We start from the raw sequence: 57,671 nt of genomic DNA, 5'->3' as shown, positions 1-57,671 counted from the left end.
GCACGAACGACCACGGTTGGCGGTACGACTTCGGGGTATTCACTGATCGGTAACTGGAAGAGTGAAATCGACCCGGCGATCAGGATCAACAGCGACAGCACTGCCGCGAAGATCGGACGCGAGATAAAGAATTGAGAGAAGTTCATCAGTGGTTTCCCTTAACCGCGTGGCGCGGCGATGCCGGCAACTTTTTCAGGTGCTTTAGGCTTCACTTGCGGCAAGTTGCTGGCTTCCAGAGCCTGGCGTTGTTTGAGTAGCGCGGCGAGGGTCTCGGCGCTGGCCATCGGAGTGACTTCCGGGGTAACCGGCTGGCCTGGACGCACACGTTGCAGGCCCTTGACGACGATGGTGTCGTCTTTGCTCAGGCCGCTACGCACGATGCGCAGACCTTCGACTTTTGGCCCCAGCTCAACCGGGCGGTAAGAGGGCTTGTTGTCCTTGTCCATGACCAGCACGAATTTCTTGCCCAGATCAGTGCCGACGGCTTCATCGTTGATCAGCACCGCGGAGTAGGTACCGCTGCCAACCAGTTTGACCCGTGCATACAGGCCCGGGGTGAAGCTACCGTCGCTGTTGTCGAATACAGCGCGACCGCGAATGGTGCCGGTACGCGGGTTGACCTGGTTGTCGACGAAGTTCATCTGGCCCTGGTGTGGGTTGCCAACTTCATTGGAAAGCCCCAGGTACACCGGAGTCGTTTGGCCACGTTGGCCTTTGCGAGCCAGCTCGGTGTATTTAAGGAAGACACGCTCATCGGCGTCGAAGTAGGCGTAAACCTTGTCGGTGGAAACCACGCTGGTCAACGGCGTCACGTCGGCGGTGACGATGTTACCGGCTGTGATTTCGGCGCGGCTCACGCGACCACTGATAGGCGACGTCACGCGGGTGAAGCTCAGGTTGAGTTTTGCCAGGTCCAGCTGGGCCTGAATGGCCGCTACACCGGCACGGGCTTCTTGTGCAGTGGTGGTGCGCGAATCAGCCAGTTCAGCGGAGATAGCGTTGTTGGTTCGCAGGCGCTCACCACGCTGGGCTTCGTTTTCACTGCGGGTTGCCGTCGCGCGAACTTGCTGCAGTTGTGCTTCGAGGCGGCGAACTTCTGACTGGAACGGGCGAGGGTCGATCTGGAACAGCACGTCGCCTTTCTTGACCAGCGCGCCATCAGTGAAGGCTACGGCATCGATCTGACCGGATACGCGAGGGCGAATCTCTACGGTTTCGGGGGCTTCGAGGCGACCGGTGAACTCATCCCACTCGTTGACGGGTTGTTCCAGAACCTTGGCAACACTGACTTTGGCTGCCGCAGGCGCGACCGTCGCTTCAGGCGCTCCGCCGCAAGCGCTTATCACCACCAGCGCCAACGCGGCGAGTGGAAAGCGCAATTGATTGAATTTCTGAGCCATGGGAATGTCCGCCGGAATATTAAGATGGGCGGATTCTGTTCTTGAGGGTTGTATTGCACGAATCGAATGAAACAAAAGTTAATATCATTCGGAATGATATTGAGTATCGCTCGGCGGGTAATAATCCGGTGGTTTGCGGAGTTGCGCAGAATTCTGTGGGAGCAGAGCTTGCTCGCGATAAGGCTGGACGCGATTCACTTTGGACCGCTTCCAGCCTTATCGCGAGCAAGCTCTGCTCCCACAGATCCTCATTCGCAGATAAGTAGAGCAGTATCACTAATCAACTAAAAATCATAAGCCAGTTTGGTGTACCAGTAACCGCCACCCGGGTAGAACGGCGGGTTGCCATACGGTGCCAGGCCGAGGTTGCTGTAAACCGCATTTTTTGATGGCCGCACGTCAAAGATATTGGTCCCGCCGATGCTTACCGTCAGTTGATCAATAAAGGTGTAGCTGACGTCCAGATCGGTTATCCACTTGGCGCCAAAGCTACGATCGCCACTGGGATTGACGGCCAGTGTCTTGACTGCGCCGTTTCGGCTGGTCTGCAGGTTTACCGCCAGGTCGTCGACCTTCCAGTTGGCGCCCAGTATCCATTTGGTCTTGGGTGATGCTTCGGTCAAATCGCCTTCGCGATCACGTCCTACCAGGGTGACACCGGAGCTGGCCAGCGCAGCAGGCGTATCGCGCACGCCTTCAATAGTGGTTTTGTTCCAGTTGAAGCCCAGGCTCCAGCGCACCTCTCCCCAGGCATCCAGCGGAGTACTGTGGTCGGCAACGATATCCAGACCCCGCGTACGGGTGTCGAATGCGTTGGTGTAATAGTTGACCCACGTGCCGCTGGGGACGCCTTGAGCGGTGAGGATGCCGTTGATCACCCCGTTGCCCTGATCATAAATGTTGCTGGTCAGTGCAATTCGATCATCAATGTCGATCAGGTAAGCATCCGCCGTAACACTGGTTCGGGGTGCCGGTTGCCAGGTCAACCCCAGCCCGAGGTTGCGCGACTTCTCCGGTTTCAGATCATCGCCGCCTAACGCTGCGGCCAGGTTGCTGCCTGACGGGGTCAGGCGGGTCACGGCCGGTACGACGTTGCCGTTTACATCGACAGCGACCCGATTGTCCGCAACCGTATAGCCGATCTGGGTCAGGGAAGGGGCACGAAAGCCGGTGCCGACAGTGCCACGTACGGCAACCGTATCGGTCAGTTCGTAACGGGAGTTCACTTTCAGGCCAAAGGTATTGCCTGAATCGTCGTCGTAATGTTCAACCCGTCCCGCGACGTCGAGAAACCAGCGATCCGTCAGATCAAAGCCAAGGTCCAGGTAGCCCGCATAGTTGTTGCGAATCAGGTTGACCTCATCCTCCGGGCGAATGGTCACGGCCGCCTGAGCCCCCGAAGCGGCAGGGTAGGTGCCGGTAATATAGGCTTCCGGATCACCCGCGAAGGTGCTGAAACGTTCCCAGCGATGTTCCAGCCCCGCTGATACTTGCACAGGTGGGGTCAACTGAAACAGGCTGTCGTAGCGACGGGTGAAGTCCAGGTTGTTAACCCATTGTTCAAAGCGGAAAGTCGCCAGATTGTCGAATTTGGTCGGCGACGCCGTGCCCAGTGACGGATTGATATTCAAGTCGCTGGAGTGATGAACGTTGTTCCGTCCGTAGGTGGTGCTCAGGTCCCAGTTCCAGTCGGCGGCCTCGCCCTTGCCACCGAACAGAAACTGGTAATCGGTATCCTTGATGTTGTTCAACGGGTAGTAACCGTCGGGGAGCACTTCGGGCACCGAGGCAGTGCCAGTGGGCAGGCGAAAATAGTTAGCGGCCTCTGCGTCGCGCTCGCCATAAGTGGTGAAGGAGTACAACGTCAGATCTTCCAGCGGTAATTCGGCGTTGTAAGCGAGGTTAAAGGCTTTCAAATCCGGATCGCCGTTCTTGATTGCCACGCGATCCCAGGACGCTTCTTTTGCCGGGTCGCTGAACGCCCGAACGCTACTGTCCGCCTTGTCGTTCCAGGCGGCTTCACCTCGTTTGCGGGCATCCGCTGAAAAGTGGAAAAAGCCTTTTTCGCCAAGGGTAAAGCCTTGGTCACCTGCAATCTTCAGGGTTTCTCCCGCGCCCGAGAATAGCTTGCCGTAGGTGCTTTCATAGTGCCCGCCGGAATCACCGGACTTGAGAATAATGTTGATCACCCCGGCAACTGCGTCAGAACCGTACTGAGCGGCAGCGCTGTCCTTGAGCACTTCGATGTGGTCCACGGCGCTGACCGGGATCAGATCGATATCCACTGCGTTGGCACCGCTGTTATCGATTGAGCCTCGCTGACCCACTGCGCCATTGTGCCGCCGCTTGCCGTTGACCAGCACCAGCGTGTAAGCCGGCCCCAGGCTTCGATTGCTCAGCGGCCGGGTCACCGAGTTGTAGCCCGCAATATTTGTTCCGAAATTGAAGGAGGGCAGCAGTTTGGCGATCGCTTCAGAGAGTTCTGCGCGGCCCGTTTTTAGCAGTTGATCACTGTTGATGATGTCGATAGGCGCAGGACTGTCTGCCACTGTCCGCTGTTGTCCTCGTACGCCGGTGGATATCACCGTAACGGTGCTGAGCCTGGATTCGTCATTGTCGGCCTCGACGAGGGGCGAGAATGCCCCGAGCAACAAAGCAGCGGTGAGTGTTGAAAGCGGGAACGTTTTGGCAGCGCTTGCTGCAAGCGTCTTTGTCATGTCGGGCGGTGTCCATTGAACTGGCACTGGCCCGTGGTGAGGGTGCAGATTGGTTGGTCTGATAGAGGTTGTGATGCCTGAAACGATGTCGTCTGCTATGAATGTTATTTGCATAACAAAAGCGTTGGAAATGCTATTTTGGAATATTGATATTATTCTTTAAAGGCATTATGTAGGTCTTATGTATGAAATAACCTGATAGTAGGCGAGGGAGGTATAACCCTGGCTGTACCGGATGCGTCGACACGGGAAACGTGTCACCCGGCAACAGATTCCTCGATGGCACATCGCCATTCGTCGCTAAAACCCAATAAAAATCGAAATATTGCCGAAACAGAAAATATCCACGCAACTTTCTGCAGGCCTTACAAGTCGGAGCTTTGACTTCGATGATGTCTCATGGCCATTATCGAATGGCGCTCGTAGTGTCACGCTATCAAGTGCGTTGCAAAGGGGTCAAAGAAGTCCCTGCTTATTAGAGAAACGGATTGTTCTCACCTTCACTAAAAAATCGCCCCAATAAGGGCTGTGAGAATCCTATGAACATCCTTGCTCCTGCCGTTTACCTGTCCAGCCGTCTACGTTTTCCCGCAAAATTCGCACTGCTTGCCTTCATCGTCCTGATTGCGCTTTCACTCCTTGCTGCACGAATAGTTCACCAGATCAATGACAGCATTGAAGGGGTGCGTTCAGAGCAACTAGGCCAGCGCTACTTGATGGATGTCACGCCTGTCCTTCGCCTGTCGATGATGCAGCGTGCGCTGACCAACCGATTGTTGAGTGGTGACTCCACTGCTCAAGCTGATTTCGCTGCCAACCAGGCGAAGCTTCAGGACGCTTTTTCAAAGCTTGAATCTACTGACCGACAATACAATGTGACGCTGGAAACAGGCGACCGCGTGCAGCGCTTGCGCTCGGGGGCTCAGCGACTCGTCGATCAGGCCAAACCTGATGCCAATCAGATGAAAGCGTTCGATGAGTGGAACGAGCAACTGACTCAGACATTGAATTTCATCTATTTCGTTTCAGCCACTTCCGGCATGGTGCTGGATGAAGATTACGCGTCGCTGTTCATGATTGACCAAAGCACGCTCAGGTTGCCTCGACAAATCAATATCGTCGGGCAGCTACGAGGCCTGGCCAGTGGGTTGCGCAATGGGCAACCATTAAGTGACAGCACTCGTTCTTCATTGCAATCGTTGCTAAAGCAAGAAGCCCAGATACGCACAGAACTCCAACAGAGCATCGGTCTTTTGCGCCGCAAGGAACCCGCTCTCGCTGACAGCATTCAACAGCCGGTAACCAACGCGCTGGCGAATCTGGACAGTTTTCGCAACGACATTGAAGCGTTGATACGCTCGACGAGCGACACCATCAGCGGCGTGCAAGACCTGCCAGCAAAAGGCAACGCTGTGGTGGCCGACTTGTACAAGGCGCAGGACATGCTTCAGGAGTCACTGTCTGAACTGCTGGAACAGCGAGTCGGCGAAAAAACAGCAGACAGAGCGTTCATATTGGGCGGCTTGGCCCTTATCGGCCTGCTGCTGATCTATTCATTTGCTGGTATTTACACCTCAATGCGGCGTGCCATCGACGGTGTGCTGAGTGCTACGCAGCTTATCGCCCAAGGCGATCTCACGGCCCGCGCGAAAGTGCAGGGTAAAGATGAGATGGCAGACATCGGTAATGGCCTCAACCATATGGCGCAAGCGTTCAGCACGTCGTTGACTCAGGTTGAGCAGAGCTCGCAGTCCGTATCGGAAGCCGCTCAACGCCTGGGCTTGTCGATTGATCGCGCCAGGCAGTCAATGGGTTCCCAGCAGGGTGAGACTGAGCAAGTCGCCACGGCGATCAACGAGATGACCGCAAGCGTTGCAGACGTTGCGCAAAATACCGAGGGTGCCGCTCGAGCTGCGGAGCAAGCCAGCCAGGCTTCTAATACTGGTCTGGCGGTGATGCGCGACACCCGGATAACAGTAGAAGAACTGGCCAGTGAAGTTGAAGCCAGCGCTGACAAAGTGTCTGCGCTTGCCCTGCACAGCCAGGAAATCGGCGGCGTGATCGAGGTGATCCGCAACATTGCTGATCAAACCAATCTGTTGGCGCTCAATGCGGCCATCGAAGCTGCCCGCGCTGGTGAGCAGGGGCGCGGCTTCGCAGTGGTTGCTGACGAGGTCCGGACCCTGGCATCGCGTACGCAGAATTCGACCGAAGAAATTCGTCGGATTATTCAAGAGTTGCAACTTGCAACCACGGCGGCAGTAGAGCAAATGAAAGCGGGCAGGCACAGAGCGCAGGATTGTATTGCGTCTGCTGACCTGGCTGCGGCCAGCCTTGATGAAATCAATAACGGTGTTGACCGGATTGTCGGCATGAACACCCAGATCGCCAGTGCCGCGGTGGAGCAGCATTCGGTGTCCGAAGACATCAACCGCAATGTTACTGAGATTCGTAATGGGAGCGAGGCACTCAGGGAAGAGATCGAAGATAACGCGGTCACCGCTAACGAGTTGTCGACGTTGGCTGGCGAACTACGAATGGTGGTGTCACGTTTCAAAATGTAGAACGTGATCACTGGCACTCATAACGCGAAAACGGAGCGATCGCTTTTGCCGGTCGCTGCCGTTATCTGGATAGCAAGAGGTTTCAATCGAGCTATCCCAACCGATTCCTTTTTGTCGTTGCGGTGCCGCATGCTGAATACCCTCCTGGATCGCCCCAGCTCCAAAGATCCTCAAACGCTGATCGAGGTCGAGCAGACCATCGTCTCAGGCGTGCGTGCGTTGCGCTTTAGCGACGATCTTGAACAACGCTACGAAGCAGAAACACTTGAGCAGCGGCGTCAATTCCTCACCATCGTCGGTATTGGAGGAGGGCTGGTTTACAACCTGTTCCTGATCAGCGACTGGCTGACACTGCGCGATGTATTCACCTACGTCGCACTCGGACGCTTGTGCCTGATTACCCCTCTGTTCATCGTGCTTTTGCTGCTGGTTCAACGTCTGACACAACGATGGTCGCTGGAAACCGCTGCAGCGATGGGTACCGTACTGGCGTCGCTGATGCCGTTGGTGGTCATGATCTACAGCGACAGCCCCTACAGGCTTCATTATCAATTGGGGATGCTGTTGCTCATGGTGTATTGCACGATGATCCAGCAGCTACCGCTGCGTTACGCTGCGCTGGCGATGAGCGTCATGTTGATCATCCAGTTGGTGACGACCTATCTTGCCAATTTTGCAGACTTCCTGATCTGGCAAGCCAATGCACTGTTATTTGTCGCCACAGTGGCGCTGTTGTTAATGGCGTCTTATTTCCTGGAACGGGGCAGCCGCATGAGCTATCTGTTCGCGCTGAGAGGGCGTTTGTTGCAGGTGCAATTGATGGAGATGGCCCGCACTGATGCGCTCACGCAATTGTTCAACCGGCGCTATCAGGAAGAAGTCCTGATGTCCATTTGGGAGCACGCCTTGCAGACGCCCACGAAAGTGGCCGCGATCCTGCTGGATATCGATCACTTCAAACTCTACAACGACAGTTATGGCCACCCGCAGGGCGATACCTGCCTCAGATTGCTGAGCGAAACTATTCAGCAGACCGCAAAAAACACAGGAGCGTTGACGTTCCGTTTTGGTGGCGAAGAGATTCTGGTGTTGATGATTAATGCGGATGCCAACAAAGTCAGCACGTTAGCCGAAGCACTGCGGGCGGCAGTTGCCAAGCTCAATGTTCCGCATCCGGTATTGGGCGAAGGTGCCAGGGTCACTATCAGCCTGGGGCTGGCGGTTGCAGTCGCGCCTCAAGTCAGTGCCGGAGCGTTGATCGGTGCTGCTGATGCCGCGCTTTATACCGCCAAGCATGCGGGTCGTGACCGTCTATGCATGGCACCGTAGCGCAGCAAGTGAGTGGCTTTCGGCAGCTCCTTGCCATGCGTTTTCAACTCAAGGGTTTACATTTTCTTGTCGGGAGCGGAAGAGGGAGTCACTGACCCCAGAATAGCTTCGCGACTGGCGGCGAGAATCTCATCGGCCAGTGTTGAGTCATCCGGGCATGCACGAGACAGGACGATTGCCCCGAGTGCCTGCGCCATGACAGCAAGACGCCGTTTGCGTAATTGGGCAGAGTCCGTATCGTCCGAATGCCCTGCGCCTTCTCGTAGCGTGGCCAGTTGGGTTTCGATACCAGCAGCAAATGTAGCCCGAACCTCGTCCTCCTTACGCGCAGCATCTGCGCATAACGCTGCCATCGTGCAACCGGTGGAACGGTCGTCGCGATGCTCGCGGGAAAGATAAACCTCAATGAACTCCTGAACTGATGCTCCCGCCGTCAGCGCTGCAGATTGGGCGATGCCGCAACTGGCTGACTCGGCCATCAGATCAGCCTTGGAGCGGAAGTGTTTGTAGAAACCGCCCTGAGTAAAGCCAGCCGCCGCCATCAGATCAGCAATGCCAACCCCGTCATAACCGCGTTCCCGAAAAAGGGCCGATGCGGTTTCGACAATGTGCGCGCGATTCGCTTGGGCCTGTTGCCTGGTGACTTTCATCGCTTACCCATTCAAGTTTGTACCGTTATGAGTGCGACACTATACATTGATGTTGATCGACATCAAACCGTTGACATTTTAGATTGCGACCGTAATCATTGGCTTCATCCACACATCAGAAGCCAAAACAAATGTCCGACAAAACGTTATTCGAACCCTATGCCCTCGGCGACCTGACCCTCGCCAATCGTGTTGTCATGGCGCCATTGACCCGTAACCGTGCCGGTGCGGGCTTGGTCCCCGGCGAATTGGCTGCCACTTACTATGCCCAGCGCGCTTCGGCAGGGCTGATCATCACCGAGGCCACACAAGTTTCAGCGCAGGCTCAGGGCTATCAGGACACACCCGGTCTTTACACGCCCGAACAGATTGCGGGCTGGCGCAAGGTTACCGATGCTGTGCATGCCGAGGGCGGAAGGATCTTTGTCCAGCTTTGGCATGTAGGCCGCGTGTCTCACGTTGACTTGCAACCGGGTGGTGCAGCGCCGGTCGCGCCTTCAGCGCTACGGGCGCAGACCAAGGTCTTCGTTAACAATGAATTTGCTGACGTTTCCGAGCCGCGCGCGCTTCAACTCGCGGAACTGCCTGGCATCGTCAACGATTTTCGTCAGGCAGCGGCCAACGCCATTGCTGCTGGTTTTGACGGTGTGGAAATTCACGGAGCCAACGGCTATCTGTTGGAACAGTTCATCAAGGACGGTGCCAACCAGCGTACTGATGCCTACGGTGGCTCTATCGAAAATCGCTCACGCCTGTTGCTGGAAGTGGTCACGGCCGTGGTTGAAGAAATCGGGGCAGGGCGCACGGGCGTGCGTATCTCACCGGTTTCGCCTGCCAATGCAATTTCCAGCAGCGACCCGCAACCGCAGTACGAGTACATCGTCGAGCAACTCAGTGCCCTGGGCGTGGCTTTTCTGCATGTGGTGGAAGGCGCAACGGGTGGTCCGCGTGATGTGGCCGAGTTCGACTACGCGGCACTGCGCAGTCGCTTCAAGCAGACCTATCTGGCCAATAACGGCTACGACCTGAAACTTGCCACTGAGCATTTGAATGCTGACAAGGCTGACCTCGTTGCCTTTGGTCGTCCTTTCATCAGCAACCCGGATCTGGTCGAGCGATTGAAAACCGGAGCAACACTGGCGCAGCTCAACCCGGCCACGCTCTATGGCGGCGGCGCGGCAGGTTATACCGACTACCCGACCATTTCCGGCTGAAGCGCTTAGCTACCACGCCTGATCGAACCCCAATTTTTGAAGGATTCCCATGACAAAGCTCGCTACTGTACTCATCACCGGCGCCTCTACCGGTATCGGCGCCACCTACGCCAAACGCTTCGCCAGCCGTGGTCATAACCTGGTGCTGGTGGCACGTGACAAGACCCGCCTTGACGCGCTGGCAGCGCACTTGCGCGAAGAAAACGGCGTTGCAGTTGAAGTGCTGCAAGCCGATTTGACCCGGGCTGCGGACCTCACTGCACTTGAAGCTCGCCTGCGCGACGACGCTGATATTGGCATTCTCATCAACAACGCTGGCATGGCTCAGTCGGGCGGGTTCGTCCAGCAGGAAGCAGACGCTATCGAGAACCTGATCACCCTTAACATCACTGCGCTGACCCGCTTGGCCGCCGCAGTCGCCCCGCGTTTTGCTCAGTCAGGTACAGGCTCAATCATCAATATCGGCTCGGTGGTGGGCCTGGCACCCGAGTTTGGCATGACGATTTATGGTGCTACCAAAGCGTTTGTGCTGTTCCTGTCTCAAGGCCTGAACCTTGAACTCTCTCCAAAGGGCGTTTATGTCCAGGCCGTTCTGCCTGCCGCGACGCGCACTGAGATATGGGAGAGGGCGGGAATCGACGTTAATACCATTGCCGATGTAATGGAGGTTGATGAGCTGGTCGATGCCGCTCTGGTCGGGTTCGACCGCCGTGAACTCGTGACCATTCCACCGCTGCACGTCGCAGAGCGCTGGGATGCACTGGATGGAGCGCGTCAGGGCTTGTTGTCTGACATCCGCCAGGCCCATGCCGCCGAGCGCTATCAGCCGAAAGCCTGATGGTTCTGGTTTCGTAACATACAGGCTTCCTGCGAAGTTGTTTGCGGGGAGCACTCGGCAGGGGGCTTTGAAAAAACGCACACAGGGGATGCGCTTAGCCTGCCGGGATTTCCCCGCACATTATTCGGAATCAGAGCACCATGAAAGCGCTTGTTTTTAAACGCTACGGCAAATCCCCTGATGTGGGCTTTGCTCAGGTTTCACTGCCAGTGTTAAAGCCCGATGAAGTGTTGGTCGAAGTGCACGCTGCCGGGATCAATCCTATCGACAACATGATCCCAACCGGCATCTTCAAGCCCGTCCTGAAGTTCCAGCTGCCCGCCGTTCTGGGCAGTGACCTGGCTGGCGTAATCACCGCGGTCGGTAGCGGCGTGACTCGCTTCAAGGTTGGGGATGCGATCTTCGCCAGCCTGTTCGACCTCGGCACCGGCTCAATCGCCGAGTTTGCGGTTGTACCGCAAAGCGCGGCCGCATTGAAACCAGCCAACCTGGACTTTGTGCAAGCGGCGTCGATTCCGATGGTTGGGCTGACCTCGTGGCAAGCGTTCAGGGAACGTGCTGATCTTCAACCGGGCCATAAAGTATTTATTCCGGCCGGCTCTGGAGGCATTGGCAGTTTTGCGATCCAGCTTGCGAGATATCTCGGCGCCAAAGTGGCAACCAATACCAGTACGGCCAATGTGCAACTGGTCAGCAGTTTGGGTGCAGAGACGGTGATCGATTACAAGAAGCAGGCATTCGAGACGGTGCTAAGTGACTACGATCTGGTGCTCGGAACGCTCCGGGGCGACGCGATAGAGAAGTCCGTTGACGTTCTCAAGCCTGGCGGCAAGATCGTTTCGCTGGTTGGCCCTTTGGATAAAGCGTTCGCCCGTGCACGCGGATTGAACAGCTTGCTTGGCTTCATCTTTGGGCTTATGAGCCGCAGGATTATGCGGCTCACAAGAAACAGAGGGGTGACCTATTCCTTCCTCTTCGTTCGGCCCGACGGCGATCAACTCGGCGAGATTGCCAAGTTGCTTGAAGCCGAACAGATTCGTCCGGTGATCGACAAGGTTTTTGCGTTCGAGCAAGCAAAAGACGCGCTCGAATACCTGGCTAAAGGGCGGGCCAGAGGCAAAGTTGTGGTCAAGATCAAATGACGGTCGCGCTATTCAATGGGTTCAACCACGCCCTGATCCTCGCCCAGAAACCCGCCGCTCTGGTGGTGCCATAGCCGTGCATAGGTACCATTCCTGACAAGCAACTCGGCGTGGGTGCCTTGCTCTATGATGCGTCCGTCATCCATGACGATGAGCCGGTCCATGGCTGCAATCGTGGACAGACGATGGGCGATGGCGATCACGGTCTTGCCCTCCATCATTTCATCAAGGCTTTCCTGGATGGCCACCTCGACCTCCGAGTCCAGCGCGCTGGTGGCCTCGTCAAGCAGCAGGATCGGGGCATTCTTGAGCATCACCCGGGCAATCGCGACGCGCTGACGCTGGCCGCCGGAAAGCTTGATGCCGCGCTCGCCCACCAGCGTGTTGTAGCCGCTATGACCTTGTTTGTCGCTGAGCTGGCTGATAAATCCATCAGCCTGGGCATTGGCCGCCGCCGTACGGATTTGCTCGTCAGTCGCATCGGGACGGCCATAGGCGATGTTGTCGCGAATGGAGCGGTGCAGCAGGGACGTGTCTTGAGTGACCATGCCGATGGCGCTGCGCAGACTGTCCTGAGTGACGTGCGCGATGTTTTGTCCGTCGATGCGAATCTCGCCTTTGTCGACGTCATAGAAGCGTAACAGCAGGTTGATCAGTGTGGATTTACCAGCGCCGGAACGACCCACCAAGCCGATTTTTTCACCCGGCCGAATAGTCAGGCTCAGGCCATCAAGCACCTGGCGCTCGCCGTTGTAGTTGAAGCTGACATTATCGAAGGTGACCGCGCCACCCGTGGTCACCAGAGCGTCCGCGTCCGGCGCATCCTGTACCTTGGGGCCGCGGGTCAGAGTGGCCATGCCGTCCTGTACGGTACCGATGTTCTCGAACAGCGAAGTCATTTGCCACATGATCCAGTGCGACATGCCATTGATGCGTAGCGCCATGGCGGTAATTGCTGCAACCGCGCCGGTGCCAACCTGGCCTTGATGCCACAGCCACAGGGCATAACCGCCTGCGCCCATGATCAACGCCACTACCAATGCCTGGTTGACGATCTCGAACTGGCTGACCAGACGCATCTGGCGTAAGCCGGTCAGCTTGAAGTCCTCCATGGCGGCGCGGGCGAAGTGCGCTTCACGTTTGGAGTGTGAGAACAGCTTTACCGTGGTGATGTTGGTGTAGGCGTCCGAAATACGTCCGGTCATCGATGACCGCGCATTGGCCTGTTCCTGGCCGACCTTACCCAGGCGGGGCACGAAATAACGCATGGCCAGACCGAACAACGCCACCCAGGCAATAAAAGGCAGCATCAGCTTCAGGTCAAAAGCACCAGCCAGCGCGATGATCGCGATGAAGTAGACCCCGATCCCCGGTGCGATCTCGATGATCGTGAACAGCACATCGCGCACAGACAGGGCAGTCTGCATCACCTTGGTGGTGACTCGCCCGGAGAACTCATCGGAAAAGAAAGACAGGCTTTGGCGCAACATCAGTCGATGGAAATCCCAGCGCAGGCGCAAGGGCAGGTTGATCGCCAATACCTGATGCTGAACCATCGTGCGCAACGCTACGAGGCCGATGCTGGTCAGCAATACGATGCCGATACCCCACAGCACGCGGCTTTCCTGTAAGGCCGCATCGCCGCCAGCCTGCCAGGTCGACAGCAGGTCCACGACCTGGCCGAGAAACGAAAAGAGCCAGGCTTCGTAAATCGACACACCGGCACTGAGTAACGCAAGGGCAAGGATATAGCCGCGTGCGCCGCGTGTGCAGGCCCACAGAAAACGGGCCAGGCCGTCAGGCGGTGGCGGTACTTCATCGGGCGGGAAGGGGTCGAGCCATTGTTCAAACGCGCGAAGCATGGTGGTCTCCAAAACGATCCAGTGCGCAGATTCTGGCATTTAAAGGCTGCGTTGAGGGTTTTTGATCAGGGGCGCGGATCATACGGCCAGAACTTTTTCCATGATGATGGTGCGCTCGGCACCGTGAAACTCGTCCCTGATTTTCTGAAAACCCAGCGAGCGATAAAATCCTTCTGCAGTGATCGAGGATGGGACCCGCAACCGTCTCACTCCGTTCAGCGCAGCTGTTGCCTCGAGTGTCGATATCAGCTGAGTCCCTATGTCATTCCCCTGATGGGCCGGGTCAACGAATACACTTCGGACAGTGTCCTGATCGAGGCTGCCCGTTGCGATGACATGGCTGTCGATGCTCGCCACATACACCTGCCGGTTGGCTAGAAAGCCAAGGATCGCCGATGGTGAAAAGCTTTGCTGCACGGACTCAATGATGTCTGGCGAATAATCCTGAGCATTGGATTCGCGCAGTGTGGTCACGATGACCAGGCTTATTGCTGTAGCGTCCTGGCTGACTGCTTTTCGAATGGTGTAGCCCATCGGGTACTCTTTTGTGCAGGTGTTAATTGATCGTCAGACAAGGCGCGGCGGGGGAGGAAGGGATTACTACTGGTCACAACCGGACACTAACGTCCCGTCACGACGCTTGCCCTGTCAATTCTGCGCTCAAGGCCGCGACAGGTCGAGAAATCACCGGGTCAGCGATTCTGCCGCATCGGCATTTTGTCGATGGTCGCGAAGACCACGCTGACGTCCAGTGGCGCGTGTTGGTCAATTTTTGTGCCGCCGTCTTTACCTACCAGCAGCAACCGGGTCGGGCCGTCGGGCTCAACGCCAAGGCTGCTCAGCAGAGCTGAGGTCGCGCGCGGGTCCAGGGCTTGGTCATTGCGTTTACCGACTCCACCCACCACGGTATACAGCACCATTTCGCGGTCGACGAAGGCTTCACGGTTGGCAGGCTTCATCAGGTCCTGCTCGAACTGCAGCCAGGTAGCATCGCCGGCGTTGGGCGCCACCACGATCAGCGGCCGGGACTGCCAGCGCTCACTGTCCAGGGGGTTGGACGAAGTCTGAGCCATCACCTGGCTACCCGCCATACCAAGCAGCAAGGCCAGCGGGGTTATATAGCTTTTCATCGGCATCTCCTGAGCGGGTGGGTTGAAATATTCGACTTCGTTACTGCCGGTCTGATCGGGATGACGGACCAAAGGTCGGCATTTTGTCCAAGCGTCAGCGCGACGCACCGTTAAGTCGACACATGCGCGAACCTTCGGTGCCGTCAGACGCCTGGAGGTGCGAGTACCCCATCCGCGAGTACTACTACTTGCCATTCCTTTGCCAGGCGGTCTTTGAGACCGCTGTCAGGACCCGGATTGATCCCGGCCAGTCTGGACTATTCAAGCGTTGGCTACCTCACTGCCGTGGTCGGATCATGATGCTCTGGAACTATGACAGGGGGCGAGCGCTCCATTGAGAACGGTGTGGTCGGCGACTCTCAGGGTCATGATTGGTCATCTATCGGGGCGAGGCACATGGGCGTGTTAGAGCATGAGATGAAGGATCGCGAGCATCCAGTGATCGAGGATATCCAGTTGCAACGCAAGGTCTGGAAGTTCGAGCGCTTAGGTTGGTACGTGCTTCTGGCGGTGGTGATCCTGACCCTGCTTGGCTTATTTTCTAGGGGGCCGCTCAGCTCGCTCGTAGCCGTCAGTGATCCAGGGGATCTGACTGTGGAGTATGAGCGTTTCCATCGCAGCGGCGGCTCGAACTCGATGATCATACGAACGCAGGGAAAAGCCGGTCAAACGGTCACAGTGCTGATTGGCAAGGGCATGCTGGAAAGCTTCAGCATCGATTCAATCCAGCCACAGCCGATAACTTCAACAGGCACGTCCGAGGGTCTGGCGCTTACGCTGATGGCTGATAAACGGGGAGACGCGACACTTTACGTTTCCTGGAAAAGCAGTGGCCTGGGACTCATCAGAAGCGAGATCGCTATCGCCGGTGGTGGCCACATTCCGATCACTCAATTTATCTACCCATAGGTGCCACATGGATGCAGTCTTGCGCGCGGGCGCCATCTATCTTGCGTTGATGGTGCTGTTCAAAATATCAGGCAGACGATCTCTGGGAGAGCTGACTTCGTTTGATTTCGTCTTGCTGATGGTCATCGGTGAAGCCACCCAGCAAGCGTTACTTGGGGATGATTTTTCGGTCACTAATGCCATTCTGGTTATCATCACGCTCATGGTGATCGACATCGGGTTTTCGCTGATCAAACGTCGCTTCAAGCGGGTCGCAAAACTGATCGATGGGGGCCCGACCATTGTTGTGGAGAACGGCGCATTTTTGCGCCATCGCATGCACGAAGCGCGGATTCAGGAAGATGACATCATGGAAGCTGCAAGAATCGGGCAGGGGGTCGAGCGAGTAGAGCAGATCAAATACGCCATTCTGGAGCGCAACGGGAAGATCTCGATCATTCCTGACTAACAGATCTCGGCGGTGAATGACTTCACCGCAGATGTTGCTTCGGATAATCGCATTGATAGCAGGCAAACATCAGTTTACGAAACGTAAGTTATACAAGAGTCGTACAAGTAGCGCAGCTACATAAACAGGTGTCCTGTGAAAGCGCAGCGGCAATGCTGCCATTCGTCGGTAAATGATTCAAAAAATAAAGCGTTTCGAGAGCTCACTTAGTCGGATGTTAATAAGGTGAGTGCCTGGCGCTTCGCCTCAGATTCATATGATAAATATTCACTTGGAAGTGAGGTTTTTGAGGATTTACCCATGGATAATTATGGTTTGTCTGCCCTGGAAATTAAATACATCATCGAGCGTGCGCTACTGCCGGATCACTGCTTGTTCAGCGAAGATAATGGCTTGCATACGCTTCGCGTGACGTTAAACAACCATCCACTGATATCTGTCGTTATTCCGGATCTGGATTTCAAAGGTCTGTCGACCAGTAGAGCAATAGCGGAGCTCATTGGCGATGTTCGCTATCGACTCGCGAATGCCAATAGTCAAGAAAGGAAATTCGCTTCCAGTAAACGTGTGAACGAGGCGTGAAGATGAAAAAATTACACATTTTCCTAGGTTTGAGCATTGTAGTGTTACTGCACGGCTGCTTCGAGAACTCCGACACTACGACCAAAGCCAATACGGACGGCACTCGATCCTCTGTTCAGATGCAAGAGGGCAAGGCCGATGAACACAAGTAGGCAACCGTCGTGACTGGCAGCGCCGGCCAGGCCTGGCTTCATCCTGGCCCGCGTTGCCAAAGCGAATCTCATCAGCACGAATGGATGAGGTCAGCCGTCTGTCCATGAGGGCCGACTCGTCTATCTGTCTGCGATTGTTTCTCGGGACGTATGCGTGTTTATTTTCACAACATCACCGGCAACCAAGTCGGGCTGTCACAACGAATGCTGATAAGCATTGGTTATTGACGACGCCTCTTATAGGCGTGTTCGTGATAATGCCCTGATGTGACCGCAATCTATTCTACTGATCTGATCGCCTCAGGCGCGATTAACATGTTCGCGCGCACGTCGTTAAAACATCCCTTATTGCTGCACAAACATAGGCGCGATCGCGCGCTGGGTGGGAAAGTGCGGCGGGCTTGGTTCAGCCTTGAGTGATCTCTGAACCTTTTATCCGCCCCTGTGAAAATTCTTTGAACACTTCCTAAATCAACCGGGTCAGTTTTTCGTGCATTGCAAATACTGCAATGTAAATCCCATGCGAACGCCGCGACGAGGCGACGGCATACTGATCAGAAGGAAGTGTTGAAATGGCTAGAAAAACTATCCAAGACCTGTTTATCCATGAACTTTCCGATGTTTACAGTGCTGAAAAGCAAATCACCAAAGCGCTGCCGCGTTTGGCGAGAGCGGCGACCAACCCGCTGCTGGCAGATGCCTTCAACTCACATCTTGAGGAAACCCAAGGTCAGATCGAGCGTATTGATCAACTGGTGGAACTAACCGGGTTAAAGTTGAAACGCATGAAATGCGCGGCCATGGAGGGGCTGGTTGAAGAGTCCAAAGAGATCCTGGAAGAGATCGAGAAGGGGGCCGTTCTGGATGCGGCGTTGATTGGTGCGGCGCAGAAGGTTGAGCACTACGAGATAGCCGCCTATGGCACTCTGCTGGCAATGGCCAAACATCTTAAACTTGATGACGCTGCAGCGTTGTTGGCTGCCACGCTCGCTGAGGAAAAGGGCGCTGATGAAAAGCTGACAAAGATTGCGGAGCAAGGCGGTAATCAGGCCGCAACGCTGGAATCCAAGTGACAGCGTTGAGGTGAAGCAAGCGGCGCTGCAACGGCGCCGCTTGTCCTGTACAGGTGGCTGTACGGGGAACCCGATCATGTCTGATGTACCGCGTGAAGCAACGTTCAACGCTTCCAGTCAGTAACACAGTTTCCGAATGGCCAGCTCAGCCCCTGAAGGCGCGACGGTTGCAGAAGTTATAAGCGGGCAGCGACAGGGTACCGAGTCAATCCGCCCGTGAAGGTCGTGGGGTGGATGAACTCTCAAGGGCCAACCTCGCTCTTCCTGAACTCACAACTTGGGTATCTCACCGGTAGCCTCTGCAATGGATGCCAGGGTCTCCTCCATTCCAGCGATCTGATCTTGAAGTTTCATGAAAGACAGATGGACAGCCCCCTCAATATCCATCGTTTGCGAGCCCTGGAGCGACGTCAAGTCAGATTAGGCGGCCTCCAGAACCATCACGGATTCCCGGAGGACGCGAAGCTGGTTGAAAATTCCGGCAACGAGGATTGCACTGTCCTTGCCCATTAGTCAGTCGCTCCTGATGTGTTGTTACTCGATACTTAAGTCGACGTGCTGCCTGAGAGGACAAGGGTCCCCAGTTCCGCGCTAGTGAGAGTGCCGGGCGCTAGAAGGGTCATCAATCTGAATCACCTTGCCGTCACTCCAGGCGTCTGCCCCGGGCTGCACGCTTGGCGCAGGGATGTCCTCTCGGGCTTTTTTCTCTGCTGCGCTATCAATGCCAAATCGTTTGTTGCGCTGCATGACCATCGATGGATCGGCCTGGCCGTCGGCTGTGAAACCCATCATGAGCTGAGGCATGCCCAAGGGCAGTTGTTTGTCCTGATCGGTATGCCAGGTGTGCCACGTCTTGCCATAGGTGTGAACCAGCTTTTCCATCAAGGCGTGTTCAGCCGCCGCAGGGATACCGGGAGCAATGAGCTGGCCAGACTTCACTTCGTGAACATGGCTGTGCCATAACGTTTTCTCGGCTGGAGGCAGAGTAGAAAACAACTGCTCGCTGATGATGTATTCCACGCCCATCAGCTTGGCATCCTTCATGTTGCCGTCATAGATCACGCACTGAATCACCTCTTCATTGAGGACTGAGCAGTAGTGATGAGCTTCCATTTGCGCCTTCATGTCGCCGTTATAAAAGTGGAAGCCATCCAGGTATGTATTGAGTGCCGCGACAGGCGGGCGGGACTGAAGCGCATCTGCTCCAGCCTCAAGAGTCCTGGTGAGCACCGTGGCGGGATTACCCGGTGCCTCGACCGGAGATGCGCTGTTGCTCCCGGCACATCCTGCGATTGCCGATGAGACGAAACAGGCGATGGCCAGCTTACCTGTCGTTGATGTGTTTTTTTCGGAGTTAAGCTCGGCGACCATGTTGACCCCTCGTATCAAAGTGGTTGGATATCGTCGACTGCATGCACCGGTAGACGCCGATAGCCCATGAGGGTTCTGTCAGTATTACCGCGGGCGGATGAAGCTCGCAGCGCGAAGGCACTTGTCGTGAGACCTCCCGTTAATCAGGCGCAACTATCCGGTCGAGTCAGCTGATATCTCTATGGCATCACTAGGAATCACCGCAAGCGGTTAATGGTGCAGGCGTTTTGCCAACGTCACGTTGCATCTTCATGGCATGACGTCAGGGCTTCACCTATGCGCTATTATGAATACCATCTCTTTTCCAGGTGTTCGCTTGCTGCAGATTCTTTGTTCGCCATGGACGACCGTAGCTAACAAGCTTGCTCTAAGAGGTAACTTACAGAATAGGTACGGCCACGATAGGACTTACGTGATGAACACCCAGGAAAATGCCGGCGTAGGCCGCCCTCAGCGCAATGATACCCAGCCCAGCCACCTTGATTTTCCAGTAGTCGGCATTGGGGCCTCTGCAGGCGGACTGCAGGCTGCTCAGCACTTTTTCGAGCACATGCCGGCTAATAGCGGAATGGCCTTTGTGGTGGTGCTGCACTTGTCTCCCGAGCACCAAAGCAGCGCTGGCAAACTACTCGCCAACCGAACCAAAATGCCGGTCACACAGTTGACTTCTGCCTTACCCATCGAACGCAACCATGTGTACGTCATTTCCCCAGGGCAACGCCTGGCCATGAACGATGGTTATTTGCGCGCCTTGCCTCCGGTCCCCAGGCATGGCGGTCACGAGACCATAGACCTGTTTTTCCGCGACCTGGCTGATGTACATAAAGAGCGCGCATTTTGCGTCGTGTTGTCAGGTACCGGCTCTGACGGAGCCGTTGGCTTATCGCGTATCAAAGAGCAAGGCGGGGTGACGCTTGCCCAGCACCCGGAGGATGCCGAGTACGACGGGATGCCGCAGGCAGCTATCAAGACTCAGCAGGTTGACTTCGTGCTGCCGGTGGTCGAGCTGCCGCAGAAGATTCTGGAGTTATGGCACAACGCCCAGCGCATCCAGCTGCCGAATGCCGCTGACATTCTTCCTGGTCCTGCGCCCAAACTCGATGAGCGGGCGGCCGAACAAGCCGAGCAAGCGTTGCTTGATATTCTCGCCAAGTTGCGTGCAGGCACCGGACACGATTTTCGGCACTACAAGCGGGCCACTGTTCTACGTCGTATCGAGCGGCGAATGCAGGTCACAACGCAACCTGATTTACCGTCTTACTATCGCTACATAGAGGAGCACGTTGAAGAAACCAAGGCGCTGCTTGATGACATGCTCATTGGCGTGACCAATTTCTTTCGCGATCGTGATTCTTTTGAGTCGCTGGAGCGCGAAGTGGTGCCGCAGCTTTTCGCCCGTCAGCAACACCCGGATAGTGCCAAGGAAATTCGTGTCTGGTCTGCGGGCACTTCCACGGGTGAGGAAGCCTACTCGCTCGCTATTCTGCTCAACGATTACAAAGCCGAGATATCTTCCGATCTCAAGATCCAGATATTCGCCAGCGATATTGACGAACGCGCTATTGGTGCCGGTCGCAATGGGCTCTATTCCGAAGCCATTGTCACCGACGTCTCGCCTGTACGGTTGCGCCATTACTTCGTCAAGGAGGACACCAACTACCGGGTGCGCAAAGACATTCGCGAGCGCGTTCTGTTCGCCAAACATAGCCTGCTGGTAGATCCGCCTTTTTCGCAGATCGACCTGATTGTCTGTCGCAATCTGCTCATTTATCTTGATCGCGACGTTCAGCGCGAGATTTTGCAGATGTTCCATTTTGCGCTGCGCGAGGGAGGTTATCTGTTTCTTGGCACTTCGGAATCAGCCGATGCGTGCCCTGAACTATTCACGACCCTGGACAAAAAAAATCGCATCTTTCGCGCGCGCAGCGGCCCGAACACCCATCGACTGCCGGCGATGCCTCGTGGTGGCTATGCCCGAACAATTTCGGCGTCCCAGCCCAGCGACGCCCGGGTGGCCAAAAAGCCGTCAACGGTCGAGCTTTACCACCGGGCTGCAGAACGCTTTTCCCCGCCCAGCATTATTATCAATAACGAAGCGGATGTGCTTTATATCAGCCAGGGGGCTGGCCGCTACTTGCAGCATATGACGGGAGAAGTCAGCAATAATCTGCTGTCGCTGGTCAGCGGCGACCTGCGTCTGGAACTGCGTACTACGATCTTCCAGGCTCAACAATCCGGGCAATCCGCCAGAGCGCGTCCCGTTAACCATAAGCGCGACGCACAGCACTATCAGGTGCAGATTGAAGTGCATCCTTTCACCGACTCGGTAACAGAGCTCAACTGCCTGTACATCCTGTTCAGCGAGCAGGAGATAGACGCGCAGAACGTCAGCTCCGATGTGTCCGTGCAGTCAGAGAACCAGATGCTTTCCAATCTGGACCGCGAGTTGCAGCGGACCAAATTGCAACTTCAGGAAGTGATCGAGCAGGCGGAGGTCTCCAGCGAAGAGCTCAAGGCCTCCAATGAGGAAATGCAGGCGATCAATGAAGAACTGCGGTCCGCGTCCGAAGAGCTGGAAACCAGCAAGGAAGAGTTGCAGTCGATCAACGAAGAGCTTCTGACGGTGAACCACGAGTTGAAGATCAAGGTCGAGGAAACAGACCAGGTCAACGACTACCTGAGTAACCTGATCAGCTCCACCGACATCGCGACTGTTTTCGTTGACAGAGAACTGCGAATCAAATGGTTCACCCCGAGGGCGACCGATATTTTCAACATGCGGTCGGTAGACGCTGGCCGCCCGTTGATGGATATCACTCACCGGCTTAAATACGATGAAATGATCGACGATGCCATGTCGGTGTTCGAATCGCTAAAGGGCATCGAGCGGGAAATCGCCAGTTCCAGCGGCCGCTGGTACATCGTGCGGGTATTGCCTTTCCGGTCCAACGTGGATCAGATCGGTGGGATCGTTCTCACTTTTGTTGATATCACCTCCCGCCGCGAGGCGGAGCAGGAACTTCGCTTGAGTGAAGAGCGAATGCGCCTTGTAACGGAAAGCACCCATGATTATGCAATCGTGGTGCTGGATGAGCAGGGCATCATTACCGATTGGAACAAAGGCGCGTGGCACACCTTTGGATACAGCAGAGAGGAAGCCGAAGGCAGGCATTTTCGCTTCATTTTTTCCGACGAGGATCAACGCTCAGGTGTTCCGGAAACGGAGCTCGCCACTGCCAGTACCCATGGCCGTAGCGATGACGAGCGCTGGCATGTGCGCAAGGACGGCAGCAGGTTCTATTGCAGTGGTGAGGTCACCGCGTTGGCGAGCAAAGGTTTCCAGGGCTTCGTCAAAATCGCGCGCGATATGACTGACCATATCAAGTTGCAGGAAGAACAGCAGCAGAGCCTTGCGGAGTCACTGAACTCTATCCAGCAAAAGGACCAGTTCTTTGCGGTCATGTCGCATGAACTCAAACATCCGTTAAATCTTATTCAGTTAAATGCTCAGGTGGCTCGGCGGCTTCCGGTCGCGAAAAAAGACCCGACGCTGCAAAAAGCCATTGGCACCATCACCGACGCAGTTGCTAGCCAGGCACGCATCATCGATGACCTGATGGATGTTGCGCGGGTACGTAATGGCAAATTGCAGTTGCAATGCAAGACGCTCGATATAGTGGCGGTGGTCAACGAAATCAGACAGGTAGTCTTCAAGGCCGAGCCAGGTTGCAAGATCCGGTTCGAGACACCGCAGCAGAGCCTGTTCATTCACGCAGACCAGACCAGAATCGAACAGATCATCTGGAACTTGCTGAGTAATGCCATCAAATTTACTCCGGCCGAAGGCGATGTGAGCGTTGTGGTAACGCAGCAGGAGCAGTGGGTACGTATCGAGGTAACCGATACGGGGCCAGGCATCGAGAAAGATCAGTTGCAACGCATCTTTGAGATGTTTGGACAAGCTGATCACCATCCTGCGGGTCAGCGCCGGGCTGGGTTGGGGATTGGCCTTGCGCTGGTCGAGCAACTGGTGGAAAGCCATCATGGGCGAATTCATGCGTATTCCGAGGGGGCGGGCAAAGGCTCATGCTTCACTGTGGAGTTGCCGTTGGCAGATGTGTCGGGTCAGCAAGATGCCCAGGGTCTCGATGCTGACGGTGGTCAACTCTCCGGTATCAGGATAATGCTGGTTGATGATTCGTCCGAGGTTCTGGAAGCGCTGCAGTTGTTGCTTGAACTGGAGGATGGACAGGTAGAAGCATTCGATCATCCGTCAACTGCGCTGACCGTGGCACCATCGCAACGCTTCGACGTGATCATTTCCGACATAGGGCTGCCAGGTATGGACGGTCATCAATTTCTTGCCGCGCTGCGCAAACTGCCGGACTACACAACACTGCCAGCGATTGCGCTTACGGGATATGGAGCGGGTGAGGGAGCGAACTACCAAGGGGAGGGGTGTTTTGATGCCTCCCTTGGTAAACCCGTGGCACTGGAAGATTTGATCAGGCTGATTCGTGAGTTGGTTGTGGCACGGGACTAAACAGGTAATGTCGCCCACGTATTTTCAGGTGGGCGACATCGTTGTCATGGCAGCGATCATGTTGGTGGGGTCGCTGGCCTCTATTACCGTTAAGCATCTGTCATCGCCGTATCAGTGACCCGTCTGTCTCCTGTGCCGTGACAGCGGCGCACTGCCTTTGCGCAGACGCTGCAGCTCTGCCGAGCTGGAATTGATTGCGCGGTTCCCGTCGCCGTTGACCTACCTGTAAATGACCTTGAGAGCTTCAGTCAGTAAAAGGCTGGTTCCCGCCAAGAAAATCGTCGCGCCTAACGCGAATCTGGGGCGGGCGATAAAGCTTTCCATAGCTTCTGATTTGGCTATCTCTCTGATTATTCGCATGCCATATCTCCCAATCAAAGATGGGTGCTGGAGTCCCGGCACCCATAGTCTGCTTTATGTCGCGCTTTATTTTTGAGCCAGACCAGAGCCAAGGTCCGCACCCGTGACGGGATTTGCGGTTGTGTCAGATGCGGTTCGCAGCTTCATCATTTCGAGTGTGGTCGCCTCGGCGTCATTTAGCATTACCGATGCTGTACCGTCACCGCCATCGACTGCCGGCTGCGGGATTTCGACGTACTCAAACTCATCCTCACTGTTCCAGGGACCGCGCAAATTTGGCTCGCCATTGGACATGTTGAAATAGGTTCGGGCGAACTCAGGCATACCGGGCAGTTTGCCCTGCGGGAAATTCGGCTGGATGGAGTGGAGAGCTTTCTCGAACGATTTCTGATGCGCTATTTCACGCGTCATGAGGAAGCCCAGCGCGTCTTTGATGCCCGGATCGTCCACCACATTTATCAGGCGCTCGTAAACCATCTTGGCGCGGGCTTCTGCGGCGATGTTCGAGCGGAAGTCGGCAGTAGGTTCACCAATGGTGTCAATGTAAGCGGCTGTCCAGGGAACACCCGCGGAGTTCACCAATGGCGCACCTGCGCCGTACAACAGGCTGGTGATGTGGGAGTCGTTACCGGCACCGTTAATGGCACGGTACAGCTCGCCCTCTTCCTGTACACCTTCCGCCAGTTGACCCTTTGCACCTTTGTTGAGCATCACAATGATTGACCCGACGATTTCGAGGTGGCTCAGCTCCTCGGTAGCGATATCCATCAAAAGGTCTTTTCTGCCTGGATCTTCTTCTGCCAATGCCTGGGTAAAGTAGCGAGCAGCGGCCGCCAGTTCTCCCTGGGCACCGCCAAATTGTTCAAGTAAAAGATTCGCCAAACCTGGATTGGGCTGAGCAACACGGACGGTGTACTGAAGACGTTTATTGTGTAGAAACATGTTCATTCCTCTCGTTCACGGGGTCATGTCATCACTTCGGATGACTGCGCTTGCAAACTAATGAGCGGAGGATTGAGCGGAAAATTTCAGCAGTTTTTGATTGGGTTGACGAATGGTTTGCTTCAGAAGGTTCCCACTTTTTCGCCTGTTATGGACTGAGTGGTGGGCAGCAGCCGCAATAAGCGGCTGTGCCCAAAGCGTCACTTTTTAGCTTCGAGGTCGGGATTTTCTGACCGGATCAGGAAGGCTTTCGTAATCTCGGGCAAGTGCTCCAGAAGCCATTTGGCCATAGCTTCTTCCTGCGCAAGAATTTGTTCGCAAGCTGCCTGGGTCTGGGCATCGCCAGCCGCTTGCGCCGCCGCAATGAGCACCTTGTACGTAGCGATTTCTACGTTCTCGAATACGTAGCCAGCCATCGCACCTTTGACAACTTCGTCGCTCATCATTGACCCGCCTACGGCTTGTCCAAACGCCATCAGCTTGCCGGTCAGATCTTTGATCGTCGAAGCGCTGCCGCCAAGGCGGGACAGACATTCATCGATCAATTTTTGCTGACCGAGGGTTTCCTGAATGTGCTGATCGATCCGGGATTTGAGCTCGGGATAATGCTCAAGGCGCTCAGATTGAGCAGTGAGCATCTTCTCCGCCTGTTGCTCCATAGCGTGGGCATCGCGAAGCCAATCGAGCAGGTTTTCTTTTGGGCTAGCCATGTGAACATCCTCTTGGTGAAGGTACACGATGGATGCAGGTGTTTATCGAGAGTTCAGTCAGCGTGATGATCGGCCCCGTACGGACTTTTCAGGGGGCAATGGCCGAAGCGTGTCTATCAGTTCTCCATAGCCGTATCGTCATATTCAAACTGCAAGCGCGCCAACGTGCGGCGCGTCTTACGGAGGTGATAGTTGCTTGTACGCACGATCTGAGCCGATTCCAGGCGGAACCTGACAGAGTGGAAGCCGCTCACGCTAACGTGATGGCTCCCTAAGTGACGCTTTGGGTGGGTTGGGCTCTATCATGAGCGAGCGTTCATCATAACCCGCTGGATACTGACTTTATGAGAGAGCTGCCGCCCACCGCGACCTGGCGCGCAGTTGAAGCTGCCACCCGGCACTTGACCTTTACGTCGGCCGCACAAGGGCTACATGTGACATGGGCCCGTCCCATGACAACGGAAGCCAGTAAACGATACTGAAATCGTTCCTCTGGAGGTCGCCATGTATCCATCTACTCGCCGTAACACTTCGGCGGCGAGCAGAGAGTGGTTTTCCAGGAAGGGGATTGTTGAGCGTCAGGCTGGGGGCATCCTTTTCAAACCATTCAAAGCATGCCCTCAGATACACCCCCGATGTAGCAATCCACTGGAAGTGAATGGAGCTCCAGGGTTTGTGCAAAGGCCAAATGATCAGCCAAACAGGCTGTTGTATAACGCTTTTGGACTCTCAGAGCCGGAGCGGTCTGGCGCTGAGAAGAACAGCAACCCCTAGAGCAGCGGAAAGCACAGAACCGAGTAACACACCGACCTTTACCTCATCCACCAGGAGTGGATTTCCGGCAAAGGCGAGCGCCCCGATAAACAGGCTCATCGTGAAGCCAATGCCGCATAGCAGTGCTATGCCGTATAGATGGAACCAACCACATTCTTCCGGCAATTTTGCCAGACCTGAACGAATGGCCAGCGCTGAGAAACCGAACACGCCCACTTGCTTACCCAGCAAGAGCCCCAAAGCAACACCCAGCGGCACTGGATCAATCAGATTACCTGGCGACATGCCTGCAAAAGACACCCCTGCATTGGCAAAACCAAAGACGGGCACGACGGCGAAAGCAACCCACGGATGCAGCTTTTCCTCCAGATAGAGAAGTGGAGAGTTTCGCTCGTTGTTCGAATCACCCAGCGGAATGCAGAGTGCAAGAATGACTCCCGCCAAGGTTGCGTGAATGCCGGACTGGAGCATGAAGAACCACAGCAAACCGCCCGCCATCAGGTAAGGCCAGAGCCTCTTCACTCCACAACGGTTGAGCACGAGCAAAAACACAATCACGGCCAGCGAAGCCAGGAGCATGCTGATGGATAAACCGCTGGTGTAGAACAGTGCGATGATCACCACTGCCCCAAGGTCATCAAGAATCGCCAGCGCAGACAGAAAAATTTTCAAAGAGACAGGAACGCGCTTGCCCAGCAGGGACAAAACGCCCAACGCAAAGGCGATGTCCGTTGCCGCAGGGATTGCCCACCCACCCAGGGTTTCAGGATTTCCCCAGTTGATGGCAATGTAGATCAATGCCGGCAAAAGCATCCCTCCCAGTGCGGCAAAGCCTGGAAGTGCGCGCTGGCTCCATCTGGATAACTGACCCACGAGCATTTCACGCTTGATTTCGAGGCCGACCAGCATGAAGAAAATAGCCATCAACCCATCGTTGACCCAATGTTCGATCGAGAGACCGAATAGCTTGATATGCAGGGTTGAAAAGTAAGCTTCAGACCATGAGGAGTTGGCGACGACGAGAGCGGCAAACGCAGCCGCCATCAACATCAGGCCGCCAGCGGATTCGGCAGCGAAAAAGCGGGTGAGAAAAGCCAGCGTGGCAGGTGTTGCACGATGGCTATGGTCTTTTTCAAGACGTGAGGGATCCAGGTTCATAGGCGCGATAACCCCGCGCGGCGGCCCGACCTGCGCTAAGTTAAACCTGCCATGCCGCGTTGTGCGGTGACACCCAGCGGGGCATGTTACACAAATGTGCATGACAAGACGACCTGTTGCTGGCTACGAGGACATACAGCGATTACGACGGTTCCCCATGCGGGGTTCTTCACACGGGCACAGGTTGGTTGAACATCGCTCTGACATGTGATTTGGTGGCGCATGACTGGAGCACCAATACTGCCCGGGTACTTCGCCGAACCCACCTTGTTCATCAACCTTGAGGTTCCATGCAAATCGAGTTACTGGAGATTCGCGACCATCTTCAACGCTTCGCACCTTTCGATACCTTGCCCCAGGCATCGCTGGATGCTATCGCCCGGCGCGTTGAAGTCAGCTATTTCAAGGCCGGCAGCGATATTCTTGAGGCGGGAGCGGTCATTCAGGATCTGCACTACGTGCGCAGCGGGGCAGTGGAGGTTTATCGCAGAAATGGTGAGCTCTATAACCGACTCGTTGAAGGAGACATCTTTGGCCAGGCAGGTTTGCTGCGCAGCAACAAAGTTCGCTTTCCTGCCCGGGCCCTGGAAGACAGCCTGATTTACTTTATTCCCGCAGAGGTGTTCGCTCAGTTATGCGCGCAACACGATGCCTTTGCCGATTTCGTTGAGGCTGAAGGCCACTCCAGACTCAAGTCCGCCGTCGATGCCCAAGGCCGTGCAAGCGAGTTGATCCAGCTCAAAAGTCGCGCTTTGATTTCTCGTGCGCTGGTTTGGGTCGCATCCGATACCTCGGTGCATGACGCCGCTAAAGTCATGACCGAACAAAGTGTTTCTTGTGTTGTGGTTATGGCTGCGGTTGAAGGCGAAGCGGCAAAGATGGTCGGTATCGTCACTGATCGTGATCTGCGTACCCGTTTGGTTGCCTTGGGGCTAAGTGGGGTGTCTACACCTATCAGTGAAGTCATGTCCAGTGATCCCGTAGCAATACAGGCAGATGACTCGGTGTTCGAGGCCATGCTGGTGATGCTGAGGCGCAATATTCATCACCTGCCAGTCGTGTACAAGGGCCGTACCTTAGGGCTGATTAATCTGTCGGATATCATCCGTTACGAGTCCCAGAGTAGCTTGTACCTGGTCAACCGAATATCCAATCAGACGTCTGTCGCGGGACTGCGCTCGTTGCTCCGCGATCTTCGCGCGACCTACATTCGCATGGTGCGGGACGGCGCGACTGCGCACATGATTGGCAGCGCTATTTCAGGTATTGGCCGGGCCTTTACCCAACGTCTGATTGAGTTGGCGGAGAAAGAACTCGGCCCGCCGCCAGTACCGTACTGCTTCATGGTATTGGGCTCGATGGCACGAGATGAACAACTGCTGGTAACCGACCAGGATAACGCTCTGGTGCTGGATGATCGGTTCGATCCCGTCCTGCATGACGGTTATTTTCACAGTCTGGCCACATTCGTCAGTGATGGCCTCGCAGCGTGCGGTTATAGCTACTGCAAGGGTGGGGTGATGGCCACCAATGATCAGTGGCGGCAGCCGTTACGGGTCTGGCGGGCCTACTTTGAGCAATGGATTGAAAAACCAAATGCTGCGACGCTACTTAACAGCTGTATTTTTTTCGACCTCGATGGTGTCTATGGCCAGCTAGATCTCGTTCAGGAACTCAAGACGTTGTGTGCGGAAAAATCCAGCACCCATCCCGGGTTTCTTAACGCAATGGCCCGGATCGCGCTGAACCGTACACCTCCGTTGGGATTCTTCCGTACTTTTGTAGTGGAAACAGACGGCCAGCAGAAGAGAATCATCAATTTGAAGGGCAGGGGAACAGCGCCCCTGACCGATCTCATCCGCATCCATGCTCTGGCATGCGCCAGCACGGCGCAGAACTCATTTGATCGCCTCGATGCAATCAGCACGACCCAGCGTTTACAGCCCGATGCAGTTGAGCATCTGCGTTACGCATTGGAGTTTTTGTCCATGGTCCGCATCCGGCATCAAGCAGACGCCCTGGAGCAGGGCACGACGCCCGATAACTACATCGAGCCTGAGCGCTTTTCGACCAGTGAAAGGCACAACCTGAAAGAGGCGTTTCAGGTGTTGAGCAATGCGCAGAATTTTCTGCGGTTTCGCTATCCGGGCAAAGGGCGTCAGCCGCAATGATGAATGGCCGCTCCGTAAGCAAACCTGAAACCGTGGAGTGGGCCGACAGGTTTCAGACATTGGCTAAGAACGCGATTAATCCTTGCGTGCGAAGCTTCTATGAAGCTGGCGTCGTCGACGCAAACACCCCCATAGAGCAAGTGCAACTGCTGGCCATGGATGTGGAGACGACCGGCCTCAATGCGCAGAGCGATAGCATTGTCAGCATCGGGCTGATGCCGTTCAGCTTGCAACGTGTATGCTGTGGTCAGGCATTTTATCGGGTGATCAAGCCTCCCTCAGGGCTGAGTGACCAATCGATCACGTTCCACCACATAACCCATACCGATATTTTGCAGGCTCCCCCCCTGACGGAGGTTGTGGACGCCCTGTTGGGTGCGATGGCAGGGAAGGTGATGGTTGTGCATTACCGCAATATGGAGCGAGGCTTTCTTGATCAGGCGTTTCGCCGTTACCTGGGAGAAGGGCTGCAATTTCCGGTCATTGACACCATGCAGCTGGAAGCACGAATGCACAGACAGAAACCGGGATGGCTCGACCGGCTTCTGCGTCGTCCTCAGCCCTCGATCAGGCTGGCTGACAGCCGCGTGCGCTACAACCTGCCAAACTACCATGCGCATCACGCATTAACCGATGCCCTTGCTACTGCCGAGTTGCTGCAGGCGCAAGTAGCCAAACACTACTCCTCGTCGACTCCCGTCGGGGCGTTATGGGATTGACCGGCTGTCTTGGGTAATCGAAGGTTTATTGCGTAGAACCGCAGAGACTTTTCGGCGCCAGGGAGGCTGGTTGAACCGGGTACCTGTTGTTCACAATGGGCAGGAACAGGTCAGCCATCCTCATGCCACACTGCGAGGTAGCAACGCTTCCAGAAGCGTTACAGCCCCGCAGTTCCTGAAGATAATGGCGAACCCTTCAGGCGTCAGGCTCGGGGTTCAGACATCAGGCCTTTGACCAGCGAAATGCAGCCCAGCATCAGTACGATCGCGAAGGGCAGGCCGGTAGAAACTGCCATCGCCTGCAATGCGATCAGACCACCCCCAAGCAGCAAAGCGATAGCGATTACGCCTTCGATAACCGCCCAGAACACGCGTTGCGGGACAGGCGCGTCGACCTTGCCACCAGCTGTGATGGTGTCGATCACCAGCGATCCTGAGTCAGAGGACGTAATGAAGAAGACAATGACCAGGATAATCCCCAGAAACGAGGTGATTTCCTTGAGCGGTAAATGCCCGAGCATTGCGAACAATTTGAGTTCCAGAACGGCATCCTTGACACCGACAAATCCCTGGACCGTGGCCTGGTCAATCGCCGTTCCGCCGAACGTCGTCATCCACAACACTGAGACGAGTGTAGGTACCAGCAACACCGAGACCAGGAACTCTCGAACTGTTCGGCCACGACTGACACGGGCGATAAACATCCCGACAAAGGGCGACCAACTGATCCACCAGGCCCAGTAGAACGCAGTCCAGCCTTGAGTGAACTCGGTGTCAGTTCTTCCAAAGGGGTTGGATAGTGCCGGAAGGTACTCTGCATAGGTCACCAGGTTCTTGAAGAACCCGCTGAAAATTGCCAGGGTCGGGCCCACTACAATAATGAACAGCAGCAGCAACAGCGCCAAACCCATGTTGATCTGGGACAGCAGCTTCACGCCTTTGTCCAGACCTGCCAAAACCGACCATAGTGCGATCAGTGTAATGCCAATGATCAGCACAACTTTGCTCAGGTTCGTGGACTTGATACCGAATAGATACTCAATCCCCGCAGCTGCCTGTTCTGCACCGATCCCTAGTGATGTCGCCAATCCGAAGAGCGTGGCGAAAACCGCGAGTATATCGATGATATGCCCTGGCCATCCCCAGACACGCTCGCCCAGCAATGGATAGAAGACCGAGCGTATTGAGAGCGGCAGACCCTTGTTGTAAGAAAAAAGAGCAAGGGACAGAGCAACAATCGCGTAGATCGCCCAAGGGTGCAGTCCCCAGTGGAAGATTGTTGAGGCCATCGCCAGGTCGGCGGACCCTTTCATATCGCCTGCAGCACCTGCCAGCGGAGCCCAGTCGGTACGCGCCCCATTAGCGTCGAGAGTGACACCACCCATTGACGCGGCGTAGTGCGACATAGGTTCGGCAACGCCATAGAACATCAGTCCGATACCCATGCCGGCGGCAAAGAGCATTGAAAACCAACCAATGTAAGTATGGTCTGGTTTGGCGTCTCTTCCGCCCAGGCGAACCTTGCCTAACGGGGAAACAATCAACGCCAGACACAGCACAACAAACACGTTCGCCACGCTCATGAAAAACCATGCAAGGTGGCTGGTCAGCCAGTCGCGGATGGAGCTGAAAAGGGGTTCGACCTCATTCTGTAGCGCCAATGTCAGAATGACGAACAGCAATATTGCAGCTGCCGAAATGATGAAAACTTTGCCATGGATATCGAGCGAAAAGGAGAAGTCACCCTTTATGTTGTCTTGGCCGATGACGTAGTCGGTATCAATGAGATTAGCGGCACCGCTGGGAGCAGGAATGCCGTCCTCACTGACGGGCTGAGGATTGACGGGTAGATCATCCTTTGGATTTTGACCCACGAGAGCCTCCTTGGTTAGGGCACGCATTGCGTGCATTTATATTGATGCCCGCTGTTCCGAGGGTAGAACGAGATACTTGGTTCCCCAGTCGGATCGAACAATCAATCGGCTGTCAGGTGCCGAGGGTGTGGGTTGTCCGCCCGAGCAATCGGGGGATCAGCGTCAGTTGCAATCTCTGGAGCGAAGCCATTCACCCTTGAGAACAACTTTATGAGGTCAACCAGGCTGCGGTCACAGGCCTGGTAAGCGATCGTTTATGTCCGTCAGAACGCTGAACATTAGAGCTGATCATTGAATTGAAAATCACGCCTTGTGCGCAGTGCTCACACGCGACTCAGGCAATGTGCAGTGATGGTGTGAACTCTAACGGCGGCAGGATTTTGGGCCGCTAAGCCCGTCCTTTAAACTAAATTTTTCTTAAGGCAGATTAATGCACGCTTTTTATCCAACCTGTTCTGTTGCCAGGTCAGTTGCAGTCGCGGCCTTGGTCTTACGCACAGCTCCAGAGCTCTATTGACGCGTCACTGCTATTGGGTACTCCTACCCATTCGCTCATCAAGTGGCAGGCGTCATCGAAACACAGCTGAAAGTCACCAGCTTGCGGTGTGCGAGCAAGTTTGAGCGGCTGCAGGGGCGGCATTTGACGGTGGTAATGCCAACTGCCGTTTTGAAGTTGTGCGTCTGGCGGGATCTCCATGCCCGCGCCAGCCCCACGGACCCGGGCCTCACCCAACAGCAGGCCCTGCTCGGTGACGCGATAGTCTTCCTCCCAGCGGATTTTTTCGATGGTGTGGGTCCAGGCGAGCGTGAAATGGGAGAGGGGGAGTTGGGCCCACACCACACCTGCAAGGCCCAGACACAAACCGATCATGCTTTCGCCAAGCCTGACTGACGAGCGCGCCAGTAGTGCTGGCCGATCAATAATAAGCCCAGCGCGAAGCCGATCTCATCGGTCAACGGCAGAGCCACTACCAGTAAAGCTCCGGCGATGAAGCTGAGTGAGCGTTCCCATACCGGCATTTTCTGTTGCAGATACCCGGTGGAGGCCATGCCCCAGAGGCCCACGGCCAGGGTTGTCTTGATCAGCATGTACGCGGTCATCCACAGGTTGTCACCTTGCAGCATAAGTGCCGGGTTATAAACCGCCATGAATGGAATGACAAACCCGGCCAGCGCGATGCGTACCGCCCATAGACTTATCTTGAATCCTGTCTCTTTGGCAATCGGCGCAGCGGCAAAGCAAGCCAGAGCGACCGGCGGGGTGAGGTCAGCAAGGATGCCGAAATAGAACACGAACATATGCGACACAATCAGTGGAACCCCTAGCTCCAACAGGGCCGGTGCGGCGATTGAACTGGTAATGATGTAGTTGGGAATGGTTGGGATCCCCATGCCCAAAACCAGGCAAGTGATCATGGTGAGGATCAGTGACAACAGCAGATTGTCCCGGCCAATTGCCAAAATGTAACCAGCGAAGGTTGATGCAATACCGGTAAGTGAAACCACACCGATGATGATGCCGACTAATGCACAGGCAATCCCGACTGGTACTGCGTGACGTGCGCCATCAACCAGTGCATGCAGGCATATAGTCAGGGTCTCGCGACCGCCCTTGATAAACCAGCAGACCGCTACCAAAACTGCGATGACCGCGAAGATCACTGCGATCCCTAACTGGAAAAAGCCGACGCACAGCACCCCCAACGCAATCCAGAATGCGCAGCGTAAAGCGAAGCTGGATACCCTGAGGATGATCGCCGAACCGAGAATCACAATGGCAGTCAATGCCAGCCCAACCATGCCGGAAAACAGCGGGGTGCGTCCCGAAAATAGTAGATAGACCAGCACCAACAGAGGAATCAGCAGGTACCAGTTTTCCTTTACAGCGCCCAGCGCGCTGGGGCATTGGTCTTTGGGCAGTCCCTGTAGACTGGAGCGTTTGGCTTCCAGATGAACCATCCAGAATACCGAGCCGAAATAGAGGATAGCGGGAATCAGTGCAGCCTTGGCGATCTCTACAAAAGGCACGTTGATGGTTTCAGCCATGATGAATGCCACTGCGCCCATCACGGGCGGCATCAGTTGGCTGCCCATGCTTGAGGTTGCTTCCACCCCGCCAGCGAACGCTGCCCGGTAGCCGAAGCGCTTCATCAGCGGAATAGTAAACTGCCCTGTAGTGACGACATTCGCGATGCCCGAGCCGGTGATGGTGCCCATCAGTGCTGAAGAAACAACCGCTACCTTCGCTGGCCCTCCGGTTTTGTGGCCGAACAGTCCCATGGCGAAATCAGTGAACAATTTGATCATGCCAGCCTGTTCAAGGAATGCACCAAACAGGATGAACAGAAAAATGTAGGTGGCGGATACGTAAGTGGGGGTTCCGTACAGCCCTTCGGTACCAAAAGACAACTGGTTGACGATCTGGTCGAAGCCATACCCTCGGTGGGCCAGATCACCGGGCAGGTACTCCCCCAATAAACCATAAGCCAGGAACAAACCACAGATCACCGGGAGTGCGATGCCCATCACCCGCCGGGCAGCCTCGAACACCAGCGCGATCAAGACCAGCCCGATCACCATGTCGCTGGTGGTCAGGTCACCAGAGCGCTGAATCAGATCCGCCTCAAATACCCACTGATAGAGTGCGGTGGCAATACTGGCCAGGCTTAGTACCCAGGCCAAAGGTTGCCAAGGGCGTTTTTTGCCATAAGCCGGATAACTCAGAAACACCACCCAAAGGAGGAAGCCAACGTGGACGGCCCTCAATATCTGGCTGGAGATGGGTGCAAACGCCGCGGTGATGATCTGAAAGATCGAAAACGCCAGCGCTACATAAAACAAGGTTTTTGGCCAGTCCCGCGGGTTCGCGGGAATACCGTGCTGATCTTCACTCATGTGCTGCCTGCCTCATGACTGCATTGAAATCGAGCGACGTGTCGGTGCGGCGGCACGTGGCGCCTCTGCACTTTGCCTGTTTAGAGCACGCCTTTTTCTTTGCAGTAACGCTCGGCACCCGGGTGCAGTGGGATGGGAAGATTTTTCGCGGCATTATCCAGCTTGATGTCTTTGGCTGCTGAGTGAGAGTTGCCCAGACGCGTGAGGTTTTCGAAGATCAGCCTGGTCATCTCATAGGCAACCTCATCCGGAACATCTTCACGAGTAACGAGAATGTTGGTGATCGCAACCGTCGGTACTGCCTCCGGTTGCCCATCATAGGTATTGGCCGGAATCATTGCGCTCTGGTAGGCAGGGTTGCCAATATTCGCCACCACGTCGACGGGGATCGAGACATAGTTCAACGGCATGACCGAGGACAGGTCGCGAATCGCCGCCATGCCAAGCCCGGACGACTGTAGTGTGGCGTCCAACTGGCGGTTTTTGATCAGTTCGACAGATTCAGCGAAGGGCAGGTACTGAACTTTACCCATGTCTTCATAGGTCAATCCGGCCGCCTTGAAAATCGCCCGTGCATTGAGCTCCGTGCCTGACTTTGGGGCTCCGACTGAGACGGTTTTGCCTTTGAGGTCCGCCAGCGTCTTGATGCCTGATTCCTTACTGGCCACGATCTGAATGTAGTTGGGATAGGCCCCTGCAATGGCGCGCAGCTTGGTCAGCGGCACTTTGAATCCAGCGTCCTCCACACCATTTTTTGCGTCGGCAACCGAATCACCGAGGGCAAAAGCCAACTCTCCGCGCCCGGACTGCAGCAGGTTCAAATTCTCCACCGACGCTTTGGTGGCTTGAACCGAGGTCTTCACGCCAGGTATTGCTTCACCGTAGATTTGTGAAAGGGCAACCCCGATCGGATAATAAACCCCGCTAGTGCCACCGGTGAGTACATTGATAAACACCGGTGCAGCCTGTGCAGCGGTGGTTGCTACTGCCAGGGTTGCCGCAGCGGCCAGAAGGGTGAAGCGCTGTGTTACTCGCATTGGGAATGCTCCGTCTTGTTATGGCTTTATCCAGAGTCATTGCACTGTAGTTGATGCAGGCGAAAAAGTTGGCGAGTTGCTAGCCAATGTTTGCGCAGGTGTATAGCGAGAACCGTAAAGCTGTCCGGTCTCGGTAGCATAGGCGTGCAAACAGCGGTGTCGGGCATTTGGACGTGGCGGTTTAATTGGGTAGTCTTGCTGACACAGAGTGCTGAACCGCAACTGGAAGCCATCGAGTGATCAAACCGATAATACTGATACGCCGTCGTTTCGCGTCGATGCGCTGGCGCACTCGTATTACGCTTTGGGCGGCCGCGACCATGGCGGGCCTGCTGGTCGTTATGTTTGCTCGTTTAGCCGATATGGCCCTGGCGCAATTTGCCCAGCAGACTGCCGAGCGGCCGTGGCTTCCCTTCATTTACACCCCACTGATCGGCATGCTGGTGGTGTGGCTCACGACACGTTTTTTTGTCGGTGCTCAGGGCAGTGGAATCCCGCAGGTGATTGCGGCGACACGCTTGGTTCATCAGGGCAAGCGCGTGGACGGTCTGGTGTCGCTGCGGATAGCCTTCGCCAAGATAGGGCTCGGCACATTGGCGTTGACTGGGGGCTTTTCGGCTGGGCGCGAAGGTCCCTCCGTGCAGGTCGCGGCCTCGATCATGCATTTCTTTCATCGGTTCTTGCCCAACGCGCGGATCATCCGGGCTGAAGACCTGATTCTGGCCGGTGGTGCGGCAGGTATTGCGGCCGCGTTCAACACCCCTCTGGCCGGCATCGCCTTCGCTGTGGAAGAGCTGGGACGCAAGCTGGAAACCCGCACCAGCGGGGTGCTGCTCAGTACCATAATCCTGTCGGGGATGGTCGCCATTGCCTTGCAAGGTAATTACAACTACTTCGGTCATTTCGACATAGAGGGCATCAATGTCGATATCGTCGCGCCAGTGATGGCGATCGGTGTCGGCTGCGGGTTGCTGGGCGGGTTGTTCAGCCGTATGCTGCTGTGGCCTCAGCGACATCGTCGATTTGTAGTCTGGGAGTGGCGCGCCAGCCATCCCGTCTGGTTTGCCGGGATCTGTGGCTTGATTGTGGCGATATTGGGTTGGCTGAGCGGTGGCATGTCTTTTGGCAGTGGGTACGGCATCACGTCCCATGTCATCGCTTCCGAAATCAGCCTGCCATGGCACGCACCAATCACGCGTTTTCTCGCCACGGTGGTGACTTATTTCTCGGGCATTCCCGGCGGCATCTTTGCACCGGCCCTGGCCGTGGGGGCCGCCGTAGGTGCAAACGTCGCTGATCTGTTCGGCCTGGCTGCGCAGCCCATGATCGCGCTATGCATGGTCGGTTTTTTGGCTGCAGTTACCCAGTCGCCCATCACGTCCGCGATCATCGTCATGGAAATGATCGACAGCCACTCTATGGTGATCAGCCTGATGGCTGTCGCCCTGATCGCCAAGGCAGTGAGTTCAAGAATGGGGCCTGAGCTGTATCAGCAGTTGGCTCGCGGCTTTATCCAGCCCTCGATGGATGAATCAGCGTCTCGTCAGGGCAGGCAGTAGAGCCGTGCTGCATAGGACGCATTGGGCTATGGCAATTTGCATCTGATCCGCCAGCTTCTTATGATCGCGCTGGGTGCGTTGTTGCATACGGCACTGCGCAGGTTAAATTCAAACGTTGGTCGGGCCGCCAACGGAGCGTTATCGTGTCTGAAAAAAACTCGGCCTCTGCAGTCATTCCCCGTCCTCAGGTTTTAACCGAACGTGCGTTTTCTGCGCTGGAGCGGTTCTCTCATATTGAAGCGGTCAGCGGGATCGTCCTTTTGCTCGCGGCCTTGGCGGCTCTGATTTGGGCCAATAGTCCGGTCGCCGAATCCTATGAGCATTTCTGGCACACGCAAGTCACCTTGGGGGTGGGCGATTTCAGCGTCTCCCGCTCACTTCATTTTCTGGTGAATGATGGCCTGATGACGATCTTCTTTTTGGTGGTTGGGGCTGAAATCCGCCAAGAGATCAAGGACGGCGCACTGGCGAATATGAAACTCGCGACACTGCCTTTAGGGGCGGCGCTGGGCGGTGTCATGATGCCGGCGATCATTTATACACTGCTCAATCACGGTAGCGAGGCGAGTGCCGGGTGGGCTGTGCCTACCGCGACGGACATTGCTTTTGCGGTCGGGGTACTCGCCTTGCTGGGGAAATCTATCCCGAGTGGCGTGCGGATTCTGCTGTTGGCACTGGCCATTATCGATGACATCGTCGCGATTTTGATCATCGCGATTTTTTACACCGCGAGCCTGGATTATCTAGGGCTGGTGGTCGCGTTGGGCGGTTTGGCGCTGGTACTGGTTTTACAGCGAATGGGCATAGGAAAGGCATACGCCTATGTTGTGCCAGGTGCCATCGTCTGGTTTGGTCTGTTGAAGACTGGAGTTCATCCAACGCTGGCGGGAGTGATACTTGGGCTCATGACGCCGGTGAACTCCAAGCCCGCAACGGAGCGTCCACTGGAGACAATCGGGCGGACCTTCCATGAGTTAATGGACCGCTTTTCTCAGGCCAAAGACAATCCGCAGGCGGTCGCAGAACCACTCAAGCAATTGCGCCACGCGCAGCGCGAAGTGCTGCCACCCGTACAGCGAATCCAGATTGGGTTGCACCCATGGGTGGCTTTTGGCGTCATGCCCCTGTTCGCACTGGCTAACGCAGGTGTGAGCTTTGCGGGTGCCAATCTGGATGAGGCGCTTTCCCAGAAAGTGTTTGTGGGTGTGATGCTGGCGTTGGTGCTTGGAAAACCGTTGGGCGTGATGCTGGCCAGCTTTGCTCTGGTCAAACTTAACGTCTGCAAGTTGCCTGCTGGCGTGACGTGGAGTGGAGTAGGGCTAGTCGGCCTGTTGGCAGGGATTGGCTTCACCATGTCTATTTTTATTGCATCGTTGGCGTTTTCCGATGCTGCGTTACTGTCGTCCGCCAAACTCAGCGTGCTGGCAGCCTCTTCGGTTGCAGCAGTCATAGGATTGATTTGGGGGAAGATAACGTTTCATAAAAGAGCTTGAAACGTCATCACACCCCCAACCTGTGGTCCGGGCCCCGGCGTTACAGCAGTTTGCCGGGGTTCATTAAACCGATCAGGTCAAGGGCTTGTATCAATGCTTCGCTCAAATGACTCATGACACGCTCCTTTTTATTGTTAGCCCAAAATGAACACTGATGAGTTCAATCCTTTACGGCCGAATCGCTCGCCCCTTTTTCCAGATCGATCCGGTAAATACGGCCCACCACAACCAGGTAGAAAAACACCGCCAGCAGAGCATTGGCCGCGACGTAAACCAACGCCGAATCGAACGAGCCGGTGCGACTGACCAGATAGCCAACCACAATTGGGGTGGTTATCGCCGCCAAGTTGCCAAAGGTGTTGAACAGACCGCCCGAGAGGCCGATGATCTGACGCGGCGAGGTATCGGCGACTAAAGTCCAGCCATGCGAGCCGAAGCCTTTGCCAAAGAAAGCCAGGGCCATGAGCCCGACCACAGCGGCGTCGCTTTGAACGTAAATGCACAGCACCATACTGCTAGACAGCAGCAGACCACAGACGATGGGGAGCTTGCGCGCCAGTGTCAGGGAATAGCCCTGACGCAGCAGACCATCGGATATCAAACCTCCCAGGACGCCACCCACGAAACCGCTGATCGCTGGTAACGCCGTGAAGAAACCGGCGGAGAGGATGGTCATGCCGCGCGCCTGTACCAGATAGACAGGGAACCACGTCAGGAAAAAATAGGTAATCGCATTGTTGCAGTATTGGCCTAGATAAAGGCCTATCAGCGTTCTGTGGCTCAGTAGCAACTTGAGGTAACGCCACTGCGATTCGGTGGTATCGCCAACGCGAGGCTCAAGGTCCAGCAATCCGCCGCCGGATTCTATATGGCTGAATTCGGCCTGGGTGATTGTCGGATGCTCACGTGGCCCGTGGATGACCCTGAACCAGAGGATGCTGAACAGCAGACCAAATCCACCGAGCACGATGAACACGTACTGCCAGCCCATAGCCTGGACGACCCAGCCCATCAAGGGGGCGAAGATCGCCGTGGCAGAGTATTGCGCTGAACTCGAAATGGCAGTTGCCGTGGCGCGCTCTGCGCTTGGAAACCAGGCGGCAATTATCCGGGCGTTACCTGGGAAACAGGGGGCGCCGGCAAAGCCCACCGCCATCCTGAGGAGGAACAGGCTGACGATTGTCCAGCTCAGCGGTAACACGCCGACGAACCCCTGTAACAGGGTAAATAGCGACCAACTGAACAGCGCGATGCCGTACACCCGACGCGCACCAAAGCGGTCGCACAGCCAGCCTCCAGGAATCTGGCCGATCACGTAGGCCCAGCCGAACGCCGAGAAAATATAGCCGAGGGTCAGCGCGTCAATTCCTAAATCAGCCTGCAAGGCAGAACCGGCAATGGACAGGCTGGAGCGGTCGGCGAACGTCACTGATGTGACAAAAAACAGCATCAGCAGGATCGAGTAACGGACCCGGCCCGGTTTGGTTTCAGGCATATGGCTTGATCTTCCAATGATCGAACACGTTGTTATTTTTGTTTTCGACTCCGCGAAGCTGACCGGTGACGCCTGCTCGCCTGGTCAGCATGAGCAGGGATAGTCCGAGACTGGGTAAGTTATCGTACGACTCGAAAAAACACATCCTTTAAATGATCTGAAGTTATTCGTGCCTGAATGTCTTCAATTGTGGGATTGAAACCATAGCGCTTCTATGTCCGCAGTTCATGGCAGACAGTTGAAAGGTATTTTTCACCAGCCGATTGCACATTGACAGCAGTGCGGCTGCTTGGTAGAAAAGCTCAAGTCATATGACAACATATGACAAAAAATAATAATAATTGAGGCTCAGATCATGCTGACGACCCTCGTCGCGCGTCTTGAAAGCAACACGCAGTATTCCTTGATTCCCCATCTATGTTCACGCCTAGAGCATGCCGTGGTTTGGCCGCAAAGCCCGGCAGAGCAGGGCGCACAGCATCTCCAACCTTCCACACACAAGTCTTTGCCAGCCAGCAGTTCGCGGACGACTGTGCGTTCATTGATCAGCGGTCGATGCACTGTTTCTGATCTGTGCAGTAGCGACCTGCGCCCCGACGGGAAACGCCTTGAACGCCTAATGCACCCACCCCTAATAGCGATCACCGGTATGTAAGTCGGTGTTCTGACATAAAGAGTTACAACTTCGCCGAGCCCACAAGTTCGGTCAGTTTTTTAAAACCGGAGCATTCCAATGATAAAAACACTTCGAGTCTCTCTCCTTTCTGCACTTGTTGGCATGGGTGCTATCACTTCAAACAGCATGGCCTTCGCAGCGGATGTGAAATGGCCGACGCGCTCGGTGCAAGTCGTCGTCATCGCCAACCCCGGCGGTGATACCGACTTCAATGCCCGCATGATGGCCAAGTATTTCAACAAGATCACCGGCACCACCATGGTGGTAACCAACGTTGCCGGAGGCGGTGGCACGCTGGCGGCTGAGCAGGTGAAAAGTGCAGCAGCGGACGGGAACACCATCCTCTTCACACATCCAGGGCAACTGATCGTTAACGAAGTGGCGGGGCTCTCAGATGACAGCTTCGAAGCGTTTGATGTTTCCTGCATTGCCGGGGTCGACAAGGGCGCGGTATTCGTAGCTTCTACTCAGTCCGGAGTGACCAGCGTCAAGGACCTTATCGCCAAGGCCAAGGCCAAGCCAGAAAGCGTTACCTACGGCACCGAGATGGGTAACTTCTCGCATATTCAGGGCCTGATGTTCGAGAAAATCACCGGGGTCAAACTGAAGATGGTTGATGCCGGCACCGTATCGGAGAAAGTTGTCGCACTGCTTGGCGCGCGTATCGACCTCGGCGCCATCAGTTACGGCTCAGTACAAGACTACGTCAACGGCGGGCAAATGGTCGCGCTGGGTCAGCCTAATGACGAACGCAACGCTATGCTGGATAACGTCCCGACCTTCAAGGAGCAAGGTGTCGACTTCACCATCGACAAGCCTTATGTCGTAGCGTTCCCGAAGGGTACTGACGTAGCGATTGTGAGCAAGATGGCAGACATCATGAAGCAGATCAGCGAAATGCCCGAATACGCCGAGGAACTGAAGAAGTTCAAGCAGCCGGTTGCTTATTACGGCACCGAAGAGTCCAAGAAAATCCTTGCCAAGACCCGCGACGACTTCATGCAATTCAAGGATGTTCTGCGCACCAAGTGACACCTGAGACGGGCTGGCCTTATCGCCAGCCCGTAGCGCTTGGACTATTTATTGAGGTCTTTCGATGGCTACTTGCAAGAAAAAAGAGCTGATTATCGGCGCTGCCATGTTTGGCACCGCGCTCGGCTACTTACTCATGACGCTCAAACTACCGACTCACTCCGGTATCGATGCGGCTTTCGTTCCGGCGCTGTTGGCGGGGATGCTCGGCCTCCTTGCCGTCATACAGCTCGTCAGTGTTTTTTCCACACCTCAAGCTCCGGCCGACAACCTCCCCCAGGTCGATGTAGAGGAGACGAGCACTGCTGTTGATGTGAAAACCGTGGTCAAGACGCTAGCCCTGATCGTGGGCTATATCGCGTTGATGAATCCGGTCGGTTTTCCGATCATGACGGTGGTCTATCTGTATCTGCAGTTCATCGTGTTGACGCCGCACGACCAGAAGGTACGACACGTCACTTACGCCCTGATCGCCTTGGCGACCTCGGCCGTCATCTACCTGCTGTTCCGCGAGGCCTTCGATTTGATGCTGCCCGCTGGCCTGATGAATTTCTAGGAGTATCTCGCATGCTCGACTTGTTACAGCAAGGCTTCGGTGCAGTTTTCTCAATCAATATCATGTTGCTGATGGCCATCGGCGTGGCCGTGGGAATCGTCTTCGGTGCCGTGCCCGGTCTGTCAGCCACTATGGCCGTCGCACTGTGCCTGCCGCTGACCTTTACCATGGGGCCTCAGGCCGGTCTTTCGTTGTTGGTGTCGCTGTTCATTGGTGCCACCTCGGGGGGGCTTATCTCGGCGATCCTGCTGAAGATTCCCGGGACACCGTCATCGATTGCGACGGTGTTCGACGGTGGGCCGCTGATGGAGCAGGGCCATGGCGTCAAGGCGCTGGGCATTGGCATCGTCTTCTCCTTTTTGGGCACTCTGTTCAGTATTGCGGCGCTGATGTTCATCGCTCCGCAGCTTGCCAAGGTCGCATTACGTTTCGGTCCTCATGAATATTTTGCGATCGCAGTGTTCTCCTTGACCCTGATTGCCACGCTGTCTGCGGGGTCCATGGCCAAAGGGTTATTCGCGGGCGCATTGGGCTTTGCCGTTTCTACCGTGGGTATTGCTCCGGTTGAAGCGATCCGCCGCTTCACCTTCGGCTTCCCTGAACTGAACGGTGGCTTTTCCATGCTCACGGTAATGATCGGCATGTTTGCGGTCGCCGAGATTATCAAGCTTGCGGAATCCGGCCGATATGCCAAGCAGGGCAAGGCACGCTCAGTGAGCATGAAAAACATCAAAGGCTTCGGTTTCTCACTCAAAGAGTTTCGCGAGCAGATTCCTAACTCTTTTCGCTCCGCGCTAATAGGTTTGGGGATTGGCATTTTGCCGGGCATTGGTGCGGGCACTTCAAACCTGGTGGCGTATATCATCGCCAAGAAGCGCGCCAAGGATCCTGACTCCTACGGCAAAGGCAACATCGGTGGGGTCGTTGCCAGTGAAACGGCGAACAACGCGGGTATCGGCGGCGCCATGATGCCTTTGATGACACTGGGTATTCCCGGTGACACCGTTACCGCGATCATGCTCGGCGGTTTTCTGATACACGGTATCCAGCCAGGGCCGCTGCTGTTTATAAGCCAGGGGCCGCTGGTGTACACGATCTTTGCTGCATTGATCGTCGCCACCTTCATGATGCTGTTCATGGAGTTCTACGGCCTGCGCCTGTTCATCAAGCTGCTGGATGTGCCAAAACACATTTTGCTGCCGATCATTCTGGTGCTCTGTGTCGTCGGAGCTTTCGGCTTGTCCAGCCGCCTGTTCGATGTCTGGTCGATTTTGTTATTCGGTGTCCTTGGCTATGGCTTCGTCAAGGCGGGCATGCCCGCAGCACCGTTCATTATCGGCTTCATTCTGGGGCCTATGGCTGAAACCAACTTGCGTCGCGGACTCATGCTGTCGGATGGCAACTTCCTGGCATTCCTTGCCAATCCCATCGCTGCCTCGTTCCTGGCACTGGCGCTGGTTTTCATCATTTGGCAGGTCTACAGCGCGATGCGGCCGAAGAAGAGTGCCATCGACGAGATCCTGCGCACTTGATCTAAGGGGTTGTACTGACTGGCATCAATCTTTGCATCGATGCCAGTCATTGGAACCGTGCCGATCAGGCCATCAGGCAAGTGATGCGCGACATTGGGGATGTGCTTGTGGCAGATCGTTCAATGCAGTCGCCATCACGTTTCGAGTAAGTTTAGCTCTATCATGAGCTAGCGTTCATGTATGCGCTCTTCTTAACTCGCTGGATACTGCCCCCTATGAGAGACCTGCCGCCCACCGCGACCTTGCGCGCATTTGAAGCTGCCACCCGGCACTTGACCTTTACGTCGGCCGCACAAGAGCTACATGTGACTCAAAGCGCGGTCAGTCATCAGCTCAAGCATCTTGAGGCCCTGTGGGGAGTGCAGTTGTTTGAGCGTGGCAAGGCGTTACGCCTCACGGCAGCGGGGGCTGCGCTGGCGCCCATCGTGCGGGAGTTTTTCATCAGCCTGGAGGCGACTTTGGGAGATTTGCGCGAGCAAAAGGACAGGGTTCGACTCAGCGTCAGCACCACCTATTCCTTCGCTCTCAAATGGCTGCTGCCACGCTTGCCGCGTCTTTCTCGTCAACACCCCGAGCTCTTGGTCGCGCTGGACACCACGGATAAAGTCATCCACTTTTCTCACGGTCAGGCTGATGTTGCGATCAGGCTCGGCAAGGGCAATTACCCCGGTCTGCATTCTGAGTTCCTGTTTGGGGAGGAGGTATTTCCTGTGGCCAGCCCTGAACTGTTGCGCCGCGTCGGGATTCCGCAGAGCCCTGCAGAACTGTTGCACTTCCCGCTACTGACGCGGGATGGTGCCGAGTTGGTACCAAAATGGGAGGTATGGTTTCAAGCCGTCGGCCTGGCCTATTTACCGCTCCGGGAGAGCGTCAGATTTGGCGATACCAACATGACGGTCGAGGCAGCTTTGCTCGGCCAAGGCGTTGCATTGGTGCGCAGCGGGCATGTCGAGAATGAAATCAGCGATGGCCGTTTGGTGCGGCTGTTTGATGTGGCGCTTCCATCGCCATTGGCTTATTACTTCGTCTGCCCCAAGGGCATCGAATCGCAGCCGCACATCGCCAGCTTTCGCCAATGGCTGGTCAGCGAGGCACTGAAAGTCCAGCAACCGGATGAGTGAGTTATGAGTATTAGCTCATGCTGCGATGAGGAGACTTCGCTTTAGTCCCGGTGCCACATTGCCTAAAGTGGCGCATGCCTATTCATATCATCCTCCTCGTGCTTTTCGCCGCGCTTCTGCATGCCAGTTGGAACGCGCTGCTGCGTAGCGGTGCCGATCGGTTGTGGTCCATGACGGTGATGTGCATTGCCATCGCCATCACTAGTATCGTCGCCGCAGTGTTCATGGCGCCGCCCGCGATTGAGAGTTGGGGTTACGCGGTGCTTTCGGGGGTGCTGCATGTCGGCTACAACCTGTTTCTGGTGCGCAGTTACCGGGTCGGCGACCTGGGGCAGATCTATCCGATTTCACGTGGATCGTCGCCGGTGCTGATCACTTTGGGGGCCGCGGTGTTTGCCGGAGAAAGCATTACGCCTGAGGTATTACTCGGCATTGCGCTGGTGTCAGGCGGGATTATTTCGCTGGCTTTCAGAGGCCGCAGTCTATCGGTTCCCAGCCTGCCCTATGCGCTGGGAACGGGCGGCTTTATCGCCGCCTACAGCGTGGTCGACGGCATTGGTGCCAGGCTATCCGGCGCGCCGCTTGCCTACACGGTGTGGATGTGCGCCCTGTGGGGCGTGCTGATGCCGATTGTCTACATCGGCCTGCGTGACACTCGCAGCTTGTTCTCCGTCCGGCCCGGAACAGTGACTGCTGTGGTCGGCGGGCTGGTCTCCTTGCTCGCCTATGCAATGGTCATCTACGCCATGAACGAAGCGCCTCTGGGTGCGGTATCGGCATTGCGGGAAACCAGCGTGCTGTTTGCGGCGTTGATCGGCTATCTGTTTCTCGGCGAGACGCTCACCGCCCGCCGGATACTGGCGTGCGTAGTGATCGCCAGCGGCATCCTCATTATCGGCTAATACAGCCAACGGCTCAGGAGTTATGTTTAATGGTCAACGTCTCGCAGGCACCGCTGATTCTGATCACGGGTGGAAGTCGTGGAGTAGGGGCAGCAACGGCCCGGCTGGCGGCCGCAAGCGGTTATGACGTTGCGATCAGCTACGTCGCAAACGAGGCCGCAGCGCTTGCTGTGGTTGCGGATGTGGAGGCATTGGGGCACCGGGCGTTGGCGATGCGGGCCGACAGTGCGGATCCCCAACAGGTGGCCGATTTGTTCTCGGCCATCGACCGGACGTTCGGGCGCATTGACGTCTTGGTTAATAACGCGGGAATGCTGTCGCCTCAGTCACGCCTGGAGGACCTCGGCTTCGAGCGGATGCAGCGGATCTTTGCGGTCAACGCCATTGGGCCAATTCTCTGTGCCCAACAGGCGGTTAAGCGCATGTCTTACCGTCACAACGGCCCGGGCGGGGTGGTGATCAATGTCTCATCGGCCTCGGCGCGACTTGGTAGTCCCAATGAGTACGTCGACTATGCGGCGTCAAAGGGGGCGTTGGAGACCTTCACCATTGGCTTTGCAAAGGAGGTGGCCCGGGAAGGCATACGCGTCAACTGTATTCGCCCCGGACATATCTATACCGAAATGCATGCCAGTGGCGGAGAGCCGGGGCGGGTCGATCGCGTCAAGGACTCGATCCCCATGGGACGCGGTGGTCAGCCGGAGGAGGTCGCACGCGCGATTCTATGGCTGGCAAGCGCGGAGGCGTCATTCGTTACCGGTACATTCCTTGATGTAACGGGGGGGAAATGAGTCTGGGGCACGGATCAACTACTAGCTGCGTTCGGCTTGCCTCACCTTACGACTCAATCCAGGCGTCTTGCCCGTAATGCGCTTGAATGCACGACTGAACGCGGCCTGGGATGTATAGCCCAGACGCTGCGCGACCTCTTCAATCGGTAGCCTTTCGAGGGTCAGCCACTGGCTTGCAAGCCGCATTCGCAGTTCGGTGACATAGCGCAGCGGGGCCATGCCAATCGTCACCTGGAAGCGGTCTGCGAAGACCGAGCGCGAGGTATTGCAGTGCTCTGCCAACTGCGCAACGGTCCAGTCACGGCCCGGTTGTTGATGGAGCGCCAGCAGTGCACCGGCCAGGCGTGGATCGCGCAAGGCGGCGACCAGGCCAGAGGCATTGCCGCAGGCGCACTCGACCCAGCCGCGAACGACCATGGCAGCCACTACGTCGGCCAACCGCGCGAGGATACCGGCGAAGCCGACACGGGCAGCGCTGACCTCGCGTTCCATGGTGGTCAGAATCGGCACCAGCCCAGGGTAACGCTGACCGCCTGCATCAATCAGCATCAGGCCCGGCATCAGTCGGCCAAGGCCATGAATACTGCCCAGTTCAAACTCCATACAACCACTGAACAAAATAGTGCTCGGCGTGGGGCTGGCATCGGTTCCGGTATCCACCGCGCTGACGGTGTCACCCAAGGGCGCGCCGTCTAAACGGTCGATGTCCTGGACAGGCGCGTCCTGATGGGAAAACAGTTGATGGGCTGCGCCATGGGAGATGAACACGGCGTTGCCGGCAGACAGCGCGTAGGTGCTGCCGTCTTCCATTTGCAGCACCGCATTGCCGACGGCCATGAAGTGGAACCAAGCGTGCCCAGGTTTTTCCGCGAAACCCAAACCAAATGTTGGGCCCGTCTGGATACGCCGGTATTCAACGCCACGCAAGCGCATGCCGCGCAACAGCTCGTTGATGAGGTCCGAGGAGAGAGCAAACTGATCCGCTGGCATCGTTCAGGTGTTTTGATCAAAAAGTACAGACTTTGGATCATAGATCATCCGGTTTTCGGCGCCTAGACTTCGGTTCGTAATGAAGATTGGGAGATCCGTGCAATGACTGACTGTGTATGTAACGCCGTATCCGACCGCCATTCCGGCGTCGACGCGGACGTAGAGCCTGCGACGCCCGCGTGGATGGCCGTCTTCTCGTTGGCAATGGGAGTGTTCGGCTTACTGACCGCTGAGTACCTTCCGGCGAGTTTGTTGACCCTGATGGCTACCGACCTGGGAGTGTCCGAAGCGCTGGCTGGCCAGGCGGTAACGGTGACCGCAGTGGTGGCGCTGTTCGCTGGTTTGTTGGTCCCAGGCCTGACCCGAGGCATCGACCGACGTTGGGTGTTGCTGGGCTTTTCCACGTTGATGGTCGCCTCCAATCTGCTGGTCGCCGTTTCCTCCAGCTTCGCGGTGCTGTTATTGATGCGCATCTTGCTCGGCATTGCCCTTGGCGGTTTCTGGAGCATGGCGGCGGCAGTAGCGATGCGCCTGGTGCCGAGTGCTCTGTTGCCCCGGGCGCTGTCGATCATTTTCAGCGGCATCGCCATCGGCACGGTAGTGGCTGTGCCGCTGGGCAGCTATATGGGCGGGCTGTATGGCTGGCGCAGTGCGTTCTTTGCAGCGGCGGCGGTAGGCATGGTGACCCTGGCTTTTCAGTCGTTCACTCTGCCGCGCCTCGCGCCGCGTCGGCCGGCAAGACTGCGCACCGTTTTAGAGGTGTTGGTGCGCCCGGGCATCGCCATGGGGATGTTCGGTTGCGTGCTGGTGCACAGTGGCCACTTCGCGATGTTCACCTATGTCCGGCCTTTCCTTGAAGGGACGACCGGCATTGGCTCGCAAGGCCTGTCGCTGATGCTGCTGGGGTTCGGTATGGCGAATTTCGTCGGCACGCTGTTGGCCGGGAAGCTGCTGGAGCGCCATCCGCTGGCCACTCTCGTATTGATGCCCGCGCTGGTCGGTGTTGCAGCACTGGCCTTGGTGCTGTTGCCTGCCTCGGTACCGGGGCAAGCGGTACTGCTGGCGATCTGGGGGCTGGCCTTTGGCGGCGTGCCGGTGGCGTGGTCGAACTGGGTCGCCAGCGCGGTACCTGATCAGGCGGAAAGCGCCGGAGGCATGGTAGTGGCCTCTGTGCAGTCAGCCATCGCCACAGGCGCCGCCGCTGGCGGTGCAATGTTCAGCCTCGGTGGCAGCGCAGGCGTATTCGTCGCGGCGGCTGTGCTGATGCTGCTGGCTGCGTTGCTGATTGCGCTGCGTGTCCGCGTACCTTCTGCTCATGGCGTTCGCCAGCCCAAGCCTGCGTTGCACCTTTGATCAGGTCTGCCGAATCGCCTCGATTCCGTCTGTAATCAGGAGATACCCATGACAGGCTTGTGAATACCGTCAAGTTGGTGCTTTGTTTCAAGGAAGATAAACAAGCCTTCCAGACGACGCTTAGAGGCTGTCAGGGTCCCCAAAAAACATCTGAATCCGCGAACGCAACCATCGCTCACCCGGATCATTATCCTGCGACCCACGCCAGGCCATGTGCAGTTCGAAGGTCTGGGTTTCGATCGGTAACGCCTCGGCCCTTACACCACCAGCGGCTGCCAGGACGGCGGCTGCGTAGTCGGGCACGGTGGCGACGATGTCGGTACCGGTGAGCAGGGTTGCCAGGCCGTTGAATTGCGGTACGGCGAGGACGACGTGGCGTTTGCAGCCGATTTTTTCCAGGTGTTCATCGATAAAGCCGCTCAAGTCGCCGGCGAATGAAACCAGTGCATGGGGTCGGGAGCAGAAGTCTTCCAGGCTTAACGGACCAGGCATGGTGTCGGCGCGCAGCAGCATGGCCTTGCTTCTGCGCAAGACTTTGCGCTTGGCGTTGGCGGGCAAGTCGTTGGTGTAGCTGACGCCAATGGATATCTCGCCCGACGCCAGCAATGCGGGCATCAGAATGTAGTTGACCCGGCGGACCACGAGGACGATACCCGGCGACTCCGAGCGCAGACGTTTGAGCAACGACGGCAGAAGGGCGAACTCCGCGTCATCCGACAGGCCTATCCGGAATACGGCGGTGCTGGTCGCAGGATCAAACTCCGATGCGCGACTGACCGCCGTTGAAATCGAATCAAGAGCCGGTGAAAGCAGGGCGAAAATCTCTGTAGCCCTGGCGGTCGGCTCCATGCTGCGTCCGGTGCGGACGAACAAGGGGTCGTCGAACAGACCGCGCAATCGTGACAGCGCTGCGCTGATTGCTGGCTGCCCGAGAAACAGCTTTTCGGCCGCCCGCGTAACACTGCGCTCATGCATCAGGGTTTCGAAAACGATGAGCAAATTGAGGTCGACGCGACGCAGGTCGTTGCGGTTCATGGCGGGAGATCTCAGCCGTTGATCAATGCGATGGTGTGCAAACAGCTGACATTTATCAGCGTTAAGTGAAGCGGGGCGGATGATGCCGATAATCCAGCGGCAATTCTCCTACACATCTGTGGCGTGAATAATACGAGCAAACGCTACATTTACGCATTCATAAATTTAACCTTGAGCCCGCCCCATCGCTTGGGCGTCACGACCGCGCGGCAAGTCGATGGAACGAGCAGCTCGCCGACGCGCCTAATCAGTACAGCGTTTTTTGCCTGAGCAGACCGTGTGAGGTGAAGCGTACAGCAGCGCTATGGGTTGCATTGTCTGGCTGACATGCGAACAATGGCCGCCTATGGATGCATGGGCGTCGCAGGATTGATCCGGGAATACCCCTGCGAAACCTATGACAATCGATGACAGACATGTCGACTATTAATAGCCACTGATAGTGTTACCGGCAGAGCCCGGATAGAGTTCATGGCATCAAGGTTTTCTAGGCGAGGTTCGAAATGTCCCGCACGATTCGTTTTCATCAGTTTGGTCCAGCCGAGGTGCTCAAGGTCGAAGAGCATCCGGTCGCGTTGCCAGCACCCGGTGAGGTACAGGTACGTGTCCAGGCAATCGGTATCAGCTGGTACGACGTGCTTTGGCGGCAAAATCTGGCTCCTTCCCAGGCACGGCTTCCCGCTGGCCTCGGCCACGAGATGGCCGGTGTGGTCACCGCTCTCGGCGACGGCGTGGACGATCTGAAAATTGGCGACAAGGTTGCCAGCTTCCCGTCAGCGGATCCGAACCAGCATCCGGTTTATGGCGAACTGATCGTCCTGCCCCGTACGTCTCTGACGCGTTACCCCGACGTGCTGACGCCGGTTGAGGCCAGTGTTCATTACACGTCGCTGCTGGTGGCTTATTTTGCTTATGTCGATCTGGCGCGAATCAAGCCAGGCCAGACGGCGCTGGTGACGGATGCCAGTCACTGCGCAGGCCCATCGTTCGTACAGTTGGGTAAAGCGTTGGGTGCACGAGTAATCGCTGTGACCAAAACGGATGATGCTCGTGAGTATCTGCTCTCTCTGGGTGCCGACAAGGTGGTGGTAACTGAGGAGCAGGACTTGTTGATGGCCGTTAACAAGTACACCGATAACCGCGGTGTCGATGTGGTGCTTGACGGTCTGGGTGGCCCGCAGATGTCGATCATGGGTGATGTGCTGGCGCCGCGTGGCAGTCTGGTGCTTTACGGCCTGCAAGGCGGTAATCAGACGCCATTTCCTGCCTGCGCAGCTTTCCAGAAGAACATCCAGTTTTTCGTGCATTGCCTGGGCAACTTCACCGGCAAGCCGGAGCTGGGCATCACCCAGGATGAGGCCGCGTTGCAACGTGCGCTGCGTGACATCAACCAACTGACGGCCGATCGGGTGCTGGCACCGCTAAAGACTCGTGTTTTCCCGCTCAGTGAAGTGGTTCAGGCGCATCGCTACATGGATGGATGTCCGATTGGTGGGCGCGCGGTCCTTGAAGTGGAAGATTCTCAGGTCTGATAGACCAGATTTAATGCAGTCGCAGTCAAAATGCCTTCCTCTCTGGAGGGCATTTTTCGTTGCGGGTTTTGGTTTTAGACGAGAGGAGATAGCCAGACTATTACTGGCTTAAACAATCAGAGACCCAAAACAGATGGAATTATCTGTTTTAAACATCCCGCCCGCATCGGCCCCTTCGCGATGACATTAACAATATGAGTTCATACACTGGATTCGGAAACAGAGTGGCTGCCTGCTTTGGACCCTCTATGAACGGCTGCTGCTCGCGTGTCCGCGAGGTGGCACTGAACATTTACGGTAGTCAGGACGGCGCCGGACAGCAGTGTGCATAAACATATAATTAAACTAACGCGTTTAATAGCAAGGATATTAAACGCACTAACGCTGTTATTTTTATTCCTTAAAGCCGTCTTGTAATTGTGTTGTTAATATCGATAATAGTTGGGTACTTAACACTCAGGGAATGAGTCATGGTCGCTGATTATTTTTTAAGGCTGCCCGATTTGAACATCCGTGCTTGCAGCGTGCGGCGTTGTGGAAAACAAGGAGGTGAGACGGCATGAGCTCTATTCACGAACAGGCAATGAATTACGTCTACCAGCAAGTCCTGCAACGCTTGCTGAGTTATTTTCGTCGGGCAGAGCGCACAGCGTTGCAGCTGCTTATCCAGCGTTTGATCGTTGCGGCTGGCGGTATCGAGCGTATTTCCAGCTTCAATGTGATGGTCCCCTTCAGCGGAGGCAAGGACAGCGCCTATACCGTGGCGCTCCTGCGCGCAGCCCAGTTGAGCATCGCCGGGCGCTCGCCTGCGACGTTTAATCTGCGCGTTGCGACCATGCGCCACGCTGGCGTTACGCCCGCGGTGTTAGGGAATATTCAGCGCACGTATTCCGCACTTTTCCTGCACGACGATCCCAGGGTGGAATTACTGGAGGTCGACCACGAGATTGTCAGGGTATTCGAGCCCGATACGCCTATCTCTTATTCCGCGCGGGAGCAGAATCGTTCCGACATGCTGGTCAGTGGTCATGTATCGGCCGGGGACGGTCGGACCACGTTCTGCAACAGCTGTTACTTGAGGCTGGCCGGCTTCTTTGAGCGAGCGACGACCTGGGGCAGCGGGGTGGATGCCGTGGTCAGTGGCGACTCTCGCAAGGAGCAGAAACAATACGTCACTTGGGTGATGCGCCTTGCGCCGCGTACGGCGTATCGTTTCAAGGACGGGGCAAGCCAGAGCTTCAATGCCATGCTGAGCGTCATTGGCAGAATCAGCGAGTCCTACCATCAGGAACTGTATGGGGCGAATGACGAATCAGCGGAGCCGATGAGCGCTCCCGTGACGGCCACCAGTAAAGCCGGAGCGCCGGCGTTTATTGCCATCTCCGATTTGATCGTCAGTAATGCCGAGGAGCACTGGAAGTTGCTCACCGAGTTTCTGGGCTTCCGCTTTGATGATCTGGCCTTCAGCTTCAGCGAGTCTGATTGCGCTAACCCTCTGTTGATGGCGCATATGCGCGGTCTGAAAGTGCAATACGTTCAGGGCCGCAGTTATGCCGAGGGTATTGCTGAATACCTGCAATTGGCCAAAACGTTGATGTGCCGTAAAGGGATGCCCAAGCGCCTGATTGATCAGGCCATGAAGGCTTACGCCAGCGAGGAGGGGATTGCCACGCGTCGCGAGTTGGCTGCCACCTTTGCGCAGGAGGGGTTTGGTGTCAGCGAAGCACAGCTGATCTGCCTGCTGTTTTCACCCTTCGTCAATGAAGGACGGGATCTTGAAGGTTTTCTGCGACGGCTTCATCCAGGCATGCTGGTGGCGTTGCCCGATTTGCACAAAGCCTTGCAGGGCTCAGCGGCGCCTGATCAGGTTTTGCAATGGCTGGGCGACATAAGCGGCCTGACGCTTGAGGGTTTGCAAAGTCTGTATCGCAAACGCCGGGTTGAATTTGACGATCAGGAATCGATCATTGCCCGCGTACGTGCGTCTGATCCTGACAAGGGCCGCGTCATGACGGTTGACCCGCAAACTGGTGGTGCGGTCGCGGAGATACTTTCGGGGCGCTGATTTTCCTGTCATTGCCTGGTATGAGGCGAGGCAGATTCTGGTAAGGCGGATCTGATGCTGAAGGCTCCGCCGATCCATTTCTGTTTGCCAGAGATGAACGGTGCTGGTATCTGTACGCCCATCCAGTATTCGTATTTCAGGTTGTGACCGTCATTTCTTCATCTAACCCTTCTCAAAGGAAGCTTGAGATCAGCGCTGAAGACCAGCGCTCGTTAGCGCCTGATCCCTCTGATCAAGCCCGCTATCTCATTGCTGTGCGGGCTCTGTGCGAATTCACCGCCAAAACCGGTGATCTCGATTTGCGTTTTACTCCTTCGCCTACCGCCCTCGAGGGTATCGCCGGGCATCGCAGCGTGGCTGCCCGGCGCGGCCCCGGGTACCAGACTGAAGTCTCGCTTTCGGGGGAGTATCAACAACTCAGGATTCGCGGCAGGGCTGATGGCTACGACCCTGCGATTAATCAACTGGAGGAAATCAAGACATATCGCGGTGATCTTTCCTCTATGCCAGACAACCATCGGCAACTGCATTGGGCGCAGGCGAAGGTCTATGGATGGCTGTTGTGCGAGAAGTTGCAGTTATCCGAAGTGAACCTGGCGCTGGTGTATTTCAATGTCGACTCCGAACAGGAAACGCTGATTCGGGAGCGCTTCGCGGCGCCAACACTGAAGGCGTTTTTTCAGCATCACTGCGGTGTCTTCTTGCGCTGGGCCAAGCAGGAGCTACAGCACAGCGCCGAGCGTAATCAGCAATTGAACCTGCTGAAGTTTCCCCATGGCAGCTTTCGTATGGGGCAGCGTCATTTGGCCGAGTCGGTTTACAAGTCCGTCAGCACCGGGCGCTGTCTTATGGCGCAGGCGCCTACCGGAATCGGCAAGACGATTGGCACGCTGTTTCCGATGCTCAAGGCGGTGCCGACCCAGCAGTTGGACAAAATATTCTTTCTGACGGCTAAAACTCCGGGCCGCAAGTTAGCGCTGGATGCACTGACGGTCATCCGCACCAGCGCACCGGAGCTAAAATTGCGCGTGCTGGAACTGGTCGCCCGGGACAAGGCGTGCGAGCACCCGGACAAAGCCTGTAATGGAGACTCCTGTCCGCTGGCCAAAGGTTTCTATGACCGTTTGCCTGCTGCGCGAGACGCGGCGCTTTCTGGTCCCTGGCTGGATCAGGCGGGGATGCGTGAGGCTGCTCTCGCCCATGAGGTTTGTCCTTACTACCTCAGCCAGGAGATAGCTCGTTGGGCGGACGTGGTGATAGCGGACTACAACTATTACTTTGATCTCAGCGCGTTGTTGTTCGGCCTCAGCCAGTTCAACCAATGGCGCGTAGCGGTGTTGGTGGACGAAGCCCACAACATGGTGGAGCGTGCTCGGCAGATGTACAGCGCCAGCCTTGATCAGCAGAGCCTGAGCGCGCTGCGCCAGACGGCACCCGAGGCTTTGCAGAAAATGCTGCAGCGGGTAAACCGGGAATGGAACGCGCTGCATAAAGAGCAGCTTGCGCCTTATCAGGCTTACCCCGAAACCCCAGGCAAGTTTCTGCACACGCTGAACCTGTGCGTGGCGGCCATGGGTGATTATTTCAACGATCACCCGCATGCGCTTACTGGCACGCTGCAGAGTTTTTATTTCGAGGTGATCGCGTTTGTGCGGATCGCCGAGTTGTTCGACGAGCATTTTGTGTTTGATATCAGCAAAAGGGCGCTGACTAGCAAACGCAGCAGCTCCAGGTTGTGCCTGCGCAATGTGGTACCCGCCCGGTTCATTCGGCCGAGGTTGACGGCCGCACGCAGCAGCGTGTTGTTCTCTGCAACCCTCAACCCTCGTCACTATTACGCCGATCTACTGGGTTTGCCTGCGGATACCGCGTGGGTTGATGTGGTATCACCGTTCAGTCGGGAGCAACTGGACGTGCAGATTATCAGCCGGATCTCCACCCGTTTTAACCATCGCCAGGCGTCTTTGGACCCGATAGTCGAACTGCTGGCGGAGCAGTTTCAAGCGCGGCCGGGCAATTATCTGGCATTTTTCAGCAGCTTCGATTATCAGCAACAAGTCGCTGACCTGATGCAGCAACGGTATCCGCACATTCCTCTGTGGCACCAGGCCAGGGGCATGAGCGAAAGCGAGCGTCAGGGGTTTCTGGATCGTTTTACCCTCGAAAGCCAGGGAATCGGCTTTGCGGTCCTCGGCGGTGCGTTTGGCGAAGGTATCGATTTGCCGGGCGCGCGTCTGATCGGCGCATTCATTGCGACACTGGGGCTTGCCCAATTCAACCCGGTCAATGAACAACTCAAACAACGCATGGCTGTGTTGTTCGGCGCGGGCTACGATTACACCTACCTTTATCCGGGCATACAGAAGGTCGTGCAGGCGGCGGGTCGAGTAATTCGGAGTCAGCAAGACAGGGGCGTGGTCATGCTTATCGACGATCGTTTTGCCGAACCCAGGGTTCGGCAGTTACTGCCGGCCTGGTGGCAGGTGTGATCCAGCAAAGGCTTATGGATCGATAGCCAAGCAGCAAGGTCAAACTGCCAGTAAACTGCCGCGCCGCTGATCATTTCTAGCCAGTACAGCAGCCAGCTTTATTTCTATTCCGTTTTTTCATGGAGGTTGTATGAGTCTCAGTCCCTTCGCCGGCAAGCTGGCACCGGCTCAGTTGCTGGTCGATATTCCGCGACTGGTAACCGCCTATTACACCGGCCAGCCTGATGCGTCGATCTCGACCCAGCGCGTGGCATTTGGTACTTCCGGCCATCGTGGCAGCTCGTTCGAGCTGAGTTTCAACGAGTGGCATGTTCTGGCAATCAGTCAGGCGATTTGTCTTTATCGTCAGGCCAATGGTATCGACGGCCCGTTGTTCCTCGGCGCCGATACACATGCCTTGTCCACGCCAGCCGCGGCCAGCGCTCTGGAAGTCCTTGCCGCCAATGGCGTGCAGGTGATGATTTCCGAGGGTGATGAGTACACCCC

General features: G+C 56.2%; 43 protein-coding genes and 1 pseudogene (2 of these 44 cut by a window edge). 26 read left to right on the top strand and 18 right to left on the bottom strand.

Features of this window, described 5'->3' with window-relative positions:
- The 3 genes from AUC61_RS18310 to AUC61_RS18300 form a co-directional block, all read right to left on the bottom strand.
- On the bottom strand, window positions 1-146 hold the 5' end (the start) of the coding sequence (locus AUC61_RS18310) for an efflux RND transporter permease subunit (protein ID WP_243247593.1). Its footprint begins 3,046 nt before the window's first position; 146 of the gene's 3,192 nt are visible here — the first part of the coding sequence; it begins with the start codon at window positions 144-146; the stop codon falls past the left edge of the window.
- A gap of 12 nt (window positions 147-158) precedes the next feature.
- On the bottom strand, window positions 159-1,400 hold the full coding sequence (gene mexE, locus AUC61_RS18305) for a multidrug efflux RND transporter periplasmic adaptor subunit MexE (protein ID WP_243247592.1): 1,242 nt from the start codon (window positions 1,398-1,400) through the stop codon (window positions 159-161).
- Between the two features lie 284 nt (window positions 1,401-1,684).
- The gene (locus tag AUC61_RS18300) at window positions 1,685-4,117 is read right to left on the bottom strand and encodes a TonB-dependent receptor plug domain-containing protein (RefSeq protein ID WP_243247591.1); all 2,433 of its coding nucleotides are present in this window, start codon (window positions 4,115-4,117) and stop codon (window positions 1,685-1,687) included.
- Between the two features lie 539 nt (window positions 4,118-4,656).
- On the opposite strand from AUC61_RS18300, the pseudogene AUC61_RS26695 reads away from it, so the two are divergent.
- From AUC61_RS26695 to AUC61_RS18290, 3 genes and pseudogenes are all read left to right on the top strand, one after another.
- Window positions 4,657-5,817 (top strand): annotated as a pseudogene (locus AUC61_RS26695) (HAMP domain-containing protein); the annotation flags it as partial.
- On the top strand, window positions 5,818-6,681 hold the full coding sequence (locus AUC61_RS26690; RefSeq protein WP_422765492.1) for a methyl-accepting chemotaxis protein: 864 nt from the start codon (window positions 5,818-5,820) through the stop codon (window positions 6,679-6,681).
- A 129-nt stretch (window positions 6,682-6,810) separates the two neighbouring features.
- Window positions 6,811-8,010 (top strand): GGDEF domain-containing protein, encoded by a 1,200-nt coding sequence (locus AUC61_RS18290; RefSeq protein ID WP_243247589.1) that lies wholly within the window; start codon window positions 6,811-6,813, stop codon window positions 8,008-8,010.
- Window positions 8,011-8,066: 56 nt separating this feature from the next.
- Here AUC61_RS18290 and AUC61_RS18285 read toward each other — a convergent pair whose 3' ends face one another.
- Entirely contained in the window at window positions 8,067-8,660 is a 594-nt protein-coding gene (locus AUC61_RS18285; protein ID WP_243247588.1) for a TetR family transcriptional regulator, read from the bottom strand.
- Between the two features lie 131 nt (window positions 8,661-8,791).
- Between AUC61_RS18285 and AUC61_RS18280 the strand changes: the two genes are divergently transcribed.
- The 3 genes from AUC61_RS18280 to AUC61_RS18270 all read left to right on the top strand — a co-directional run bounded on the left by AUC61_RS18280 (window position 8,792) and on the right by AUC61_RS18270 (window position 11,854).
- A complete protein-coding gene (locus AUC61_RS18280) occupies window positions 8,792-9,874 on the top strand; it encodes an alkene reductase (RefSeq protein ID WP_243247587.1) in 1,083 nt (360 codons plus the stop codon).
- A 49-nt stretch (window positions 9,875-9,923) separates the two neighbouring features.
- A complete protein-coding gene (locus tag AUC61_RS18275; RefSeq protein WP_243247586.1) occupies window positions 9,924-10,712 on the top strand; it encodes an SDR family NAD(P)-dependent oxidoreductase in 789 nt (262 codons plus the stop codon).
- A 140-nt stretch (window positions 10,713-10,852) separates the two neighbouring features.
- Window positions 10,853-11,854, top strand: a complete 1,002-nt coding sequence (locus tag AUC61_RS18270; protein ID WP_243247585.1) for an NADP-dependent oxidoreductase — start codon at window positions 10,853-10,855, stop codon at window positions 11,852-11,854.
- A gap of 8 nt (window positions 11,855-11,862) precedes the next feature.
- Here the strand turns inward: AUC61_RS18270 and AUC61_RS18265 are convergent, their stop codons facing one another.
- From AUC61_RS18265 to AUC61_RS18255, 3 genes are all read right to left on the bottom strand, one after another.
- Window positions 11,863-13,716, bottom strand: a complete 1,854-nt coding sequence (locus AUC61_RS18265; RefSeq protein WP_243247584.1) for an ABC transporter ATP-binding protein — start codon at window positions 13,714-13,716, stop codon at window positions 11,863-11,865.
- A gap of 78 nt (window positions 13,717-13,794) precedes the next feature.
- On the bottom strand, window positions 13,795-14,250 hold the full coding sequence (locus AUC61_RS18260; protein WP_243247583.1) for a GNAT family N-acetyltransferase: 456 nt from the start codon (window positions 14,248-14,250) through the stop codon (window positions 13,795-13,797).
- Between the two features lie 158 nt (window positions 14,251-14,408).
- Complete coding sequence (locus AUC61_RS18255) at window positions 14,409-14,846, bottom strand: DUF4174 domain-containing protein (protein ID WP_243247582.1); 438 nt, start codon at window positions 14,844-14,846, stop codon at window positions 14,409-14,411.
- 396 nt (window positions 14,847-15,242) lie between these two features.
- Here AUC61_RS18255 and AUC61_RS18250 point away from each other — a divergent pair, with 396 nt between their 5' ends.
- From AUC61_RS18250 to AUC61_RS18235, 4 genes are all read left to right on the top strand, one after another.
- A complete protein-coding gene (locus AUC61_RS18250) occupies window positions 15,243-15,755 on the top strand; it encodes a hypothetical protein (RefSeq protein ID WP_243247581.1) in 513 nt (170 codons plus the stop codon).
- 7 nt (window positions 15,756-15,762) lie between these two features.
- Entirely contained in the window at window positions 15,763-16,203 is a 441-nt protein-coding gene (locus tag AUC61_RS18245) for a DUF421 domain-containing protein (protein WP_243247580.1), read from the top strand.
- A 300-nt stretch (window positions 16,204-16,503) separates the two neighbouring features.
- Window positions 16,504-16,785, top strand: a complete 282-nt coding sequence (locus AUC61_RS18240; protein WP_243247579.1) for a DUF1652 domain-containing protein — start codon at window positions 16,504-16,506, stop codon at window positions 16,783-16,785.
- 724 nt (window positions 16,786-17,509) lie between these two features.
- Window positions 17,510-18,010, top strand: coding sequence for a YciE/YciF ferroxidase family protein (locus AUC61_RS18235; RefSeq protein ID WP_243247578.1), 501 nt, complete (start codon window positions 17,510-17,512; stop codon window positions 18,008-18,010).
- Window positions 18,011-18,601: 591 nt separating this feature from the next.
- On the opposite strand, the gene AUC61_RS18230 is transcribed toward AUC61_RS18235, so the two are convergent.
- Window positions 18,602-19,381 carry an OBAP family protein gene (locus AUC61_RS18230; protein ID WP_243247577.1) on the bottom strand — a complete coding sequence of 260 codons (780 nt, stop codon included), beginning with the start codon at window positions 19,379-19,381 and terminating at the stop codon, window positions 18,602-18,604.
- A gap of 415 nt (window positions 19,382-19,796) precedes the next feature.
- Between AUC61_RS18230 and AUC61_RS18225 the strand changes: the two genes are divergently transcribed.
- The gene (locus AUC61_RS18225; protein WP_243247576.1) at window positions 19,797-23,924 is read left to right on the top strand and encodes a CheR family methyltransferase; all 4,128 of its coding nucleotides are present in this window, start codon (window positions 19,797-19,799) and stop codon (window positions 23,922-23,924) included.
- 426 nt (window positions 23,925-24,350) lie between these two features.
- On the opposite strand, the gene AUC61_RS18220 is transcribed toward AUC61_RS18225, so the two are convergent.
- From AUC61_RS18220 to nhaA (AUC61_RS18205), 3 genes are all read right to left on the bottom strand, one after another.
- Complete coding sequence (locus AUC61_RS18220; RefSeq protein ID WP_243247575.1) at window positions 24,351-25,226, bottom strand: manganese catalase family protein; 876 nt, start codon at window positions 25,224-25,226, stop codon at window positions 24,351-24,353.
- 200 nt (window positions 25,227-25,426) lie between these two features.
- Entirely contained in the window at window positions 25,427-25,936 is a 510-nt protein-coding gene (locus AUC61_RS18215; RefSeq protein ID WP_243247631.1) for a ferritin-like domain-containing protein, read from the bottom strand.
- A 729-nt stretch (window positions 25,937-26,665) separates the two neighbouring features.
- The gene (nhaA, locus tag AUC61_RS18205; protein ID WP_243247630.1) at window positions 26,666-27,868 is read right to left on the bottom strand and encodes a Na+/H+ antiporter NhaA; all 1,203 of its coding nucleotides are present in this window, start codon (window positions 27,866-27,868) and stop codon (window positions 26,666-26,668) included.
- Between the two features lie 290 nt (window positions 27,869-28,158).
- Here nhaA (AUC61_RS18205) and AUC61_RS18200 point away from each other — a divergent pair, with 290 nt between their 5' ends.
- Both AUC61_RS18200 and AUC61_RS18195 read left to right on the top strand, forming a co-directional pair.
- Complete coding sequence (locus AUC61_RS18200) at window positions 28,159-30,039, top strand: DUF294 nucleotidyltransferase-like domain-containing protein (protein WP_243247574.1); 1,881 nt, start codon at window positions 28,159-28,161, stop codon at window positions 30,037-30,039.
- Window positions 30,036-30,758, top strand: coding sequence for a 3'-5' exonuclease (locus tag AUC61_RS18195; RefSeq protein ID WP_422765481.1), 723 nt, complete (start codon window positions 30,036-30,038; stop codon window positions 30,756-30,758). Before AUC61_RS18200 ends, AUC61_RS18195 begins: the two co-directional genes overlap by 4 nt.
- 203 nt (window positions 30,759-30,961) lie before the next feature.
- Here the strand turns inward: AUC61_RS18195 and AUC61_RS18190 are convergent, their stop codons facing one another.
- From AUC61_RS18190 to AUC61_RS18175, 4 genes are all read right to left on the bottom strand, one after another.
- A complete protein-coding gene (locus AUC61_RS18190) occupies window positions 30,962-32,659 on the bottom strand; it encodes a BCCT family transporter (protein ID WP_279291073.1) in 1,698 nt (565 codons plus the stop codon).
- Window positions 32,660-33,122: 463 nt separating this feature from the next.
- The gene (locus tag AUC61_RS18185) at window positions 33,123-33,503 is read right to left on the bottom strand and encodes a DUF1850 domain-containing protein (RefSeq protein WP_243247572.1); all 381 of its coding nucleotides are present in this window, start codon (window positions 33,501-33,503) and stop codon (window positions 33,123-33,125) included.
- Complete coding sequence (locus AUC61_RS18180) at window positions 33,500-35,527, bottom strand: TRAP transporter permease (protein ID WP_243247571.1); 2,028 nt, start codon at window positions 35,525-35,527, stop codon at window positions 33,500-33,502. Before AUC61_RS18180 ends, AUC61_RS18185 begins: the two co-directional genes overlap by 4 nt.
- A gap of 80 nt (window positions 35,528-35,607) precedes the next feature.
- Window positions 35,608-36,564 (bottom strand): TAXI family TRAP transporter solute-binding subunit, encoded by a 957-nt coding sequence (locus AUC61_RS18175; protein ID WP_243247570.1) that lies wholly within the window; start codon window positions 36,562-36,564, stop codon window positions 35,608-35,610.
- 236 nt (window positions 36,565-36,800) lie between these two features.
- Between AUC61_RS18175 and AUC61_RS18170 the strand changes: the two genes are divergently transcribed.
- Window positions 36,801-38,123: a chloride channel protein gene (locus AUC61_RS18170; RefSeq protein WP_243247569.1), complete on the top strand. Its 1,323-nt coding sequence runs from the start codon at window positions 36,801-36,803 to the stop codon at window positions 38,121-38,123.
- A gap of 143 nt (window positions 38,124-38,266) precedes the next feature.
- On the top strand, window positions 38,267-39,616 hold the full coding sequence (gene nhaA, locus AUC61_RS18165) for a Na+/H+ antiporter NhaA (protein ID WP_243247568.1): 1,350 nt from the start codon (window positions 38,267-38,269) through the stop codon (window positions 39,614-39,616).
- A gap of 160 nt (window positions 39,617-39,776) precedes the next feature.
- Here the strand turns inward: nhaA (AUC61_RS18165) and AUC61_RS18160 are convergent, their stop codons facing one another.
- Window positions 39,777-41,111, bottom strand: coding sequence for an MFS transporter (locus tag AUC61_RS18160; protein ID WP_243247567.1), 1,335 nt, complete (start codon window positions 41,109-41,111; stop codon window positions 39,777-39,779).
- Window positions 41,112-41,844: 733 nt separating this feature from the next.
- Between AUC61_RS18160 and AUC61_RS18155 the strand changes: the two genes are divergently transcribed.
- The 6 genes from AUC61_RS18155 to AUC61_RS18130 all read left to right on the top strand — a co-directional run bounded on the left by AUC61_RS18155 (window position 41,845) and on the right by AUC61_RS18130 (window position 47,721).
- Window positions 41,845-42,819 (top strand): tripartite tricarboxylate transporter substrate binding protein, encoded by a 975-nt coding sequence (locus AUC61_RS18155; RefSeq protein ID WP_243247566.1) that lies wholly within the window; start codon window positions 41,845-41,847, stop codon window positions 42,817-42,819.
- Window positions 42,820-42,883: 64 nt separating this feature from the next.
- Window positions 42,884-43,375: a tripartite tricarboxylate transporter TctB family protein gene (locus AUC61_RS18150; protein ID WP_243247565.1), complete on the top strand. Its 492-nt coding sequence runs from the start codon at window positions 42,884-42,886 to the stop codon at window positions 43,373-43,375.
- Between the two features lie 11 nt (window positions 43,376-43,386).
- Complete coding sequence (locus tag AUC61_RS18145) at window positions 43,387-44,907, top strand: tripartite tricarboxylate transporter permease (RefSeq protein WP_243247564.1); 1,521 nt, start codon at window positions 43,387-43,389, stop codon at window positions 44,905-44,907.
- 215 nt (window positions 44,908-45,122) lie between these two features.
- A complete protein-coding gene (gene gcvA, locus AUC61_RS18140) occupies window positions 45,123-46,028 on the top strand; it encodes a transcriptional regulator GcvA (protein ID WP_243247563.1) in 906 nt (301 codons plus the stop codon).
- A 74-nt stretch (window positions 46,029-46,102) separates the two neighbouring features.
- Entirely contained in the window at window positions 46,103-46,930 is an 828-nt protein-coding gene (locus AUC61_RS18135) for a DMT family transporter (RefSeq protein ID WP_243247562.1), read from the top strand.
- Window positions 46,931-46,959: 29 nt separating this feature from the next.
- Window positions 46,960-47,721 (top strand): SDR family oxidoreductase, encoded by a 762-nt coding sequence (locus AUC61_RS18130; RefSeq protein ID WP_243247561.1) that lies wholly within the window; start codon window positions 46,960-46,962, stop codon window positions 47,719-47,721.
- Window positions 47,722-47,742: 21 nt separating this feature from the next.
- Here AUC61_RS18130 and AUC61_RS18125 read toward each other — a convergent pair whose 3' ends face one another.
- Window positions 47,743-48,711 (bottom strand): AraC family transcriptional regulator, encoded by a 969-nt coding sequence (locus tag AUC61_RS18125; RefSeq protein ID WP_243247560.1) that lies wholly within the window; start codon window positions 48,709-48,711, stop codon window positions 47,743-47,745.
- A 102-nt stretch (window positions 48,712-48,813) separates the two neighbouring features.
- Here AUC61_RS18125 and AUC61_RS18120 point away from each other — a divergent pair, with 102 nt between their 5' ends.
- On the top strand, window positions 48,814-50,064 hold the full coding sequence (locus AUC61_RS18120) for an MFS transporter (protein WP_243247559.1): 1,251 nt from the start codon (window positions 48,814-48,816) through the stop codon (window positions 50,062-50,064).
- A gap of 120 nt (window positions 50,065-50,184) precedes the next feature.
- Here AUC61_RS18120 and AUC61_RS18115 read toward each other — a convergent pair whose 3' ends face one another.
- On the bottom strand, window positions 50,185-51,099 hold the full coding sequence (locus tag AUC61_RS18115; RefSeq protein ID WP_243247558.1) for a LysR family transcriptional regulator: 915 nt from the start codon (window positions 51,097-51,099) through the stop codon (window positions 50,185-50,187).
- Window positions 51,100-51,602: 503 nt separating this feature from the next.
- On the opposite strand from AUC61_RS18115, the gene AUC61_RS18110 reads away from it, so the two are divergent.
- The 4 genes from AUC61_RS18110 to pgm all read left to right on the top strand — a co-directional run.
- A complete protein-coding gene (locus AUC61_RS18110; protein ID WP_243247557.1) occupies window positions 51,603-52,631 on the top strand; it encodes a zinc-dependent alcohol dehydrogenase family protein in 1,029 nt (342 codons plus the stop codon).
- A gap of 559 nt (window positions 52,632-53,190) precedes the next feature.
- Window positions 53,191-54,696, top strand: coding sequence for a hypothetical protein (locus AUC61_RS18105; RefSeq protein WP_243247556.1), 1,506 nt, complete (start codon window positions 53,191-53,193; stop codon window positions 54,694-54,696).
- A gap of 254 nt (window positions 54,697-54,950) precedes the next feature.
- Window positions 54,951-57,185 (top strand): ATP-dependent DNA helicase, encoded by a 2,235-nt coding sequence (locus AUC61_RS18100; RefSeq protein WP_243247628.1) that lies wholly within the window; start codon window positions 54,951-54,953, stop codon window positions 57,183-57,185.
- Window positions 57,186-57,315: 130 nt separating this feature from the next.
- A protein-coding gene (gene pgm, locus AUC61_RS18095) for a phosphoglucomutase (alpha-D-glucose-1,6-bisphosphate-dependent) (protein WP_243247555.1) crosses the window boundary here: on the top strand, window positions 57,316-57,671 show its 5' portion. It continues 1,285 nt past the right edge of the window; the window shows 356 of its 1,641 coding nt (coding positions 1-356); the start codon lies at window positions 57,316-57,318; the stop codon falls past the right edge of the window.

It is taken from the genome of Pseudomonas maioricensis (assembly GCF_022790535.1).
Lineage (GTDB): Bacteria > Pseudomonadota > Gammaproteobacteria > Pseudomonadales > Pseudomonadaceae > Aquipseudomonas > Aquipseudomonas maioricensis.
The sequence above is the reverse complement of the archived record's forward strand: the minus strand, read 5'-3'. Positions and strand labels throughout refer to the sequence as shown.

Coding starts and splice junctions, on each gene's coding strand:
- mexE (WP_243247592.1), bottom strand. CDS start 1,400: ATGGCTCAGAAATTCAATCAATTGCGCTTTCCACTCGCCGCGTTGGCG.
- AUC61_RS18300 (WP_243247591.1), bottom strand. CDS start 4,117: ATGACAAAGACGCTTGCAGCAAGCGCTGCCAAAACGTTCCCGCTTTCA.
- AUC61_RS26690 (WP_422765492.1), top strand. CDS start 5,818: ATGGCGCAAGCGTTCAGCACGTCGTTGACTCAGGTTGAGCAGAGCTCG.
- AUC61_RS18290 (WP_243247589.1), top strand. CDS start 6,811: ATGCTGAATACCCTCCTGGATCGCCCCAGCTCCAAAGATCCTCAAACG.
- AUC61_RS18285 (WP_243247588.1), bottom strand. CDS start 8,660: ATGAAAGTCACCAGGCAACAGGCCCAAGCGAATCGCGCGCACATTGTC.
- AUC61_RS18280 (WP_243247587.1), top strand. CDS start 8,792: ATGTCCGACAAAACGTTATTCGAACCCTATGCCCTCGGCGACCTGACC.
- AUC61_RS18275 (WP_243247586.1), top strand. CDS start 9,924: ATGACAAAGCTCGCTACTGTACTCATCACCGGCGCCTCTACCGGTATC.
- AUC61_RS18270 (WP_243247585.1), top strand. CDS start 10,853: ATGAAAGCGCTTGTTTTTAAACGCTACGGCAAATCCCCTGATGTGGGC.
- AUC61_RS18265 (WP_243247584.1), bottom strand. CDS start 13,716: ATGCTTCGCGCGTTTGAACAATGGCTCGACCCCTTCCCGCCCGATGAA.
- AUC61_RS18260 (WP_243247583.1), bottom strand. CDS start 14,250: ATGGGCTACACCATTCGAAAAGCAGTCAGCCAGGACGCTACAGCAATA.
- AUC61_RS18255 (WP_243247582.1), bottom strand. CDS start 14,846: ATGAAAAGCTATATAACCCCGCTGGCCTTGCTGCTTGGTATGGCGGGT.
- AUC61_RS18250 (WP_243247581.1), top strand. CDS start 15,243: ATGGGCGTGTTAGAGCATGAGATGAAGGATCGCGAGCATCCAGTGATC.
- AUC61_RS18245 (WP_243247580.1), top strand. CDS start 15,763: ATGGATGCAGTCTTGCGCGCGGGCGCCATCTATCTTGCGTTGATGGTG.
- AUC61_RS18240 (WP_243247579.1), top strand. CDS start 16,504: ATGGATAATTATGGTTTGTCTGCCCTGGAAATTAAATACATCATCGAG.
- AUC61_RS18235 (WP_243247578.1), top strand. CDS start 17,510: ATGGCTAGAAAAACTATCCAAGACCTGTTTATCCATGAACTTTCCGAT.
- AUC61_RS18230 (WP_243247577.1), bottom strand. CDS start 19,381: ATGGTCGCCGAGCTTAACTCCGAAAAAAACACATCAACGACAGGTAAG.
- AUC61_RS18225 (WP_243247576.1), top strand. CDS start 19,797: ATGAACACCCAGGAAAATGCCGGCGTAGGCCGCCCTCAGCGCAATGAT.
- AUC61_RS18220 (WP_243247575.1), bottom strand. CDS start 25,226: ATGTTTCTACACAATAAACGTCTTCAGTACACCGTCCGTGTTGCTCAG.
- AUC61_RS18215 (WP_243247631.1), bottom strand. CDS start 25,936: ATGGCTAGCCCAAAAGAAAACCTGCTCGATTGGCTTCGCGATGCCCAC.
- nhaA (WP_243247630.1), bottom strand. CDS start 27,868: ATGAACCTGGATCCCTCACGTCTTGAAAAAGACCATAGCCATCGTGCA.
- AUC61_RS18200 (WP_243247574.1), top strand. CDS start 28,159: ATGCAAATCGAGTTACTGGAGATTCGCGACCATCTTCAACGCTTCGCA.
- AUC61_RS18195 (WP_422765481.1), top strand. CDS start 30,036: ATGATGAATGGCCGCTCCGTAAGCAAACCTGAAACCGTGGAGTGGGCC.
- AUC61_RS18190 (WP_279291073.1), bottom strand. CDS start 32,659: ATGCGTGCCCTAACCAAGGAGGCTCTCGTGGGTCAAAATCCAAAGGAT.
- AUC61_RS18185 (WP_243247572.1), bottom strand. CDS start 33,503: ATGATCGGTTTGTGTCTGGGCCTTGCAGGTGTGGTGTGGGCCCAACTC.
- AUC61_RS18180 (WP_243247571.1), bottom strand. CDS start 35,527: ATGAGTGAAGATCAGCACGGTATTCCCGCGAACCCGCGGGACTGGCCA.
- AUC61_RS18175 (WP_243247570.1), bottom strand. CDS start 36,564: ATGCGAGTAACACAGCGCTTCACCCTTCTGGCCGCTGCGGCAACCCTG.
- AUC61_RS18160 (WP_243247567.1), bottom strand. CDS start 41,111: ATGCCTGAAACCAAACCGGGCCGGGTCCGTTACTCGATCCTGCTGATG.
- AUC61_RS18155 (WP_243247566.1), top strand. CDS start 41,845: ATGATAAAAACACTTCGAGTCTCTCTCCTTTCTGCACTTGTTGGCATG.
- AUC61_RS18150 (WP_243247565.1), top strand. CDS start 42,884: ATGGCTACTTGCAAGAAAAAAGAGCTGATTATCGGCGCTGCCATGTTT.
- AUC61_RS18145 (WP_243247564.1), top strand. CDS start 43,387: ATGCTCGACTTGTTACAGCAAGGCTTCGGTGCAGTTTTCTCAATCAAT.
- gcvA (WP_243247563.1), top strand. CDS start 45,123: ATGAGAGACCTGCCGCCCACCGCGACCTTGCGCGCATTTGAAGCTGCC.
- AUC61_RS18135 (WP_243247562.1), top strand. CDS start 46,103: ATGCCTATTCATATCATCCTCCTCGTGCTTTTCGCCGCGCTTCTGCAT.
- AUC61_RS18130 (WP_243247561.1), top strand. CDS start 46,960: ATGGTCAACGTCTCGCAGGCACCGCTGATTCTGATCACGGGTGGAAGT.
- AUC61_RS18125 (WP_243247560.1), bottom strand. CDS start 48,711: ATGCCAGCGGATCAGTTTGCTCTCTCCTCGGACCTCATCAACGAGCTG.
- AUC61_RS18120 (WP_243247559.1), top strand. CDS start 48,814: ATGACTGACTGTGTATGTAACGCCGTATCCGACCGCCATTCCGGCGTC.
- AUC61_RS18115 (WP_243247558.1), bottom strand. CDS start 51,099: ATGAACCGCAACGACCTGCGTCGCGTCGACCTCAATTTGCTCATCGTT.
- AUC61_RS18110 (WP_243247557.1), top strand. CDS start 51,603: ATGTCCCGCACGATTCGTTTTCATCAGTTTGGTCCAGCCGAGGTGCTC.
- AUC61_RS18105 (WP_243247556.1), top strand. CDS start 53,191: ATGAGCTCTATTCACGAACAGGCAATGAATTACGTCTACCAGCAAGTC.